The organism is Mesotoga sp. H07pep.5.4, from assembly GCF_003664935.1.
GTDB lineage: Bacteria > Thermotogota > Thermotogae > Petrotogales > Kosmotogaceae > Mesotoga > Mesotoga prima.
This window is the reverse complement of the sequence record NZ_JFHM01000006.1, coordinates 173,310-217,791: the sequence shown is the minus strand read 5'-3', so window position 1 is coordinate 217,791 and position 44,482 is coordinate 173,310. Positions and strand designations below refer to the sequence as shown.

Genomic DNA, 44,482 nt, shown 5'->3' with positions numbered 1-44,482 from the left:
AAGCACTCTCTCTTACCTGTGAAACCATCCTGTCTACTTCCTTCATGTTTCTCTTCTTCATCTTCTTTCCTCCTCTTCTCCAATCAAAATCTCGGATTGATAAGTAAGTTTCTGTAAACAGTCTCTCTTTCACTCTCGATCAATCTGTCTATCGCCTTGAAGTCTTTCTTCTCCCTGAATCTCATTCAAACCACTCCTCTCTTATCTGATGTTCATTACTCTTGATCTGATTGAATCTTCAACGATGTTTGAGTAGATCTCCCTTTCTCTGTAGTGAACCTTTCTTTCTCTTCCTCTCATCTTCCTCACCTCCTTCATAGGTAATGTGGGAAGGACTCTCCTGCCAGTTTCTCTTTGAACTTTCTGACTGCTCTTTCAACGGACGCTGGATCTATCACTTTTCTCATTCTCACACCTCCTTTTTATTAATCTATGCTTCTACATTCATAATATATCACACAAAATAATCAAAAGTCAAGAGGTAAAATAAAAAAATCTTAGATAAATATAATTATTATTGGAATTACTATAATTATTTGCTCTGATATAAAGAAAAATACTGAATATATTATGGAATCAAGCAACTGCAATTGGAAGAAGTGAATTATTGTCCAGTTTTCAGGTATATTATTTGTTCATTGTATTGAGAAGGATCAATTTTAGTTTTTAATTTGGCCAGTTTTAATGTTTGATTCTTTCTGCAGAACTAGATATATTTGACTAATTAACATTGAGGTTATACTATGGGCGATTTAAGATGTTTGTGCATTGGACAAGGGTAATTTGGTTGCTCGAAGGTCCAGTAAAAGAACCAGTTGGTATTAGTGGCCTTGAATCGGGAGGAGGTATTTGGTTTGTCGAAGGTTCACGCTAAGAAATCCTATTCACCAGAAAAAAGAGATACTTCACTTGAAGCTGCACCTTTACCTAATGATAGCATCCACTTCATGCTTGAAGCAGAGCGCAAGGCATCTCGACTTACATTCCATTCCAAAAGGAAAGATAAGATATGAATCAGTTCATCCCTGAGCGCCTTTTACATGGCGTCTGCATATCAAGAATAAACGAGATAATGAACTACATAGGATATTAACTGTCAGAGTCACTCACGCTTGATGAGCTGTCAGATGTAGCGGGATTCTCGAAATATCACTTTCACAGAATTTTCCATGCCTCCGCTGGAAACACTCTCTTCCAGTTCATATGGAGAACAAGGCTTGGAGAGGCTGTTACACTCTTTGCAAACGATCCCAATAGTACAGTTGCTCAGGTCGCAGATCAGTGCGGTTTCGCCAGCGGATCATCGCTCAGCAGAAGTATCAAGAAGCGTTTTGGAATGAATCCACTCCAGTTGAAAAATGAGAAATCCAATAAGATCAATAGCGGAGTGACTGAAAGCAATTTAGGTATTTTCGAAGGCAATGTAGATCACCCAACATTCTTTCCCGCCTCCACAATCGTAGCATCGACAGTATTTTTAGGAGGATGAATATGGGAAAAAGCCGAGAGAGTAGATACCGTGAATTTTGAGGAGAGTACGGTTGCTTATGTCCGCTACATAGGTCCTTGTGCGGGTGATGAGAAACTATTCGAAACCCTGTTCAACAAACTCTGTTCCTGGGCAGGTCCTCGAGGATTTCTGGAAAAGAAGAGCGCAAGTTCTCTCATCATTTACCACGATAATCCGGAAGTGACTGAAGAGGAAAAGCTGAGACTGAGCGTGTGCATTACAGTTCCTCAAGGCACAAGAGTAGACGGTGATATTGGAAAGATGATTGTTCCTGCAGGGGGATATGCGGTCGCACACTTCGAACTGGATTCAACCGAGTGTGCTCAGTCGTGGAACTGGCTTTACGATGTTTGCCTGCCTGAGAGTGGTTACATAGCTAACGACCTTCATTAGAGAGTGCCAGGATGTGGAAAGCTCAGAAGAGGGAATAAAATTGAGAGATCACTGTACCGACAAGTAGCACGTAGAACAGGACAATCAGTTTACTAATAACGGTTCTCCGTTCTCTTGAAAGAACAACTGCAAGTTGCTAGAGCATTTGTAAGTAGTCTCCACAGATTCTGTACCATGGATCCTTTTCTGCTAACGGAGAATCAGCTTCTTTTTATTTCCGCTTCCAAAACGATTTTTAATGACCCAGATCCCGAACTGAATTGCTGATGACCCTGAACAAGAAAATTTCAGGGGAGGCTCCACAGTATGACAAAGTAAGGAATTAGTATGAGTAATACTTGATAACAGCCTCGATAGCCCTGAAGGTCCTCGTGGGTCAACCGCTTCTGTTCAAAACCCCTAGACTCCGCATGCGAGAACCCTCTTGATTTGGTCATCTGAACTTGTTTCAGCATCTCTTTTCGATAATTTCGACCAAGTAAGATCCTTGCCGAGGAGTTAGATTCGCTAATGGAATGGCGAAAAATGGAAGCCAGATTCTTATGCTTACCATAGCCATTACCAGAGATAGTCGTCTACGGAAAATGCGCCGAAAAATTGCATCGCTCTTGTCAGGAAAACCGTGAACCGTTATTCCCTTTTCGAGCGCAACTAACAGAGTTTCGTTAAAGCGTGTACATAGCAGATAACTTCTCACTAGTGGTAGATGTAATAAGATTATGCTTCCGGCCTTCAGTATATTCGAGTTGCTCTCTTCTGTTAGAAGTGCCCTGAAAATGTTAGAATTGTCATGAATATCTGGAGGTGGCTTTCGTGACAAAGAACCCGCTAAATCTGAGGCTCTCGGAAATCATTTCTCTAGGAGACACTTACAAGTTCTACAAAGAGAGAATTGACAAATACAACAATGAACTCAATGCATTCCTTCAGGCAAGAACCCTTTCAGAAGAAAGACAGGGCTTTCCCTACGCCATAAAGGATAATATTCTTGCGGTAGGAACAAGGACGACTTGTGCGAGCAGAATACTCGAAAACTACGATTCACCATACGACGCAACAGTAACTCAGAAATTGAATTCCAAAGGTGGACAGCTTCTGGGCAAGACGAACATGGATGAGTTCGCAATGGGGTCATCAACTGAGAACTCAGCGTTTGGACCGTCGAGAAATCCCTGGGATCTGAATCGTATACCGGGTGGTAGTAGTGGAGGAAGTGCCGCAGCAGTTGCGGCAGGTCTCACACCTTTTGCGCTTGGAAGCGATACGGGCGGTTCAGTCCGGCAACCAGCCTCCATGTGTGGAATCGTCGGCTTTAAACCTACTTATGGACTTGTTTCGAGATATGGTCTGGTTGCATTTGCCTCTTCTCTTGATCAGATAGGCCCAATGACAAGATGTTCGCAAGACGCCGCAGACGTGATGTCGATGATCTCTGGCCATGATTCTTGTGACTCCAATACAATAAGACACTCTCTGTCCTTTGATGTTTCGCTTCGAGGGTACTTGAAGGGCCTGAAGTTCGCTATCCCTTCGGAAATGCTTAGCTATCCCGGTCTTGATGAAGAGGTGAAAGAAAGATTTCTTTCCATAACAAGAGACATAGAGAGGTCTGGTGCCGATGTTAAAGTAATATCCATACCTTCTGTCGAATACGCCGTTGCCACATATTATTTGATTGCTCCCGCAGAGGCCAGTTCGAACCTCTCTCGTTATGATGGAATAAGGTTTGGGCCGAGACAGCAGTCAGAGGATTATGAAGGTCTGACAAGCAAGAGCAGAGATAGGGGTTTTGGGAAGGAAGTTAAGAGAAGAATTCTACTTGGTACGTTCACCTTGAGTGCGACTTATTACGATGCTTACTATAGAAAGGCTTTGAAGACTAGACGAGTAATGGCCGGTGAACTAAGCAAAGTGCTAGATGAGTATGATTTCATCTTGAATCCTTCTTCTCCTTTAGTCGCTCCTAGGATAGGCGAAATAACTGACCCACTGGCGTATTACTTGATGGACATCTATACGATTCCGGCGAATGTCGCTGGACTGCCTTCGATCTCAGTTCCTGCAGGTTTTGTCAATGGAATGCCGGTAGGTGTTTTGATGACGGGCAAGAGATTCAGTGATGTCTCCATACTTGATGCCGCCAAAGGAATTGAGGATTTGTCTCCCTCTTTTAGTAATGGGCTTGCGATCATACCAGAAAGGTGGAGAGAGTAATGCTAAGAACTGTTATCGGACTGGAGATTCATGCTCAACTGAAAACAGAAACGAAAGCCTTTTGCAGCTGTAGAGCCGATGTTTTCGATCTCGAACCTAACACTGCAATCTGCCCAGTGTGCACTGGGCAGCCAGGCACACTGCCGGTGCTTAACAAGAAAGTAGTAGAGTTCGCAGTTTTGGCGGGAATCGCTATGAACTGCACCATAAACAAACGTTCTGTCTTTGACAGAAAGAATTACTTCTATCCTGACCTACCAAAAGGTTACCAGATAACACAGTACTTCTTTCCGATTGCAGAAAACGGTTATCTCTATCTGGAGAACGGAGAAGAGAAAAGAAAAGTGAGAATTCGCAGGATACATATCGAAGAAGACGCAGGCAAAATGGTGCATCAGGGAACGGATTCTATAACCGGATCGTCAGGAAGCCTCGTAGATCTCAACAGATGCGGTGTCCCTTTAATTGAAATTGTAACCGAGCCCGACCTTCGTAGTCCCTCCGAGGCTCGTATCTTTATGGAGCTTCTAAGAGACACGCTGAGGGCCCTGGAGGTATGCTCTGGAGATATGGAGAAGGGAGCATTACGCTGTGATGCGAATATCTCGATGGTCGATGAGACAGGACGAAGCTCTAATAGAGTAGAGGTAAAGAATATCAATTCCTTCAAGTTCGTTGAAAAGGCACTTGAATTCGAGCAAGAGAGAATCTCAAAAGCGCTCTTATCTGGAGAGGACGTCGCAAAAGAAACAAGGTCCTGGAGCTTTTCGTCCAAAGAGACTTTTTCAATGAGATCGAAGGAAGAAGAAAACGATTATCGGTACTTCCCTGAACCGGATCTTCCAGTTCTGGTAGTCAGTGATGAAGTCATCGAAAGGATCAAAGAAAGTCTTCCCGAGCTACCATGGCAAAAGATCGACAGATTTGTTGAGCAATACTCGCTCCCGAGGTACGATGCAAGCGTACTCTCTTCAGACGGGGACATCGCTTCATACTTCGAAGAAGTCGCTCAGGTCACTGGAAAGCCGAAAGAGAGTTCGAACTGGATAATGGGAGAGGTAATGCGATTCATGAATGACAAGGGACTTACCATCGAAGAGGTCAAGGTAAGTCCGGAACATTTCAAAGAGCTTTTTGATTTAATAGATGAAGGAAAGATCTCCAACAAGATCGCCAAAGATATCTTCCCGACAGTTGTTGAAGAAAAGAAGTCGCCCAGAGAGATAGTAAGAGAAAAGGGGCTTGAACAAATAGATGATGATAAGGTAATCGAGGATGCCCTTCAGAAGGCTATGGTTAACAATCCCGTCGCTGTGCAGCAGTTCAGGGACGGAAAGGAAGGTGTTCTCGGTTACTTCGTAGGAGCTGTAATGAAGGCAACAAGAGGTAAGGCAAATCCATCGAAAGTCAATGAAATCGCAAGGAGGATGCTCAAAGGTTGAAGAGAGCTTTATGTCTGTCACTTGTATTGCTTTTTGGGATTCTTCTTCTTTCCGAAACCCAGTTAAAGCTCAACAACGCAGGATGGAGTGTTTCAGCAGATATCAGGGCTTACGAGGACATCTATTTGACTCTAGCATTGGCTACGGGAATTCCTTACGTTGGTGTCACATATGTTGACAGTTGGGAGGAGTACTCTACCGGATTTTTGAAGTTGAAAATCCAGGACGGCGTTTTCAGAGGATCATTGTTGGCCAGTCACGAAGGTCTATTTATGGGAGTCAGGTATGTGTCTAACACTAATCAGATTCCTATCTTTTCTCACACCGCTCTTGAACTGGAACTTTCGACGGTTAGCAAGATGAAGTATCTTGTAAGAAACTGGGTACGACTCCCTTTAGGTCAGCTTAACGGAGGATTAAGTGTCTTTCTTCACGGAGAGGATTCCTTTTCATTCAACGATATTGGTCTATACCTTTATGCAAAAGAATATGAGCGAAGTCTTAGAATTAGAAACATGGAAAGCAATGTTGTCGCAACTGTTGACCTTAAAACAAACGACTCGCTAGGCGAGGTTGGATATGGTATAGGTATAGGAATGAACTACTTGTCCTTCGATCCCGGACTGGCCTTCGCAGGCAGCTTTATTGTTCCCGCAGGCGATTTGAGGCTTATGCTTTCTCCTACAGTAATGGTGAGCATGCGTGGAATTGACGCTCAGTTACTTATCTCGAAACTTGGGAGTGATGATTCAATCTTTGCTGGAATCTCGGTAACAAACTTCAATCTCAACGGGATCTTCATGAGGCTTATTTTCTGATGGGCATGGGACTCTATATCCATATTCCTTTTTGCGCGAGGAGATGCTCATACTGCGATTTTTGCACGGTTGAGTATGATGGTGATCTCGTACGACAATACAACGACTTGCTGAAGAAGGAAGTAGAAATGTATCCAGCTTCAGAGAGGGTTGAGACTCTTTACTTTGGAGGAGGTTCGCCTTCCTTATATCCTGTCGAGCTTCTTAGGGATTTGATGTCGTTCATTTCCTGCTCATTTGATGCCGCGCCAGTGGAGGTTACAATAGAGGCCAACCCCTGGGAACTCAATATAAAAAACCTTAAGCAGTGGAGGGATATTGGATTCAACAGGCTCTCGATCGGTATACAATCATCGGAAAGGGAGATCCTCGAACGATGCGATAGACCCGTCCCTAAGAATCTCAGAGACAGACTGATGGCCAGCAGAGATATCTTTGAAAACCTAAATCTCGATTTCATTCTGGGGTTACCTGGAGAAAACGAAAGCAACGTTGCCGGAAACCTTGAAATGATTAGCGCCATAAACCCGGATCATGTATCGTACTATGTTTTTGATTCTGACCACGAAACTAAATTGATGCGGCTTGTCCATGATGATATCATTGATTTACCGAGACAAGAAATAGTAGAAGGCCTTCACGATATTATTCTTGATTCTTTAAGCAAAATGGGGTTCAGTAGATATGAGATCTCATCATGGGAGAGAGGACGTCGTGAGTGTCTTCATAATCTCAAGTATTGGCGAAACGAGCAATATATGGGCTTTGGCGTTTCAGCCGGTAGCCACTTCGATAGAAAGAGGTACGTGAATACTTCGGATCTCCTTGAGTATCGATATCTCGTTAATCTTCGAAGGAGACCGGTTCTTGAATTGAGGGCGAACTCAGTCATTCAAGAGGTTTTTGAAACGCTTTTTATGGGACTAAGACTGGTGGAAGGCGTTGATTTATCAAAGCTGGAACTTCCCGATGAGTTGAATAATACTTTGGTCTCCAAGCTTAGAGCTCATCTTGGTGACTACCTTTCGCCAGATAACAGTCGAATAAGATTGAACGATAATGGAATGGACTTTTCTAGAAGCGTTCTGGAGAAGCTTATCGATATCAAGGAGGAGATGGTGATTGCTTTCTCCACATGAAATACTCGAGTTGGCAGTGAAAGTCGAAGAAGCCGGGGTAAGCTTTTACAGGGAACTTGCAGAAAACGTTGATGATGAAAGTAAGCGTTCACTCTTTAGATATCTTTCGAAGCAAGAAGATGGACATGCGGAAACATTCAAGTTTCTGCTAAGGAAATTCGAAGAGGAGTCCCTCGAACTCATAAACTGGGATGACTCAAGGGCATACGTTGAAGACCTGGCAAATGGTAGTGTTTTCTCCAGAAGTCTTCATGATTCTATGAGCAATTCCGATTATCAGAAGATAATTTCTCTTGCAATTGAAGCTGAGAAGAAAAGCATAGCATTCTACGAAAGCATTCAAAAAAACGCAAGATTTACCACAGCAGATGCCCTTAAGAGGATTATTAAAGAAGAGAATAATCATATTGAACTTCTGAAGGGAATGATGTGATGTCTGCAGAAGATCTGTCGGATTTTCTTAAGGGTTTCTCCACACACAAACCGGAAAGTAAAGCGGAGAGCTGGGATTCATATTTCATGAGACTTGCCTACCAGGTTCGGGAAAGGTCCAGCTGTCACCACAGGAAGGTCGGAGCTTTGATTGTTAGGGAGAACAGGATACTGTCTACGGGTTATAACCAGCCACCTTCGGGATTTCCACACTGCGATGAAACCGAGTGCATTCGAGACGCTCTTGGAATCCCTTCCGGTCAAAACCAGGAAATTTGCTATGCGGCCCATGCCGAACAAAACGCGATTGCACAAGCAGCGAAATTTGGAATAGCGACCAATGGATCAACTATTTATGTAACTCATCGTCCGTGTTCGATTTGCGCCAGACTTATAATAAATGCGGGAATAAAGAGGGTCGTTTTTTCTGAGGGATATCCTGACCCATTGACCGAGTTCATGTTTGAAAAAACAAATGTCACGATGACACAATTTACGAAATGAATGGGAGGAAATCATGGCTATTGCAAGGCTAACTAAGTATTTGAGGCAGGATAGAATGCCTCACGTTTGGTGTCCCGGTTGTGGGAACGGTGTCATTATGAAAGCATTCATAGATGCTGTCGACAAAAATGCTCTCGATCCAGACAGAGTCTCTGTTGTCTCGGGAATTGGTTGTTCTTCAAGGGTAACGGGCTATCTTAACTTCAACACTATGCATACTCTTCACGGTAGAGCAATAGCGTTTGCAACGGGGGTCAAGCTTGCCAGACCTGAGTTTAAAGTTGTTGTGATGGGTGGGGACGGAGATATGCTCGCAATTGGCGGAAATCACTTCATTCATGCTTGCAGACGGAATATGGATATAACGGTGATAATATTCAACAACAATATATATGGAATGACCGGGGGGCAGTACTCTCCAACCACACCTCATGAGAAAATCGCATCGACTTCTCCGTACGGCAATGTAGAGAACTCATTTGACATTGTCAATCTGGCACTTGCCTCGGGAGCAACATACGTCGCAAGATCAACCGTCTTTCACTATGCGCAGATGGTTCAGTTCATTCAGAGGGCCCTCGATCACAAAGGTATGGCAGTAGTAGAAATAATGACCAACTGTCACACATACTACGGTAGATACAACGCCATGTCACAACCTGAAGACATGCTTGCCTATTTCAAGAAGAACACAGTGCAAATTAACAAGGCCAGGACAATGTCTCCAGAGGAATTGGCCGATAAAATCGTGGCCGGTGAATTCGTAAACAAGAATGCTGATACATACAGCGATAGCTACAGAAAAAAGATCGAGGAATTGATGAAGGCAGAAAGAGGTGACAATGGATGAAGCAAGCGTTCACACAACCTCATTCAGTAAGGATTTCGGGTATTGGGGGCCAGGGCAACGTTTTGATGGGAATAATTCTTGCCGAAGCCCTAATTATTCAAGGAAATTGGGTAGTTCAAACCCAATCCTACGGGGCTCAGGTGAGGGGCGGACTCTCGTATTGTGACGTGCTTTTTAACAGTGAACCAATCGACTATCCCAAAGCTCATTCCTTCGAACTAATTTACTCGATGCATCAGACGGCTGTAAACGCTCATGTCCCTCTCTTACATGTGAACGGAGTACTGATAGTCGACTCCACCATGGTCAGTTCTATTCCAAAAGAAGGAGTAAGAATGACCAGAAAGATTATTCAGAAACCAGTCACCGAGCTTACTGAAAAAAAATTCGGCAGCACTCTTCCAGCAAACATGGTCGGATTGGGCCTAATAGCCAGAGCGGGAAGTTTCGTGACTACTCAGTCCCTTAAAGAGGCCATGACGAAACACATTAAAGCGAAATATGTTGAAATGAATGCCCAGGCGATTGATTTCGGTTACTCACTAATAGAGAAGTCTTACAGTATTAGAAGAGAAAGAATCGATTCTGTCGGCCGGGGATTCGAATGAGAAAGTTTGTTAGAAGCCTAGGGAACGCTACTAACGGAATAAAACATCTTCTAAGAGAGAGAAACTTCAGGATCCAGCTTGTGATTGGGGCCGTTATTCTCTCTCTTGGTGCGCTGATCCAAGTAGATAAGAATGATTATTATTGGCTGCTTTTCTGTACGTTTATGGTATTACTACTGGAAGGAATTAATACTCTAATAGAGAAGCTTGCAGACATTTTGCGACCATACTATGACGAAAGAGTACGAGTATTGAAGGACACGGCGGCTTCCGTGGTACTCTTAGGAAGTGCGGTCTCAGTACTGATAGGTTTATCCATTATTTTACAAACGATTTTTGGTTTGCATTTTGCCGTTGGACTGCTTTTTGGTATAATCATTTTGGTTGTCTTCTTTTCTTTAGGGCTTTTTGGAGGTGGCAGGGAATGAACCGTCGGGTCATTCTGTTATTCCTATTTATGTCTTCGTTGTTGATGACTCGCAGTTTCGCGTTTTTTCTTGTTACATACGTGGTTAGAGCGGGAGATTCGATTCATACTATTTCAAGAGATTTGGACGTTAGCATCTCAACTATTATTGATTTCAACAATCTCAAAAATCCCAACAGTATAAAGGCCGGGGATACGCTTCGAATACCCCAGCCGGATGGTTTGATCTATGAAGTTCAGTCGGGCGACACCTTTGACTATATCGCGAAACTTTTCTTTTCTCCCGTTGATGAACTAATTGCAGCCAACAATCTTAAGCCTGATTCCGTTATCAATCCGGGACAAAGAATCTTCATTCCTATGTCGTTGGTCAATCTATACCAATATATTCCCCAAAGCTCGCCTTTCAGGTGGCCAATATACGGAGTCATTTCATCAGACTACGGCTGGAGAACCCACCCTGTTACCGGGCAACCCTCTTTCCATTCAGGACTTGATATCGCTGCACCGGAAGGGACGCCGATATTTGCGGGTTCTGGGGGTACGGTTGTTTTTGCTGGTGTAAATGGCGGCTACGGAAACATGGTTGAGATTCAACACGATAACGGTTACTTGACACGTTACGGTCATATGAGCAAAATCAGCGTTTATGTTGGTCAGAGGGTTGATGCGGGATCACTGATCGGTCGGGTAGGGAGCACTGGGGTCTCTACGGGGCCTCACGTTCACTTCGAAGTAAGAGATCCAAGAGCCAACACAATGAATCCATTATCAATGCTTCCCACACGTGATCTGATGTACGTAATTAGAAGAGAGGACGATGGAACTGCCGCCGGTGGTAAATGACAAAGATACTTGTTAGTGCTTGTCTGATTGGTGTGAACTGCACTTACCGTGGAGATAATAACCTGTCCTTAAAGCTTTTAGAGCTTGTTGACAGGTTTGTTTTTTTACCGGTATGCCCGGAACAGCTTGGAGGACTTCCGACACCTCGTCCAAGAGCGGAAGTCACAACCTCCAGTGATTGGAGGGCAGCGAAGTTGGTGCTAGATCAGTTTGGAAATGATGTCACTCAAAACTATTTACGGGGTGCGGAAGAGGTGCTTAAAATCGCCAAACTATCTGGAGTTAGTATAGCTATACTGAAATCAAGAAGCCCCTCTTGTGGATGCAGGGGCATTTATGACGGAACCTTTAGTGGAGTAATGGTTGACGGTATGGGAATCACTGCGGAACTTCTTCTAAAGAACGGTATCGAAGTCTACTCTGAAGATGAGACTAACTTCTTATACTAGAATCGAAAAGCTCCGTTAGAATTAGCCGCTCTTCATCTTCTTCAAGCGTAAATCCTGGACTCTTCACCAACACGACCCATTTCCCTTTCTGCCAGATGAGAGTTTGATCCCGTCCTCCAAATCTGACGATTTTTGCGTAATAGTAATCAGGTTTTTTTATTCTTCCTAGATCCCTGGTTAGCACAGACGCTTCCACGAGAAACAACGTGTCCCAAACGCTTCTTGCGGAATCAACTGAAAATGTCTTCCAAATATACACATTGATATTTCTGGAATTCACCTCAAACTGAAGGCAGACAACCGAATTATCCTCAGGTGGATAAAATACGCGTATGCTCTCCCCGTCTTCTCGGTCCACAGAGACTCCGTTTGCGAGACCCTGGTCTGGTGGAAACGGCGCTTCTCCAAGAAGAGAGAAAACATCGTCATTGAAGGTCAAATCGGAAAGGTTCACATCCTCAGAAGGAACTACAACTTCCATCTTGTATCCAAAGGCATAATACGATACAAAGGCAATAAGCAATACCACAAAGAAGACCGTAAACAGGGCTCTGTTTCTCGAGGAATATTTCTTACCGTTCTTGCCTGAATTCAAAATTCCCATCTGCAGTCAAACCAACTCTAGAATCTTTGCAACTCTTGCGGGGTCAAGTCTATAAGGTGAACCTTTGCCCTGAAAAAATCCATGTTCTCGTATTAAGTGAATGGAGATCGGCGAATAATCGATCTCTTCCTTCAGAGCGATATTTCTCACATTGACGTTTACCTTCTTTGAAAGATGACCATGGCGAAATGGACATGGAATGTAACCTCTGCTTTCCTCCACAATCACTACAAAACGATCGTCGACCTTCACAGGGGAACCGAATCCTCTTTCACCCTCCTTCATAAGCATTTCCAGTTTATCTGCGATAATCTCGTTTGTAAGGCCAAGTTCTTTGACGGTTATCTGGTCTTCACTGATTATATCAACAAGATTCCTGTCATCATCACCCAAAAAACCAGGACCGGTGATATTTCCCGCTCTCATATTTTCTTGAATTCTGTCGAAATCCGGAGTTTGTTTCATTTTCTCACCTCCACACTAACCGAATTTGTCGTAGAATATTTTTTCTTCGAGTACTTTGTGCCTAATCAAGACACGTATGCAGGCATTTATCATTCCCGGACTGCCACAGAGATACGCTTCTCTGTCAATCTCGTCTCCTTGCTCGGAGAGATACCTGTCCACAACATCTGTTATCAATCCAGTTTCCCCTTCCCAATTATCTTCTGGCACTGGATCAGAAAGTGCTGGAATGAAATGAAAATTGGGCATCTTTCTTTCAACCTCTTTCATCTCCTCAAGGTAGAAGAGATCTCTCTTGCTTCTTGCTCCAAAGAAATAATAGGCATTTCTTTTCACTTCTCTCTCCATCATGTCATAAATTATTGATTTGATGGGAGCCATTCCAGAGCCACCCGCAATGAATATTATATCTGAATCGGTGTCTCTCAAGTAAAAATCACCGAAAGGTCCAAGAATCCTAATTCTGTCTCCAACTTTCAGTATTTTGTGAACGTAAGTTGTGACAATCCCGTTCGGGACAAGTCTTATCAGCAATTCAACACCGCTCTTAACCGAGGGTTGCGAGGACATCGAATATGCCCTCATTGTTTCACCCTTGATATCTCCATAAGCTGGAACTATCAGCTGCACATACTGACCTGCCTTGAATTCGATCTCATCTTCCAAATCAAAGAAGACTTCCTTAATGTCATGTGTCACATCCTTTATCGATGAAACACTGGCGATGTATTCCCTTATATTGAACAATTCTTCCGGGATCTCGATTGATATATCACTCTTAACCTTAATCTGGCACGAAAGCCTAATGTTGTTTTTCTTCTCTTTCTCGGAAAGATATGGTAGTTCTGTCGGGAGAATGGGCCCGATGTCTGTCAAAACCCTTACCTTGCAAAGTCCGCAGCTGCCTTTACCCCCGCATGCAGAGGGAATGAAGATCTTCTCACTTGCAAGCGTAGACAGAAGAGTCGCTCCGCCTTTCACTTTCAAGTCTTTCGAATCATTTACTCTTATACTAACTTCTCCATAGTTGTTCACAAGGGCATCCGCAACAGTGAGAATTGCAGCGAGCAGCGCCGAAATTCCTCCGATCACAAGAGCTGATATGACTATTTGCAATCAAAACACCACCTTATTGAACGGGCAACATGCCCGAAAAACCCATGAAGGCAAGTGCCATTATTCCGATAATTATCACTGTAATGCCTGGGCCAACCAACTGAGGAGGTAGATCATTCTCTCTCATTCTCATGCGCATTGCAGACAGTGCGACTATCGCAAGCCACCAGCCAGCACCGGAACCGAACCCAAAGAACAGAGACTGGATGAGGTTGTACTCTCTGATTATCATGAAGAGAACTCCACCGAGAATTGCGCAATTGACTGTGATGAGGGGTAAGAAGATTCCCAAGTTGATGTAGAGAGCCGGAGAGAATCTTTCAATGATCATTTCCAGGAACTGCACAAAAGCAGCGATTACAACAATGAATACTATGTACCTTAGATAATCGAGATTCAGAGGAACTAATATGTAATAGTAGACTATGTAGTTGAGAACAGAAGTAAGCGTAAGAACGAATGTCACTGCCATACCAAGCCCATTGGCAGTTTTTATGTCTTTAGAAACCGATATGAAAGAGCACATCCCCAGAAAATTGCTCAGCACCATATTACTTGTCAATGCCGCCGCTATCATTATTACAAATGGATTAAGTGGAACTCCCATCTAAACCCCTCCTTACTTCTTCTTGACGATCGGCGTTCTCGCGATCCAGATTATCGCACCTAAAATAAAGAAGGCGCTGGGAGCCATTATCATTATCACCCAAGGAGTGAAACTTTCCGGCATAACTCTCACTCCAAAAATCGTGCCAAAACCCAAAAGCTCTCTTATAAAGGCTACGGCAAGAAGAATCAGCGAATAGCCAATTCCCGCGGACACGCCGTCGAGAAAGGAAAGAATCGGACCGTGAGACTGGGCAAAGGCTTCTGCTCGTCCCATAATGATACAGTTCGTTATTATCAGCCCAACATAAGGACCAAGAGCCTTGCTGATAGAGGGTAGATATGCTTTGAGGACAATATCGAGAATTATCACGTAAGTTGCAATAATAAGAACCTGAATCATCATACGCACGTTTCTTGGAATCAGTTTTCTGAGAGCGGAGATGGTCAGTGAAGAGAAAGCGGTAACAAAGATTAGACCTACTCCCATAATCAGAGTGTTTGTCAGATTGTTTGTGACTGCTAGAGCAGAACAGATCCCCAGAATCTGCACTATTACCGGATTATTCTTCCAGATGTTTGCAAGAAAGACCGTCTTCTTGGAATCAGCCATTTTATTTCACCACCTCGCGAACGACGGGTAATACAGAATTAATCGCCTTGTTCAAGAGGATCTGTATTGATTCAGATGTTCTGGTGGCTCCCGTAATTGCGTCAACTCGAGCATCTTCTTTAGAGACAGTAACCTGTCCCGTAACCACAGCCACTCTTGCAGAGGGATCTGAAGAGATCTTCTCTCCTCTGAACTGCTCCTTGAACTGACTTTCGTCAATTCTACCTCCAAGACCGGGCGTCTCCGAGTGGCTGACGAAATCTATTCCGGTAATCCTCGTTCCCTCCTCATTGAATGCAATGAGTGCCGTAATTGTCCCCCACAAGCCCGGACTCTGTACTGTAAAGGCTAACTCCTTTGAGCCATCTTTGTTGACAATGTAAACTGTCTGATCCCCGGTGATCTCTTCAATCCTGTTGCCATAAAGCCTTAGAATTTCCTCATCTGAGACTGAGTCGATGTCTTCTGCGAGATTAAACACGTAAACGAGAGATCTTTGGAATTCCAGTTGCTCATTCTTCTCGATCGTGCCGGAAGCCAAAGCGTTAATGCCAGCAAGACATAAAACGAAGACCGTTGTGAGAACAAAGGTAAAAACTACTGAGAACAATCTGTCACTCATGCCCTCACCTTCTTCGGGGTGTTAAGGTAATCCAGAAGAGACGCAAATGTGTTTGCAATGAGAACAGCGAACATAAGACCCGCACCGAAAAGAGAGAAAGACCCTATTATCACCGCTAGTGAACCGATCATAGCTCCATATATCCATTTCGACTTTTCTTTCTTCGGAGCGCTTACAGGATCGGTGGCCATGAATACTGCCCCAAACAATATACTACCTCCAATAATCCAGTAAAACGGGCTCATTTTAGAAGGGTCGAATATATAGACAATCCCTGACATGACAAATGCTGACAAAAGCGTCGAGACAATTATCTTCCACGAAGCAACTTTGGTGATAATAAGGTACACAGCTGCAGCTGCTATCAACCACTTTGCTGTTTCACCTGATGAGCCGGAGATATTGCCAAATATCATTCTCCACGCACTTACACTTCCTCCATTTCGGATGACATTCGCTGGAGTGGCCATAGTAATGATATCGGAGCTAATCCAGCGAACGAATCCCTGTCCCCAGCTTTGAACCGCCGGCGTCCAGCTCTGTTGAACGGCTGCGGGAAAGCTAATATAGACAAAGGCCCTTCCGACCAAGGCCGGATTGTAGAGATTCTTCGCGAAACCCCCGAAGGCCATTTTCGCAAAGATTATCGCAAATGAAGAGGCAACAATTACAATCCAGAAGGGCACTGCCGGTGGAAGAATCAGGCCAATCAGAAAGCCGGTGACTATTGCGGCCTCGCTGACGGGTTTTCCCTTTTTCTTTTCGAATAACCATTCGACAAAAACCGAGATGAGAATGGACAGAAACACCTTGGAAAACACGACCCAGCCGAAATTACCAACAGCGAAGATCAGAATTGGAAGGAGAGCGTAGATTACCTTTCTCATCATTGGTTGTTTCAAGAAGAACTTCTTCGCCATCTCTGGCACCTCCAAAGCTTGACTATAATTATGGTCATGCTGTATAATGGTCCCGAGGTGGTTCCTTTGTCAAGATTACATGAGCTCTCTTTTTTTTCTCTGGCCGAAGCAAAAACGCACTTTTCAAAGGTCGTTGACGATTGTGAGAAGGCCGATATAATTATAACAAAAAATGGTCTTCCCAAGGCTGTAGTGATGGACTATCGCAAGTACGTGCTCTTCAACAGGTTTCTTGAGAGGGTTTATGATCTCTATTTAATGGACGCTGGCGATGAAGCGATGGATGTTGAAATAAAGGATCTTATTGTTCAAGTCGATGATGATTGACGGAGGTGTAAGATGGCAGAAGTTATCCTCGAGAAGGTAGGTAAGACTTATCCAAATGGAGTCAAAGCTGTTTTGGATGCAAATCTGGAAGTAAAAGACAAAGAGTTCCTTGTTTTATTGGGCCCTTCCGGCTGTGGAAAGACAACGACATTGAGAATGATAGCCGGATTGGAAGAAATCACCGAGGGAACAATAAAAATCGGTGGTAAAGTCGTTAACGATGTCGAACCTAAGGATAGAGACATCGCTATGGTTTTCCAGAATTATGCTCTTTACCCGCACATGTCTGTTTATGAGAATATGGCATTCGGACTGAAGCTTAGGAAGACTCCCAAGCCCGAGATTGAGGAAAGAGTCAAGGAAGCTGCCAGAATCCTTGGAATAGAGCAGCTACTTGATCGAAAGCCAAAGCAGCTTTCCGGTGGTCAGAGACAGAGGGTTGCCGTTGGAAGAGCGATAGTTAGAAAGCCAAAAGTCTTCCTCTTTGACGAACCTCTATCCAACCTGGACGCGAAGCTGAGGGTGCAGATGAGGGCGGAACTGAAGAGGCTCCACCAGAATCTACAGGCAACGATCATCTACGTCACTCACGACCAGGTTGAAGCAATGACAATGGCAGACAAGATTGTCATAATGAAAGATGGCATTATTCAGCAGATAGGTGATCCTTATTCGGTCTACTTTGAACCGAGAAATAAGTTTGTCGCGGGGTTTATAGGAACTCCAGCAATGAACTTCATAAGCGCAAAGCTTGTATCCGAAAACGGTAGTGTTTGGGTCGTCAAAGAAGACATGAAACTTCTGGTTCCTGATGACAAGGTTGACAAAGTTAAAGGTTTGGTCGGTAAGGACATAACATTCGGCATAAGACCGGAGGATATATACGACAAGATGTACGCCGTCGCGCCAAAGGATGAGTATACAGTCAAGGGCAGTGTAGACGTTGTTGAACCTCTAGGTAGCGAAACGCTTATCCATGCAAACATTCACGGAGATGACATTGTGGCGAAAGTAGACCCGAAGAGCAGAGCGGCTGCCGGCAACAAGATGGATCTTGTTTTCGATATGTCGATGATGCATTTGTTCGATCCTGAGACTGAAGAGAACGTCCTCGCAGGGACACATCAGGACGCAGCTCCAGAGAATCTTTGATTGCTGCTGTTGACAGCAAAAAAAGGTGGCTAAAGCCACCTTTTTTCATTTTTGATTGTATTATCCTCTCGTCTCGACGTATGTTTTCACTTTTGAGGTCAATCTAGCCTTTTTACGGGAAGCCGTATTCTTGTGTATCGTCCCGGACTTAGCCGCCTTATCGAGAGTAGAATATACTTCACTGAGCATGGACGAAACGAGCTTTGGATCTTCACCCTCTTCTATAGCTTTATACAGCTTCTTTGAAGCATTTCTAAATTTCGTCCTGACAGCCTTGTTCATCATTGTTTTCTTGGCGGTCTGTCGTACTCTCTTTTTTGCTGATGCATTGTTTGGCACTTATCACTTCTCCTCCTTTCGAGATTTACCTGTTAATTGTATCATCAATCCAGTGCTTTCTTCAATTGGTCTACCGCATCGGTTTCTTCCCAGGGAAGATCAACATCAATCCTGCCAAAATGACCAAATGCCGCTGTCTGTCTGTAGATTGGTCGCCTGAGATTGAGACGGTCTATAATGGCGGCGGGCCTGAAGTCAAAAACCTTTAGAACGGCCTTTCTTAATTTCTCGAGATCCACCTTCTCCGTATCGTGAGCATCTATCATGAACGACACGGGTTTTGCAACTCCAATTGCATAAGCCAACTGAAGTGTTACTCGTTCCGCCAATCCGGCAGCTACAATGTTCTTCGCAGTGTATCTGGCCATGTAATGAGCCGATCTATCGACTTTCGTCGGATCCTTACCGCTAAAGGCGCCTCCGCCATGAGGTATCCAGCCTCCATAGGTATCGACAATAATCTTTCTCCCGGTCAAACCAGTATCGGCCGAAGGTCCACCCTTGACAAAACGTCCGGTTGGATTCACGAAGATTTCGACGCCCTCAAGCAATAGTTCATGCTCGATAACCGGGGCTACCACATTGTCAACGACAAGTCTTTCGATTTCGTGGCTGGTCAGATCGGGATCATGCTGGGTTGAAACTACAATAGCAGTCACACCAACCGGTTTTCCGTCTTGATACTTAACGGTAACTTGGGTCTTTCCATCAGGCCTGAAGCCTTGGACGGTTCCATCCCTTCTAACCTGACTGAGTCTTCTGGCAAGTCTATGGGCGAGAACGATAGGCAAAGGCATCATTTCCGGCGTCTCGTTCGTTGCGTAACCAAACATCATACCCTGATCACCGGCCCCAATAAGTGCGTATCTATCTACATCATTCTTCTTTGCCTCATACGACCTGTCAACTCCAAGAGCTATATCCGGTGACTGTTCGTCTATACTTGTGAGAACTGCACAGGTTTCCCCATCGAAACCAAACTTAGCCCTGTTGTATCCAATATCGAGAATTGTATCTCTGACAACTCTCGGAATATCGACATAGGCTTTTGTACTTACCTCTCCGGCAACTACCGCAACCCCTGTAGCAAGAAGAGTCTCAACTGCGACCCTCGAGTTCTCATCTTGTGTTAACATTGCATCCAAAATCGCATCGGAAATCTGATCGGCCATCTTATCGGGATGGCCTTCCGTAACACTTTCACTGGTGAACAACCAAGTCTTCATAACTGCCTCCTATAAAATGAATCTATTCTTCATATTCTTCTTTGGAAATGAATCTACCGCCAACAATTTCGAAAGACAAAGGTTTGAAAGCTCTATTGAATTCAGCAGTGATCTGAATCCTGTTCTGACAGTTGCTGCCAATGAACTCTTTGTCGAGCCTGTAAGCACCCTTACCTTTTCCATAGTTTACACTGACATCGTAATACTTTCTAAGATGGCTTCTGAATTTCTCTCCGCACTTGTTGCACTGAAAGTGCACAACCACAGTGTTCCCGTTGTCGTAAAAGGGATTCCTGCCAATATCGCGCGGCTTCTTCTTGAAAAACATCTGAATTACCTCCTCATTTCAATTCTGAAGTCTTTCGAAGCCTCGTTCCCCCAGTGATCTCGAACTACCACCCTTGCATCTCTAGGATTTGTCCAGTCGATGTCATCCCAGATGTTTATTGGCAGGACACTGAGCGAAATCCTCGAGTTTAAGTTGAACCAATAATCCGATTCCGTTGATGGCGATGAATATATTTCGCGAACCTTATCGACTTCGTCCAATTCAAATGATACGAAATCTATCTGGTAGATCAAACTGTTCTCTACGTACAGCTCAATAGTCTTGGGACTTATCGGATGCCTCAGCTGCACCTTTGCGTGAAGATCCAGTGGAGTGTTTGGAGTCATTTCTATCGTTGGTTTACCTTCCGAAAATGAGTACGTTTTTCCGCCCGCTCTTATGTCAAGTATTTCAATTGCTGGAGTTGGAGAACCTGTATCGAAAAAGAATCCCGGATTGATTATCGTCTGCATTGTTGAATCCCTAACCTCCAGATGAAGATGAGGAGGAACATTACCGCTGTTTCCTGACTTTGCGACAACATCGCTCTTTCTGAACGGAAGCTCTCTAGGGTCAAAGGTTACTTCGACATACTGATCTCCAAACTCAGAAATTAGCTGGTGATAAAGATCATTTAGTTTTCTTCCCGTTAACGTAGAAGTGTCCCCGACTTCGTTCACGTGTGCGAAGATCACATTGATACCTTCCTCATTAGTAAGAATATTCGTGACTTCGGGAAGCGTAAGGGCTATCCCAATGCCATATATAGGATGGTTTATATAGATCTGGTGCACATACGAATCGTCTGGAGAACGAAGATCAAGTCCCACAATGCTTCCAGTTGAGTAATCCATTCCCATGTGGAAATGCTCGGGATAGTTGATATTTTTGGAATTCCCCCTAAACTCGCCAAAATAGCCCGTTATCTCCGGTGCCCTCTTCAAAGGAAAAAGAAGTGTCACCGAAAACAACATTCCAGTAGTCAGAATTACCAGTATGACCGATAATAACCTCTTCATTTTCTTCCCTCCTCACATATAGAAGAAATGAGCCTTTCATTTATCTCATCGGAGGACAAATATTCGATCTCGATGAGCTCTCTGTCAAAGCTCTCAGAAAGCACCTCCACGGAGTTTCTAAATCTCATGAAATTCGAAAACTCGGCAGGAGTTAATCTCAACGTTCTTCTCGACTTTTCACCAAAGAGTTTCCTTGTGATTTCGTTAAGTATGCCCTCAATGTTGTAGCTTCTCAATGCACTTACCATTACTGAATCTGGAAAGAATCCTTCCAGTTCGGCCAGTCTTTCATTCGTACAGAGATCGATCTTGTTCAGAACGTGAATTCTTCTGATCTCTCCCGCACCTATTTCACGTAGAGTACGGTCTACTACAGAGTACTTGTCTTTAATTGCCATGTCAGATGCATCGGAAACTACCACGAGGATATCGGAGTACTTCACTTCGTCCAACGTGGATTTGAAGCTCTCCATCAACTCGTGTGGCAGTTCTCTTATGAACCCAACTGTGTCGGAAACCAGTAACTGCATTCCAGCCGGCAACTTCGCTTTCCTGACTCGGGTATCGAGCGTTGCGAAAAGCTTATCCTCTATGACTAGATCCTCGCTGCTAATCTCGGAGACTAACGATGATTTCCCAACATTTGTATAGCCAACAAAAGAAACAAGAGGTACGGAAGATGACTGTCTCTTCTTGCGTGATATCTCTCTCCGTTTCGCCAGTTCTTCGATCTCTTTTCTGAGGCGGGAAATCCTGTCCTGAGCCTGTCGTCTATCTATCTCAAGCTTCTTCTCGCCCGGTCCTCTTGTGCCTATGCCTGCTCCGGTTTGTGAAAGCATCCTGCCAAATCCCTTCAGTCTCGGAAGTTGATACTTAAGGCTGGCGAGCTCTACTTCAAGTTTTCCCTCTTTCGTCGTTGCATGTTCAGCGAAGATTTCAAGAATCAACTGCGTTCTGTCTATGACAGGTATCCCCAGCAGTCTTTCAAGATTCATCGCCTGAGACGGTGATAACTCATGTCGTGTTATCGCAAGAGATACACCAAAGGCTTCAATCATTCTCTTCGCGAAGTCAACCTTTCCTTTTCCAAGGTAGTGTCTTGGATCGGGATAATCAAGATTCTGAACGACGTTTTCCGTTACATAATAACCAGCAGTTCGGGCGAGCTCTTGAAGCTCGCCCAGTATTTCTGTTTTCATATTCTGTTCTTCAGACGAAAAAACAGCGACAAGTAAAGTGTCTATACTCTCTTCAGTCCTCCTTCTTGCCCGAAGTATTCGTCAACTTCACATACTTCTGAGGAACCATCATCTTGATAGCATGCTTGTAAACAAGAGTCTGTTCCTGACCATCTTCAAGCAGCACAGTGAAATTGTCGAAAGACTTGACCATCCCCTTCGTCTGGAACCCACCTTCGAGATAGATCTTGACTTCGATCCGGTTAACCCTTAAAAGATTCAAGAAACGATCCTGCAAATTGAACTTTTCAGCCATTCTTACCCCCCCAAACTGAGAGAATCGTATTTTCAAGAACCTGAGCCGCCTCATTTCCGAGAGTGGACAGGTCAATTCTCAAAGCTTCTCTGTATCTTCTGAACCAAATAATCTGACGACGAGCGTATCTTCTAGAGTTTACGATGATCCGCTCACTGGTATCCGTAAGGGATACTCCACACTTTATATATTGTACCATCTCAGCGTAACCTATTGTCTTCAGTGCGTTGAGTTCCGGAGCATAACCCATCTCGAGAAGCCTTTCCGTCTCTTCTGCAAGACCAGAGTCAATCATCCTGCGGACACGTGCCTCGATTCTTCTGTGCAGCTCGTCCCTTTCTCTCTGTAAAATCACTATACCAAACTCTCCCGACATCTCGCTCTCTTTATGGAATTCAGTTAACGGTTTCCCTGTTCTGAGAAAAACCTCAAGATATCTGACAGTACGTTTCAAATCATTTTCGTGTATCGTTTCAAAGGCTTTGGGATCGACTTTCCGGAGCAGCTCTCTTAAGAACCCCTTTTTTTGTGATTCGATTTGTAGCAGGGCTTCACGAATAGTTTCATCTCTAGCCGGAACATCCGCCAATCCTCTGATCAGGGCGTCAGCATACAGGCCCGTCCCACCGGCCAAAACAGGGATTTTACCCCTTGATTTAATCTCTGCGATAGATTTGAGAGAGAGCTTCCTGAATTCCATCACGTCGAAACTCTCATCGGGATCTCGAATGTCTATCAGCCAATGCTTAAGCAGAGATAGTTCTGTACGTGTTGGTTTTGCAGTACCAATATCCATGAAGCGATAAATCTGACGAGAATCCACGGAAATCACTTCTATCGGAAGTCTTCCAGCGATTTCCAGCAGAAGTGAAGTCTTTCCGACGGCAGTTGGACCTAGTACTAAAGGGATCATTTCTTTTCAATCACCCCATATAATACTCCACTTTTCTTACTTCCCCAGAGTCTATCGAAGTGAAGACCAAGCTCCTCGAAAAGCGTGTCTCTCGTTCTGCTCTTAATTATGAATCTCTTCGAAGCAACCCGTATCATTTCATCCACATCAGACCTTATTATTCTCTCATATACGGCAAAGGGTCTTAGCGGATTGATTGAATGGGAACTCAACTGGGGTCTGTCAAACATAGGGTCACAGTAAACAATATCGTAAGAGTTGTCTGCACAAGACTTTACGAACTCCCGCAGATCAATATTGTGAAGTTCGATTCTTGTTGATGCCTCTCTTATCCATTCATCAGTGTAAGGGTAGTTTCGAAGGCCGTGCGACACTACTCTGAATATGTGTTCGGACGCTTCAAGGCCAACGACTTTGCCCCGAGGCAAGAAGTGTGCAATGAGAAGCGCCTCGTTTCCCAGTCCAAAAGTTGTGTCAAGGACTATCTCTTCACCATGAAGCTCCATGCTGTTTATCAGGTAGTCAGAATTTTGAAGCTTGATGTTCTTGTATCTGACCTTTGACATTCCTGGGTGAAAGAAGAAAACAGATTCTCCGGCCTTTATGGAAAGTTGACCGTTCTTATCAAACACGTAATAGAAATCAACGGGACTCTCTTTCTCAAATTCCCTAAGTCGGCCTCTCGAAACATACTTCACTCCCAGTTCCTCCGCCAGAGTTCTGGCATTCACGACTTCTTCTCTAGTAGGCTTGTGAGAGGTTGTTACTACGAATCTCATCTATTTCCTCCAGTGTCATTTTGCGGCATTCCCGGAGCCAGTTGCCTTAAGAGCTCCAGTTCAGATTCCTTGATTTCGATTTCTTTCTCGAGAGCATCATACTCCCTCTGGAGGTTCTCGAGTTTTCTCTGAGCCTGCTTGTAACGTGCTATTGCGTTATAGTTGGTGATTAACAGGAGCGAAAAAAGCAGCGCCAGAAAGATGAACAATCCAAGCGGAAATCTCGCCCTATTCTTCTTGCTTTTTATTTGAGACCACTCCTGGCAATTCCGGCAATGAAATACTTCTGGGTAATCAGGAAGAGAATTACGACCGGAATTATGGAAAATGTAGCGGCCGCCATCAGTAAATGGTAATCACTTCCCGTTGCAGAACTGAAATTCTGAAGTCCAACCGGTAAAGTCCTGATCTCGGGACTCTTCGTAACTATAAGGACCCAAAGGAAGGAATTCCAACTACCGACGAATTTCAGAAGCGCAGCGGTTATGACAGCGGGTTTAGAAAGCGGAACCAGAATTGTCCATAGAAAGCGCCACTTAGAAAGACCGTCAATCATAGCCGCATCGTATAGTTCGTTCGGGATAGTCATGAAATGCTGTCTCAACAAGAATATGGCAAAAACGGAAACTACCCACGGAACAATTAAGGCGTAATACGAGTCAATCCAACCAAGAGCAGTAAGCGTGATGTAGTTGGGCACAAGGAGCACCTCTCCGGGGACCATCATTGTCGCCAGGAAGAGAGTGAACAAGAGATTTTTCCCGAAGAACTCCATCTTTGCAAATGCAAAGGCCGCCATTGCTGCAAAGATTATCTCAACAAATGTTGTCACGGTAGCCACGAATACAGTGTTGAAGTAATACCTGCCGAAAGGGGCAGCGTTCCATGCTGTGACATAATTTTGAAAGAAGTTGCTAATAGTCTCTCCCAGAGTGAAATTCGCCTTGCCGGCGGATACGTCGTCTTTGAGCCAGACCGCAGGAATTCCTTTCAGCTTTATGTCGAAAGATTTCGCACCGGACGGGGAAATGATACCCCTGTAGTAAACTCTTTCAACTTCATCGGGTTTACTTGAGAGATCAAGTTCGCTGAATATATCGGAATGGACTCTGGAGAAAGTACCTATTAAGTCGGTCTCTCTCCATCTTCGTCTTATCAATTCTGCAAACGGTTCGTGGCCACTGATGTTTGCCTGCCTATCCAGGCTCGCTACAACGCCCCCGACTCCAATCGTTTGACCTGCCGCTGACGCCACTTCCTTAATCAGTGTAATGAGACTCGAATAAGGTGTCTCTTCATCCATCGCGCTATTGACTTTCTCATCGAGGACTGGATCAGAAGCAACCAGAAGCGAAGTTCTCAGGAAATTCATGGCATCATTGATTGCTTCGAGTGGTGTCTGCACATCCGAGAAGTATTTTGAAAGACTCTCCTTAAAATTGCTGTCAAGATAGTTCAAGAGGATTGCAACTGCGTTCCGTACATTAGACGGATTAACCTTGGTAAGCAAGTGGGTTCTCATTTCTTCATCAATATCCCACCGATTCACAAAGTCGGACAGCAAAGAGTGCACTTCAGAATCGGTCCGTATCTTTCCCACTATTGAAGCGCTTGAAAGACTCTCATTCTGTGATTCGTCGTAGAAAATTCTCAAGTCAGAATACAGATTCAACAAGTCCATCCACTGAATCAGTCCAGAAGGTACGGCTTCAAGAGATCTTTCGAGCTGCCTCACCGAAAGAGAGACTCTGGAATCTCCAGCAGAGATTTCTTGAGAAAGCGAGATCACTTCAGAAGCAACATTCCTGATAGTATTTATGCTGTCTCTCAAACCTTCAACCACTTTCTCCAGTTCGGTCAAATCGGTGACCCCAGTACTCCCAGTTCTATAAGGCTCGAGATTCTCTATTGAACGCGTAAGCTCAGCTACCGGGTTCTCGAAAAGTCTGGCCGACTCTTCCCGGATTCTCTTTTTGATCGCTTTGCTTTCATCAGTATCTATTGGCAACTCTTTCATTGAAGTTTCAACGCTTTGCGCCAGTCTTTCGATTGCTTTCGAATACTCCGTTTTGAGCGACGTTACGAGAATAACTCGCCTAACAAAACCATTGTCTCCATACACAGCCACGTTAAAGAAGCTGTCCAGAAAGCGGCCAACATCATCTACAGGAAGATCTTTCAAATCTCTCGAAACTGAGTCCGGGAAATTGGTAGCAAGTGTATGATACCGTTCAATTAGAGATTCAAATCTCTGCCGATCAACCTCCGTCGAATAGTCGGCAGGAGAACCGTTTGTCTCCAAGAGCTGGATCTCGATTTCGCCTCTCCTAATGGGGTCATCATCAAGATTAACGGTCACTGTATCAAAACTTGCAGACTCCTCCATAAGGGCGGCGAAGTTTCTGAATTCGCTGAGACTCAAAGCCGAGAGATCTACTGAAGCACTTGCGCTCTTCTGCTTGATTTGTGTCTTGAACGTGAAGGAACTTGCTGCATTCTTTGTCGTCCATACTGGGGGCCAAGTCGAAACTTCACTGGGCGCCTTGAAGGAGGTCGCAACCATCCAGGCAAATGGAATCAGCATCAGAAAGGCTCCACCGACAATTACTACGTAGAGTAGAATTTTCGAGATAATCTTAGTCGACGATGTAGTCATCTGAACACCTCAACCTTCGTAGTGAACGCGCTTCTTACCCACATTTAGCTGCACCATTGTCAAGACCAGAATAATCATAAAGAGCACATATGCTGCCGCGCTCGCTACTCCCATTCTCTGCTGATTGTAGAATGCATCAAATACGTAGTATACAAGGGTCAATCCGCTTTTATTGACCGGCCCAGGTAGCCCCTGGTAAAGAATAAAGATCTGAGAGAATACCTTGAACGAACCTATCATCGTGATTATCATTATGAAGAAAGTGGTGCCCGAGAGGAGCGGCCAGGTAATGAACTTGAATTTCTGCCACCCGCTTGCGCCATCAACATCGGCGGCCTCGTAATAGGACTTATCGATGTTTTGAAGACCGGCAAGAAAGATCACGGTAGTGTATCCAACATGCTGCCATACAGAGACTATAGCTATCGTTGGAATTGTCCAAACTTCATCTTTTAGCCAGGCAATTCTCGGCAGGTTGAAGATTGAAAGAATGTAGTTGAGCAATCCAAACTGGTCGTTGAACATCCACTGCCACACAAGTGAAACGGCAACAACAGATGTAACAAAAGGGATGAAATAAGCAGTCCTGAAAAGGGATCTCAGCTTAATGTTCTTGTTTAAAAGCATAGCAATAATCAGAGCCAGGGCTATCTGAGTTGGAACTGACAGCAGAACATAATAGACCGTATTGTAGATAGACTTAAGAAAGTCCGAGCTTTCTTTTGCCAGAGTGAAATACTGAACAAAGTCAGCGCTCTGAGTGAGGATCTGGTAAGCAAAAACGTAATAGACGACAATAAACAGGATAAGGGTTGACCACTGGCTTGATTTCATCCTTCTGCTCTGAATGCTACTCTTCCTGCGAAGAAGTACATAGAGTCCAAAACCCATCAAGCCCAACCCTGCAAACAGCCCGATAGTTGTGAGACCGATACTGGTATTACGCAAAAGAACATATCCGGAAAGCAAAGCAATGAAAATAACATATAAAAACGAATGACTCTTGTCTGTCTTATCATACTTACTCATAAGTCCAAGAAGATAGTAGATTAGTTGAACTACTACAAGGACGATAACAACATAAACGACAGTGTTCATTAGCGAGTTCACAAAACTTAGGGAAACGGGATAGGTTAGCCTGAAGAGCTCTTTGTAATTATCAAAACCTATGAAATAACGAGTGGTCGATGTGTAGTCCCATTTAAAGAAACTGAGAACAAGCGAGAAACCGATTGGCCAGAAGACAAACACTCCCAGAATTATGATCGAAGGCAGCAGAAAAAGATACGCCTTCCAGGTTTCCTTCCAGTATTTCTTTGAGCGTCTACTATAAGGCAAATCACTCCCCCCAATACTCTCCGCATGGGTTCAATGTCTTAAGTATACCAAAGATTCGACCGTGCTCCTGTACATCATGAACGCGAATTATGTTTACCTTTTTAAGGTATAAGTATGTTGAAATGCTAATAGTTTCTTCCAATCTCTCTTCAACCGGTGTTCCAGTAATCTTCGATATGAAGCTTTTTCTGGAATGCCCTACAAGAACAGGGAAACCCATCTTCTTAAACTTCTCTATGTTTTTCAGAATCTCAATACTTTGTTCAGCGGACTTGGCGAAACCTATCCCGGGATCAAGTATTATCCTGTCAGGATCTACTCCGAAATCGATTGCCCGCCTGGCCCTTTCAAGTAACCAGGATGAAACTTCTCCAACTACGTCTCGGTAATCTGTCATTCGACTCATGGTAGAAGGATCGCCTCTCATGTGCATAATAACAACAGCTGCATGGTTTTCAGAGACTGCCTCTATCATCTTCATCGACCTGAGCCCGGTGATATCGTTGATCATGTCAGCCCCTTCAGAAAGTGCAGCACTCGCAGTCTCACTGTTATAAGTGTCTACTGAGATCACTGCATCAGGTCTTTTGCTTCGCAGTTGCTTTATTAAAGGTAGAACCCTTGCGATTTCCTCTTTTGACTCTACCTTTTCTGCTCCCGGTCTTGAGGATTCTCCACCTATGTCTATTATTGCTGCACCATTTTCGAGCATTTCGAGAGCTTTATCCAGAGCAACCGGTATGTCAAGGAATCTGCTTCCCGGAAAAAAGGAGTCGGGGGTAATGTTGAGTATTCCCATTATTCGCGGTTCCGAAAGATCTAGCACTCTCCCGTTTTCGAATGTCACTGTTGAATCCTTCTCTTCTCTCTTACTCTCGTCAGGAAGAGTTCAAATATCGGATTGGGCCTACCCACCTTCGACCTGAATTCAGGATGATATTGAATACCGACGAAGAATCTCTTTTCAGGAAGTTCTATCGCCTCGACGAATGTCGCTCTAGAGGATATTCTCAGTTTACTTTCATCCGTTTCTTCTGGCGTCCTAAAAAGATCGGGAAAACGCTCGAGGTTGACCTCATATCTGTGCCTGTGTCTTTCATAGACGAGACGCTCGTTATACGCCTCGTAAAGAGTTGTACCTTCTTCTATTGGAGTCTCCTGAGCGCCAAGTCTCATCGTACCGCCAAGTTTCAATATTGCTTTCTGCTCTTCCATTAGATCGATGACTGGATATGGAGTAGAAGGATCGAACTCCGTCGAGTTTGCATTCTCTAACTTGCAAACGTTCCTTGCGAACTCGATAACCATAAGCTGCATTCCCAAACAAATACCGAGAATCGGGATGTCCTCTTCTCTGGCCGCCTTTATCACGGCAATCTTTCCTTCAATACCTCGTTTGCCAAAACCGCCGGGTATGATTATTCCGTCGTATTTGCGAAGCTCGGCCTTTATCTGTGCATCCGTCATATCCTCAAAGCACTGTGAATCAATGACTTCCGGCTTGCTTGCTCCGCAGAGAGTAATGCTTTCAGAAATGCTCTTGTAAGCATCGTCTGTCCCAAGGTACTTGCCCACTATTGCTACCCTGGTTGGAGCAAACGACTTGGGATAGTTCCATTCGAACCGTTCTTCGATTTCAATGTTTAACCAGGATGCGATCTTTCTGTGAATCCCATGGGAGTAAACAATTCTGGGAACATCATACACGTTTTCTGAATCGGGTAGGTTGTAAACCATCTGCCTTTCTACTCCGCCAAAAAGGGCAATCTTTCCGAGTTCGTTTTCTTCAATTGGAAGCTCTGATCTAACAACAATCATTTGAGGCTGAATTCCAATTCTTCTTAGGAGTTGAACTGACTGCTGTGTTGGTTTAGTCTTAAACTCGTTCGTGACACGCAGATAGGGAACATAGGTTACATGTATGAAGAGGAAGTTCTCCGGCCCCTCCTCGACCCACAGTTCTCGTACCGCTTCAAGGAATATCTCTCCTTCAATGTCGCCAACAGTACCTCCAATTTCTATCATTATGAGATCACCCGGCACTTTTCTGATTCTAGACTTGATCTCATCAGTTACATGTGGAACCATCTGAACGGTGGCTCCTAAAAAGTCACCTTTCCTCTCTTTGTCGATTATTGATTTGAAGACCTGCCCCGCCGTCATGTTATTCTCTCTTCTCATGTTCTTGCCAAGAAATCTCTCATAGTGGCCGAGATCAAGATCCGCTTCATAACCGTCTTCGGTAACGAAAACCTCACCATGCTGGTTTGGATTCATCGTACCTGCATCGAGGTTCAAATACGGGTCTATCTTCAGAGTATTCACCTCTACTCCGCACTCCTTCATAACTCTAGCAATTGAGGCGGAAAGGATCCCCTTACCGATGCCACTGATTACGCCTCCTGTTACCACAACATACTTTTTCATCGATTGCTTTCCTCCGCTATCCAATAAGCTCCCTCACATACTTAATTTCTAAAGCATGATCTGCATCGTCTCCAGGCGTCTCAAGAAGCCACGGGATTTCCTGTATCTTTTCGTTTGAAAGAAACTCCTTGAATCCGCCATTCATACCTATGTAACCCTTCCCAATCATTTCATGACGATCCTTGCCAGCTCCGAGCGGATATTTGCTGTCGTTGAGATGTATCATCTTCAGCTTTTCGTAGCCCACCGTCGAATCGATTTTGTCAATAAGCTTCAAGGTTCCCTCTAAGTCCCTTATGTCGAACCCCGAGTCAAACCCGTGACAGGTATCATATGTTATCCCAATCCTTTCAGGGTGAATAGAACCATCAATTATCGCTGCAAGCTCCTCAAAACTGCTGCCAATGTGATTGCCTTTTGCAGAAACGTTTTCCAGAAGAAGCATCACATCGTTGTCCCGATTCTCACCTAGAACGATTTCCACTCCTTTAAGAATCCTTTCTAGTCCTTCACTAAGACCTTCGCCCAGGTGACTTCCGGGATGGAAATTCAAATACTTCAAACCCAAAGTAGCTGTGATTTTCATCTCGAGAGAGAGAAGGTTCACAGACTTCTCCCATACCTCGTCATTAGGAGAAGCAATGTTCACGAGATAACCTGAATGAACCATACAATCGAAAGGATCTAGAGATTTGTCTTTCATTTCAGATATGAAACTTGCTGACATTTCACTCTTAGGAAGAGAGGCTTTCCACATCCTTGGACTGTGAGGAAAGATCTGAAAAGTGTTTCCGCCGATTCCTACAGTGTCCCCGGGAACTTTATCGAACCCTTTAGAAATGGACATATGTGCCCCAAGTCTTATCAACATTCTCACCTCGTCATTCTTCTTCACCGATTCTCAGAATCGCCAGGAAGGCATTCTGTGGAATGGTTACCTGACCGATTTCTCTCATTCTCTTCTTTCCTTCTTTCTGCTTCTCAAGGAGCTTCATCTTCCTTGTGACATCTCCTCCATAGCATTTGGCCAAAACATCTTTTCGTAATGCCTTTATATCGCTTCTAGCAATTATTCTACCTCTTGATTTCGCCTGTATCGGAATCTGAAATTGATGCTGCGGTATTAGCTCGCTCAACTTGTCGACTACCTTTTTTGCTACAGAATATTCCTTGTCTACATGAACTATGAATGAAAGCGAATCTACAGTCTCCTTATTGACGAGGATTGTCACTTTCACCAAATCCGACTCACGATAGCCAAGAATTTCATAATCCATTGATGCGTAACCTCTCGAAATTGCCTTCATCCTATCGAAGAAGTCAAACATTATCTCCGACAACGGAGCCTCAAAACGCAGAACAACCCGATTCTTTCCAGCGTTTTCCACCGCTTTGAAGTCGCCTCTCTTTTCGGAAGTTATGAACCCTATTAGGTTGCCCATATATTCCGAAGGCGTGATTATAGATAGGTCGACAAACGGTTCTTCAACTCTCAGGAACTCACCAGGCTCTGGAAAGCTAGCGGGATTAGTTATTTCTGCAACTTCACCATTCTGTAAAGTGACCCGATAAACAACATTAGGGGCGGTAAGAATACAGGCTATTTCGAATTCTCTTTCGAGCCTCTCTCTAACAACATCCATATGAAGTAGGCCAAGGAACCCCACCCTGAAGCCAAAACCCAAAGCGGGAGAGTTCTCCGGTTCAAAAACGAGCGAGGCATCGTTAAGTTTGAACTTATCCAGCGCCTTTCTCAGTTCGTCGTAGTATTCGGGCATTCCAGGAAACATCCCGGCGTAGACCATAGGTTTCGCCTCTTTGTAACCGGGAAGGGCAGTATCAGTAGGATTATTGGCAGAAGTAACGGTATCTCCTATCTTGGCACTCGATACGTCTTTTATTACGGCAATGATATAACCAACCTCACCTGCATCCAGAGAATCGGTGATTTCCATCTGAGGAAGGAAGTATCCTACTTCGACTACTTCAAAGATTTCACCGGAAGCCATCATCTGAATTCTGTCCCCCGCTTTGACACTACCTTCAAAGATTCTTACGTGAATAACTACGCCTCTATACTTATCGTAAATCGCATCGAAAATCAATGCCTTTAATGGTGCTTCTAGCATTCCCGACGGGGGTGAGACTCTCTTGACAACTGCTTCCAGAATCTCCTTAACCCCCTGACCAGTCTTTGCACTCGCCTGAAGGCAGTCTTCAGGAGAATAGCCTATAAGATCGACAATTTCCGCAAGTGTTTCCTCGATATTTGCATTTGGAATATCTATCTTGTTCAGTACAGGTATCAACTCAAGATCATTCTCGATTGCTAGATATGTGTTGCCAACCGTTTGAGCTTCAACACCCTGAGAAGCGTCAACAAGCAAAATCGCTCCCTCACAGGCAGCCAAGCTCCTGGAAACCTCATAGTTGAAGTCAACATGACCAGGCGTATCAATAATGTTGATCTCGTATGTAATCCCATCATCAGCAAGGTAATTCAGCTTCACGGGCTTAGACTTTATGGTAATTCCCCTTTCTCTCTCAATATCCATGGAATCCATGAACTGATCCTTTTTGTTTCGTCTGTCCACAGTATCAGTGATATCCAAGAATCTGTCGACGAGAGTCGTCTTCCCGTGATCAATGTGAGCAATTATAGATATGTTCCTAATACGATCTCTCTTATACATTAATACTCCCTCCTGCCGATCAAGGATGATTCTATCACGGCACGGGTAAACCAGGTTAAATTCAACAAAAGAAGGGAGAACAACTCCAGCAAAATACTGGAGGTCATTCTCTCAACTATAAAAATCCTATTCACAATACATCAAATGTAAAGCTTCGCTGCCGTATATCAAAACTGACCGGTCAGCTCTTTAAGGAACGTAGGAAGAGCAAACGAGGCCCTGTGTATTTCAGTATTATAGTATCTAAGGGGCGCTCCAAAATCAAGAACCCTTTCTTCATCGTAATCCTCGAGTGGATCCAGTTCTTTAGATCCAATTGTATAAGTCCACATACCAGAGGGATAAGTCGTCATGAAACCGGTGTACATCTTTGAAATGGGAAATACAGAGGAAATCCTGTTATAAGCAATCGCAACCCACCCCTTATCATAGAAAGGGTCTTCAGTTTCCGCACAGAATATTCCGTCCTTTCTTAGAGCTTTGTAGCAATTTGAATAGAACTCCTTGGTAAAGAGATGCCCTCCTTCGCCTGCCGTTGGGTCAGTAGAGTCCACAATTATTACATCAAAATAGTCCTTGTTCTTTCTCACAAAGTCCGCTCCATTTTCATTAAAGATAGATGCCTTAGGATTGTCTAGTTCCACCGACATTTCCTTCAGATGGAGCTTAGCCGCATCGATTACATATGGATCTACTTCACATAGAATCGCTTCCTCGACAGAGGGGTGTTTGAGGACCTCTCTCAAGCTACCACCGTCGCCACCACCAATTATCAAGACCCGTTTTGGGTTCGGATGTGTAAAAAGCGGAACATGGACTAACATTTCATGATACATAAATTCATCGGCTTCAGTAAACATTGTTATCCCATCTAGCACAAGAACCATTCCAAACTCAGGGTGTTCGAAAATATCTATTCTCTGAAAAGGACTCTGGAATGAATACACGAGCTGCTTCATCTTCATGAAGAGTCCTGCATTTCCTCCTGTGTAGTATTCCATGTACATGAGATGGTTCAACGTTCTTAACTCTCTATCTTCCATGTCTTCACCTCCGTGTTTTCATCACAATCATCTCATCGAACTTCATCAAAAAAATAGTTCATCTAGCTCTAGAATAGTGAATAATTGGCCCTTACTTTGTCATTGGCGAGGCCACATGGATTCTATCACTTTGATTAAGGCATAGTCAAACTTGTATAATACCTTCTCCAGAAGGTTATTGAACAATGACGTGGAATTTCACACGCTTCGTCATTCGGCCTCATCCTGATGGTAGAATTGAGAATAAAGACTTTCCCGACAGGAGGCCTTCGAATGTTCTTAAGGCAAGACATGGGTATAGATTTGGGAACTGCCAACACTCTGGTCTATGTAAAAGGCCAAGGAGTAGTAACTAATGAACCCTCGGTTGTTGCAATCGATGTAAATTCAGGAAAGATCCTTCAAGTTGGCCTGGAAGCAAAAAGAATGGTGGGTAAAACGCCTGCCAGTATAGTTGCTACTCGCCCCTTGAAAGATGGCGTAATTGCAGATTACGACATTGCCCTCGCGATGCTGAAGTATTTTATGGGAAGAGCTATTGGCAGACGAACTTTTGTTAAACCAAGAATTGTGATTGGCGTTCCTTCCGGGGCGACCGAAGTGGAGAGAAAGGCAATTGTGGATGCCGCAATAGAAGCTGGAGCAAAGAAGGTCTTCCTAATTGAAGAACCAATGGCTAGTTCAATCGGCGCCGGCCTGAATGTGGAAGAACCTACGGGGAATATGATAGTTGATATCGGCGGAGGAACAACTGAAATTGCGGTGATTTCCCTCGGCAGCATTGTCTTGAGCCAATCTATAAGAGTTGGCGGAGACGAAATGGACGATTATATCGTTCAGTACATCAAAGAAAAGTACAGACTGATGATTGGCGAGAAAACAGCGGAACGTGTCAAAATGGAAATTGGAAATGTGGTCGAAACAGAAGAAGCCGACGGTTCCTATGCGGAAATTGTTGGTCTAGACTTGAATTCAGGTCTCCCGCGTAAGATTTCCATCTCCGGTTCAGAGATTCGAGAGGCGATTGCAGAACCGGTTTCTAGAATTGTTGAGGCAGTCAAACTCACTGTGGAAAACACACCTCCTGAGCTCATTTCCGATATCGTGCAGAGCGGTATTGTTATTGCGGGCGGAGGTTCCCTCTTAAACGGAATGCAGGAACTGATTCAAAGAGAAACTGGAATCATGGTTGTCATAGCCGATGATCCCTTGACTTGTGTGGCGAGAGGAGCTGGTCAGGTTCTGGAGAGAGTCTCCATACTTGAAAGAATTGAAAAAGGCAACTTGAGATAGAGGAGACTTCTCTAGTGAAGTTTGCTGAAGTGGCGGTTGTAATCTTAATGATCTTTCTTGTCCTGTCATCGATTCTAGAAGTGACGGGTACCAACAGAAGAGCGAGTGAGTTTTTTGATGGAATGGCATTACCCCTTATAAATCTGAGAGTGGATATCGAGAACTTTTTCAGGGCGCTCTTTCAAACAAGAAGCATAGATCGTGTAATAAGAGATCTGAATAGATATGCCGATTCATTCAGTGACAAGTTTGAGTTTCCAATTCCGATGAGAGTTGCGTTTTTCAGTTTTGAAAGAAACAATACAGCCGTTATGACCACTAACAGACCGGCTTTGCCAGGAACTCCCGTTGCTTCGTTCTTTTCATCGACCATCTATGGTGTGGTTAAGAACTCAAATGAACGCTACTTACTTGTTGCTCCGCTCACATCTCCGGGAACTAGAATTTCGGCCGCTGTTCACAGAGAGGAGACAGTTATCGAAGGCGTAATCTATTCAGACGCGGGAAAACTGTATTTCTCAACATTTGATCCGTATTATCTAGAGGCGGGTGATTCAGTCAGAATTGCTTCGACGGTTCCAGGGTACGGATACTACAAAGCAATGAAGCTCGATCTAATAGGCGAAATCGCAGGTCGCCATGGAAGCGATTACCTGGTAAAGAATCCGAACGTATTTGGTGACTACTTTCTCTTTCTGGAGTTGCAGGAATGATTTGGCTGCTTCTGATAGTACCGGCTCTATTCTTTGATCTCGGATTCGGAGACTTGATCCCTTTATATCCCATATATCTAACGCTCCTGGTATTTCTACCGACGAGAAACGTCGCATTTGCGCTTTCACTTGCATTACTGCTTTCATGGATAGTTGGAATTGCACTTTCCGGAATCGGTATGGTAATCGCCCTTGCAATAATACTTGTTATTTCTGCAGTTGCTTTTCAGGACCGTTATCGAACACCAAGTTTTGGTGCTCTCGTTGCGGCGGCAATAGGAATCACAGGAGTCTGTTTTGCCGGTACCGGCTTCGGTGTACTCTTCCCGTTCTTCGCAACATTTCTCATATTGAGGAGGTTGAGCGTTGAAGATTAAGAGATTCGACCTCTTCTTCGTACTTTTCATTCTAACAGTGGGACTCTTCATTTATAAATTGTACGATTACCAAATTGTGAGCTCTGATAAATACGCGGCACAAGTAGAAAGCATTAGCCATCGATCGATCTCTTTGCTTCCTCAAAGAGGTATGATTTTGGATCGAAATGGAATTCCGCTTGCGTGGGATGCACCCTACTACAATATTGAAAAAAGGGTGGTGTTTCTCCCTGATGACCTGAAGAGAATGATAATTGATGCCTTCGACGACAAACAGAAAGCAGAAACGCTTGTGAGAAACCTTGAGATGTTTGGAAGTGTCGAAACGAGTCTTCCAGCGGCTCTCGCAGAAAGGCTTAACGACTTCCCGGAACTGGAGGTTTCTGAAAGAGTTATCAGATACTATCAAAACAATCCCGGTGTTGCGCACGTTGTGGGATACATAAAAGCTGACGGAGAACCGGTAATGGGAATAGAAAAGCAGTACAATGACTTGTTGAGAGGAACTCCAGGAGAGCAGTTAATAAGAGTCGATGCGTTAGGACGTCAGATAAGTCTTGAAGGTGAAAGGCCGCCTGTAGGGGGAAAAGACCTTACTATAACCATAGACTCTCAAATGTCAAAATACATTTATGAATTAATCAGCGAAACAGGTAAGAGCGGTGCAGCAGTAGTGATGACAACAAGCGGAGAAATCCTTGCCCTGGTATCGGTCCCCGGCTTCGAAAACATGTCTTTCACAAGGGGAATCTCCAACAGAGATTGGGAAAGATTGAATCTCGATCCCTCCAGACCGCTTGTCAATAGAGCGCTAACTCCTTTTACGCCAGGATCTGTGATTAAGCCGTTCATTGCAATGGCAGCTTTGGCAGAAGGAAAGGATGCAACTGAACAAATCGATTGTCGAGGAAGTTTCCAGTACAAAGACAGTCAGGGCATAGTTCAAGGGGTTTACAGAGACTGGAATCTTTACGGCCATGGCATTACTGATCTGTCTAAGGCCATAACCGTCTCATGTAACGTATACTTCTATCAGCTGGGGCTTGAGTTGGGAATTGACACGATCAGCAATTATGCCAAGATTTGGGAGGTTTTCGAGCCAACTAACATAGATCTACCTGAAGAATCAACAGGTCTAATGCCTTGTCCCTCATGGAAACAAGAAAAACTGGAAGAAAACTGGTTTCCCGGGGATACTATTCAGATTTCAATAGGCCAGGGTTATCTAAGCATCACTCCCTTACAGCTGGCAAAGATGACCGGTGAAATTGCTACCAAAGGCCGCGAAATACTTCCCTATATTGGCGCAGAGAGAGTGAGTGGCAGGACAGTAATTGAGCTTCGTGAAAGTGACTGGAGCTTGCTTACAGAGGCTTTGAGAAATGTCATAAGCAAGGGAGGTGGAGCTGCCGAGGCAGGAACCGCATATTCGGCCTTCAGAAATTTCGAAGGAACGGCAGCCGGCAAAACTGGTACAGCGGAACAGGGAGGCTCAAAACCTACCCATTCCTGGTTTACCGGCTTCATGCCACTTGAGGAGCCCGAAATAGTGGTAACAGTCTTCGTTCATGAAGGAGGCTATGGGTCCGGACTGGCATCACAGATATCCAGGAAGATAATGGACTATTACTTGCAGGAGTACATTAATCAGAATCACTCGAGCGGGCTGACAAAGCTTAGTTCTTCCCCCGATTTGTGAAAGATTCTTCTGTCTTCAAGAAACCCCGTAATTCTTTCTATGTTCTTTTCCTGAACAGCAAGTGATGCAAAAACCCTTTCTGAATAGTCGACTTTTCGGACCGAAAAGTCTTTATCTTCACCAAAGAGCCTGATAAAATCGTTCCATTGACTATAAGTCATTTCCACAACCAACTCTAGCCCAGGGCAATACAGGGCCAATTTCCCGGCCCTGAGCGCTCCTGCAGCAGTCTCTCCGTAGGCATCGATCAAACCTCTCACTCCTAGTTTTGTTCCGCCAAAATACCTGGTAACTACCACGACAACATCCGTAAGCTCAAGACTTTCGATAGCTCCGAGAATAGGCTTACCGGCAGATCCATGAGGTTCTCCCGCATCCGAGTAATTAGCGATTTCCCTCCCCTGAAGGGAAATCCGGTATGCCCAGCAACAATGGTCCGCACTCGCATACCTTTGAGAGAGCGACTTGATAAAGGACTTTGCTTCTTCTTCACATTCGCATCTTGCGCTGTCACCTATGAACCTGGATCTTCTGACATTGATCTCAAAGTGTCCAGGTTCAAGAAGAGACTTCTTACAGCTCATTATTCTCCTTTGGACAGTTTGTCAATGAAATCCATGGCAGGACCCAAAATGTAGTTCGCATCCTCTAGAGTGCTCTCGTAGACTTCGAGTCTCTTCATGAATTCATAGAAATCGGGGTCTCTGTTGAAGGCCTCGGCATAGATTGAAAGCGCTCGAGCATCTCCTGTTCCGATTATTATGTCTGCTTCCTTCTGGGCTGTGGCGATCGTAATCTGCGCCTCTTTATCCGCCTCGGCTCTCAACTTCTGTGCCTCTCTATTCCCTTCGGCCCTTATCAGTGAAGCCTCCTGTATTCTCTCCGACTTCATTCTCTCGAAGACGGCGTTCCTATTTTCGTCAGGCAAATCGGCTCTCTTAACGCGAACGGATATTATTTGAATCCCGAAGTCCTTCATATCATTTGCAGCGAGAGCGGTAATTTCATCAAGGACATCCGTTCTCTTTCCGGAAATGATCTCGTCGTAATCGAGTTTTCCAAATGTGTTTCGCACGTGAGAGTACACTACATCATCAATTCGTGTAAGAGCAGTCAGTTCTGATTTCATTGTCTCTATGAATTTCCTCGGATCTACTATTCTCCACAAAGCAAAAGTATCGGCCAGAATCGTCTTCTTGTCTTTCGAATATATCCTTTCGGCATCTACGTCGTATATTTGTATACGTTTGTCAAATTTTCTCACGTTGTCGATGAAAGGAGTCTTAGTATAAAGGCCGGCCTCGGTGATGGATTTCTGAATCTCGCCAAATCTCAAAACAACGGCCTGTTCAGTTTCATCGATGATGAAGAAGAAACTCGGCAGAAGTATGATCGCAATTACCACGATGATCGCAACGGAAATTATGACTTTGTATTTCATCACCTCACGCTCCCTTCAAGATCAAGGAGTTTCAGAACACTGCTCTGATCGAGCACAACTGTTTTGCTTGCTTCCGAAAGAACCTTGTTAAGGGTCTCAAGATACATTCTCGTTCTTGTTACGTCTGGAGCCTTTTCATATTCCTCGAGAATTTCGAGGAATCTTTCGGCCTCTCCTTCGGCATTTAGTATTCTCTCCTGAGCATAGCCTTCGGCGTCCTTAATTATCTGGGCAGCTTCTCCTTCGGCCTTTGGAATAATGTCGTTAGTGTATTTCTCAGCCTCGTAGATTAGCTTTTCCTTGTCCTGCTTGGCACTATTCACATCGTCGAAGGCTGTGATAACCTGCTGTGGCGGAGCGACCTCCTGAAGGAAAACATTTTTCACAATAATTCCTGTATCAAGTCTATCAAGTTCTTCCTGAACCCTCTCTGCAGTCCTTATAGAAATAGTGTCCCTCTCTGTTGTCAATATCGAGTCAATGGTGCTCGAAGCAACTTCCTCCCTGAGAACCGATTCGGTCGTGAATCTTACGATATCTCCGTCGTCAACAATAGTGAAAGCCAACTTCGCAGGATCACCCACATAGTACTGTACAACCAGCTCGACCGAGACGATATTTCCATCTCCGGTAAGCATTAGGGACTCGTTTGCATAGGTCTGATAGGTCCCAGTTCTGATAGTCCTGAACCCGATCTCCTCTTTTCTCAAATTCGAAGTGTCGATAACGACTACACTTTCAATGGGAAAGGGCAGGTGATACCCAAGTCCGGGTCCTACGCTCTTAGTAAACTTGCCGAACCGCTTTATCAACCCCACTTGATCGGGACCCACAAGAAAGAAACCGCTCAAAAAGTAGACTACTACGATTGCGGCGACTACAAGCAGCACAAATAGGCCGGACCAGAAAAAGCTTTTCTTTGGTCCTCCGTTCCCGGTAAAATTACTATCAGGTTCTTCGATTCTTACATCAACCATTATTCAACCTCCTTCCAGATTTCTATCTCGGTTCTTAGATCTACGCCAGTAGACTCCCTAACTCTCTTCTTCACTATTTCTACTAGAGTCACGACGTCGCTCTGACAGGCGCCTCCTCTATTCACAATGAATCCTGCATGTTTTTCCGAAACTTCAGCTCCTCCCACTCTTAAGGACTTCAATCCCAAGCGTTCTATAGTTGAACCAACGTAGAAATCCGGTTTAGGTCTCACGAAGACACTGCCGGCACTAGGATGTTCCAGTGGTTGCTTCTGAATTCTCTTTGCAAGGATTTCTTTCATCTTAGTTTCGATCTCGGATCTTTCACCCCTCTTCAGCAAGAATTCAGCGCCGACAACGATTCCATCTGCTGCTTTGAATATGCTGTTTCTATACGAAAACCCGGCGCTCTTTGAGTCAACGTCTATTACTTTACCCCTCCCGTCAAGATAAGAGACTCTAGTCACCCGATCGCCGATTTCCCCCCCAAAGGCTCCTGCGTTCATCAATACGGCACCACCAACTGAACCTGGGAGTCCCGTCAAGAACTCAATGCCCGTTAACCCTTCTGCCAAACAATGCCAGATGACAGAGTTGATACTCGTTCCCGCCTGAGCAAAAACCTTGACCCCATCGCTTCTGAGTAAGTTCAGATTCCTAGTCGAAACAACAACACCCTCATATTTATCAGGGCAGATCACATTTGAACCGCCTCCGATGATTTTGTACGGAAGTTTTTCCGACTTCAACAAGGATAGGATCTCGCTCAGAGACTCTACAGAATACGGTGAAACGAATACTCTGGCTGGACCACCAATCCTTATTGTCGTGTGCCATTCAAGCGGCTCTTCGAGCCTTACATCCGCTCCAGCCAAATAGATTGAATTAAAGTAATCAGTTAGATTTCTTTCTGCCATTGATAAAGCCTTTCAGCAATTTCCTTACCATTATGAAGGCTCAGGAGATAGTTTTTCAGCTCATGTCTTCTGGCAAGTATCGAATGGATTCCCTCCAGCGCAAAGGCTTTTGTAGATTTATCGGCCAACTTGTTTCCATAAAATCCTGCAAGAGCCTTAACGGCAACCGAAGAATCGGTGTTGCTCAGTGCCATGATTAGTTGATCTTGCAGTTCAGCGTCATAGTTTTCCTCAAGCATCAGGGCCAAAACATCTACCACTTTTTCGCCTTCCCCCAATCGAGCAAGAGCTTCGTAGATTACTATCTGTGATCTTTCATCACTGTACTTGCTCAGAAGCTCGTAAAGATGTGTCACGGCTCTTATATCACCGATCTCCCCTGCCAAATCTGCTAGATAAAGCCTTGATACGGGGTCGATATCCTCTGATCTCATCTTTTCGATAAGAAAAGGAACCACGTCCTTACCCATTTGAATTAAAGCATCAAAACATATTTGCGCTGTCTCACTGTCTTCGCTAACCAGCAGACTGAGAAGCACTGGAGCGGCCTCCACTCCTTTTTCTTCGACAATCCTGTTTATCAATTCTTCTCTTTCCATTACTCATACTCCTAATCTGGAATTTGACCACTCATTTCTTCGATTTCCCGTTCCTTGGAACTACCATGAAGCTCCTCGATAATGGAAATCGTTTCGTTATGAACCTGCTGTTTTCTAACAACAAAATGCCGATCTGAACTCATTGCGATTTGCGGAAGATGAGTTATTACAATAGTCTGAATCTCCCTTGAGATTTCCTCCAGTTTCCCTGACACTACTGTTCCAAGTCGTTGACCAACTCCAGAGTCTACTTCATCAAAGACTATTGTTTTGAGATCGAGCTGATTCTTCAAGGCGGATTCAAGAGCCAATAAAAACCTGGAAAGCTCACCTCCCGACGCAACACTACCAATCTCCATTAAATCCATACCGGGATTTGTCTTAACAACCATCGTGACTTTGGATGTCCCGTAGCTTCTGGGCATTAATTCAGGCTTTAGATGAAATCTCAACTCCGCTCCCTTCATTCTGAGATCCTCAAGGTGTACCCTGATCTGCTCCTCGATCTCTTTTGCTCTAACCAACCTTTTCTGATCAACGATTCTTCCCGTTTCCTTCAAAGACGAGAGAAGCTCTTCTTCGTTTTTCTTCAAGCGTTCCTTTCTACCTTCCAGCTCCTTAAGAGTTCCAAGCTCTTTCTTGAACTCCTCTAGTCTCACAAGTATCTTTTCAACAGAGTCTCCGTATTTCCTCTTCAGACCCTGGATAATGGTAATACGACTTTCAATTGCACTGAATTCCTCATCATCGATCTCAAGAGTGCTTCTCTCTTCCTCAATCTTAGTGTAAAGGGAATCGAGTTCTTCTAGAGCAATCTGAAGGTTATCCAGCCAGTCCTTGTAACCAAAGTTCCTTATTTTTTCGACAGTTGCTCGCGCGTCATTGAGAGAATTATAGATAGATAGTTCGCCATCCTTAAGAAGATCAGTGAGTTCTTGAAATGTCTCAAGTAGCATCTGGGCGTTTCTGTATCTCGTATATTTCATTTCAATGACTTCGTCTTCATGAGGTTGAAGATCTGCCTGTTCAATCTCCCTGATCTGGAACTCCAGAAAGTCCTTTTCCCTTTCAATCTGAGAAGGATCTACAATAAAGGAATCCAGTTCGCGTCTTACTTTGATGTACTCTGCATACAGCTCTGAATAACGGGTAAGGCTTGTGTCTCCTCCAAGCGCGTGATCCAGAATTATATGGTGTTTGGATTCGTCCAGCAGGCTTATACTACTATGCTGAGAATGAATCTCGACTCTGTCACGAAAAGCTGACTGAACAATTTGTTTGGGTACCATTTTTCCATTTATCCTGTATATGGTTCGCTGTCCTGTGAAGCTTACACTTACAAGAAGCTGATCACCATTGATGTCTACACCCATGTCTCCCAGTTTAGAAAGCAACGAATCATCAACCGCAAAGTTACCTTCAACACTGCCCGAGCCGTCATTATCCCATAGCGGGGGGAAGCCCAGCACCGCCCATAGAGCCTTAAGGAAGACAGTCTTTCCAGCCCCCGATTCACCGGTTATGGCATTCATACCGCCTGAAAACTCAACATAGAAATCCTTAAAAGTCAGAAAGTCTTTCCCCGCCAGCGAAAGCAGCATATCTCCCTCCATCAACAGCAAAAAGGTAGCTTTCATCTATCCAGTCTCTCAATCAATTATACTATTCATCAGCAGCTGCATAAGAAATTCTTTCGTGGACTCTTGGACTTAACTCCGCATCTTTCTGTGTCCTTGACAGTGAAGGTTGCACTCCGTATAATGTTCACTGTGATGCATTTATTGGAGGTTATTAATCATGAAAAGAACATACCAACCATCAAGAGTCAAAAGAAACAGAACACACGGCTTTCTTGTGCGATCCCGCACAGTCGGAGGCCGAAGAGTGCTGGCAAGTAGAAGAAGAAAGGGAAGAAAGAGACTTTCTGTGTGAACCTCAGAGATCAGTCCCTTAGTAAAACGGAAAGGCTAAGACGAAAGGCAGACTTCGACAGAGTCTTCAAAAAGGGAAAATCAATTGTTGACCCTTTTTTTGTTGTATTGTATGTTAAGAATGGTCTGCCTTTTTCTCGTATAGGAGTATCCATAAAACGGAAATTCGGGAAGGCTCACCTGAGAAACCGCCTCAGAAGATTGGTTAAAGAGGTTTACCGAA

At 44.3% G+C, this 44,482-nt stretch carries 50 protein-coding genes (1 of these 50 running past the window's edge); 21 read left to right on the top strand and 29 right to left on the bottom strand.

Annotation, left to right across the window (positions count from 1 at the left end):
• The first annotated feature begins 1,093 nt into the window (after positions 1 to 1,093).
• From Y696_RS14465 to Y696_RS04445, 13 genes are all read left to right on the top strand, one after another.
• The gene (locus Y696_RS14465; RefSeq protein ID WP_121509812.1) at positions 1,094 to 1,489 is read left to right on the top strand and encodes an AraC family transcriptional regulator; all 396 of its coding nucleotides are present in this window, start codon (positions 1,094 to 1,096) and stop codon (positions 1,487 to 1,489) included.
• Between the two features lie 30 nt (positions 1,490 to 1,519).
• Positions 1,520 to 1,903, top strand: a complete 384-nt coding sequence (locus Y696_RS04500) for a GyrI-like domain-containing protein (protein WP_006492554.1) — start codon at positions 1,520 to 1,522, stop codon at positions 1,901 to 1,903.
• Between the two features lie 813 nt (positions 1,904 to 2,716).
• Entirely contained in the window at positions 2,717 to 4,117 is a 1,401-nt protein-coding gene (gatA, locus tag Y696_RS04495) for an Asp-tRNA(Asn)/Glu-tRNA(Gln) amidotransferase subunit GatA (RefSeq protein ID WP_006492551.1), read from the top strand.
• On the top strand, positions 4,117 to 5,559 hold the full coding sequence (gene gatB, locus Y696_RS04490; RefSeq protein WP_006492550.1) for an Asp-tRNA(Asn)/Glu-tRNA(Gln) amidotransferase subunit GatB: 1,443 nt from the start codon (positions 4,117 to 4,119) through the stop codon (positions 5,557 to 5,559). The genes gatA and gatB overlap by 1 nt, the downstream gene beginning before the upstream one ends.
• Positions 5,556 to 6,377 carry a hypothetical protein gene (locus Y696_RS04485; RefSeq protein ID WP_006492549.1) on the top strand — a complete coding sequence of 274 codons (822 nt, stop codon included), beginning with the start codon at positions 5,556 to 5,558 and terminating at the stop codon, positions 6,375 to 6,377. The genes gatB and Y696_RS04485 overlap by 4 nt, the downstream gene beginning before the upstream one ends.
• The gene (hemW, locus tag Y696_RS04480; protein ID WP_006492548.1) at positions 6,377 to 7,516 is read left to right on the top strand and encodes a radical SAM family heme chaperone HemW; all 1,140 of its coding nucleotides are present in this window, start codon (positions 6,377 to 6,379) and stop codon (positions 7,514 to 7,516) included. Before Y696_RS04485 ends, hemW begins: the two co-directional genes overlap by 1 nt.
• Positions 7,500 to 7,949 carry a ferritin family protein gene (locus Y696_RS04475; RefSeq protein WP_006492547.1) on the top strand — a complete coding sequence of 150 codons (450 nt, stop codon included), beginning with the start codon at positions 7,500 to 7,502 and terminating at the stop codon, positions 7,947 to 7,949. The genes hemW and Y696_RS04475 overlap by 17 nt, the downstream gene beginning before the upstream one ends.
• Entirely contained in the window at positions 7,949 to 8,452 is a 504-nt protein-coding gene (locus Y696_RS04470) for a dCMP deaminase family protein (RefSeq protein ID WP_006492546.1), read from the top strand. Before Y696_RS04475 ends, Y696_RS04470 begins: the two co-directional genes overlap by 1 nt.
• A gap of 13 nt (positions 8,453 to 8,465) precedes the next feature.
• Positions 8,466 to 9,302, top strand: a complete 837-nt coding sequence (locus Y696_RS04465; RefSeq protein WP_006492545.1) for a 2-oxoacid:ferredoxin oxidoreductase subunit beta — start codon at positions 8,466 to 8,468, stop codon at positions 9,300 to 9,302.
• Positions 9,299 to 9,910 carry a 2-oxoacid:acceptor oxidoreductase family protein gene (locus Y696_RS04460; RefSeq protein ID WP_006492544.1) on the top strand — a complete coding sequence of 204 codons (612 nt, stop codon included), beginning with the start codon at positions 9,299 to 9,301 and terminating at the stop codon, positions 9,908 to 9,910. The genes Y696_RS04465 and Y696_RS04460 overlap by 4 nt, the downstream gene beginning before the upstream one ends.
• Entirely contained in the window at positions 9,907 to 10,338 is a 432-nt protein-coding gene (locus Y696_RS04455) for a diacylglycerol kinase family protein (protein WP_006492543.1), read from the top strand. Before Y696_RS04460 ends, Y696_RS04455 begins: the two co-directional genes overlap by 4 nt.
• Positions 10,335 to 11,183, top strand: a complete 849-nt coding sequence (locus tag Y696_RS04450) for a M23 family metallopeptidase (RefSeq protein WP_006492542.1) — start codon at positions 10,335 to 10,337, stop codon at positions 11,181 to 11,183. The genes Y696_RS04455 and Y696_RS04450 overlap by 4 nt, the downstream gene beginning before the upstream one ends.
• Positions 11,180 to 11,632 carry a DUF523 domain-containing protein gene (locus Y696_RS04445; protein WP_006492541.1) on the top strand — a complete coding sequence of 151 codons (453 nt, stop codon included), beginning with the start codon at positions 11,180 to 11,182 and terminating at the stop codon, positions 11,630 to 11,632. The genes Y696_RS04450 and Y696_RS04445 overlap by 4 nt, the downstream gene beginning before the upstream one ends.
• Here Y696_RS04445 and Y696_RS04440 read toward each other — a convergent pair.
• Genes Y696_RS04440 through Y696_RS04410 form a run of 7 tightly spaced genes read right to left on the bottom strand, consistent with a single transcriptional unit; the run spans position 11,616 to position 16,578 of the window.
• Positions 11,616 to 12,236, bottom strand: coding sequence for a hypothetical protein (locus Y696_RS04440; protein WP_006492540.1), 621 nt, complete (start codon positions 12,234 to 12,236; stop codon positions 11,616 to 11,618). The two genes, Y696_RS04445 and Y696_RS04440, sit on opposite strands and share 17 nt — an antisense overlap.
• A gap of 6 nt (positions 12,237 to 12,242) precedes the next feature.
• The gene (locus tag Y696_RS04435) at positions 12,243 to 12,701 is read right to left on the bottom strand and encodes a hypothetical protein (protein WP_006492538.1); all 459 of its coding nucleotides are present in this window, start codon (positions 12,699 to 12,701) and stop codon (positions 12,243 to 12,245) included.
• A 15-nt stretch (positions 12,702 to 12,716) separates the two neighbouring features.
• On the bottom strand, positions 12,717 to 13,817 hold the full coding sequence (locus Y696_RS04430; RefSeq protein ID WP_006492537.1) for an NADH:ubiquinone reductase (Na(+)-transporting) subunit F: 1,101 nt from the start codon (positions 13,815 to 13,817) through the stop codon (positions 12,717 to 12,719).
• A gap of 13 nt (positions 13,818 to 13,830) precedes the next feature.
• Complete coding sequence (locus tag Y696_RS04425; RefSeq protein WP_006492536.1) at positions 13,831 to 14,424, bottom strand: NADH:ubiquinone reductase (Na(+)-transporting) subunit E; 594 nt, start codon at positions 14,422 to 14,424, stop codon at positions 13,831 to 13,833.
• Between the two features lie 12 nt (positions 14,425 to 14,436).
• Positions 14,437 to 15,036 carry an NADH:ubiquinone reductase (Na(+)-transporting) subunit D gene (locus Y696_RS04420; protein WP_006492535.1) on the bottom strand — a complete coding sequence of 200 codons (600 nt, stop codon included), beginning with the start codon at positions 15,034 to 15,036 and terminating at the stop codon, positions 14,437 to 14,439.
• Position 15,037: 1 nt separating this feature from the next.
• A complete protein-coding gene (locus Y696_RS04415; protein ID WP_006492534.1) occupies positions 15,038 to 15,658 on the bottom strand; it encodes an FMN-binding protein in 621 nt (206 codons plus the stop codon).
• A complete protein-coding gene (locus Y696_RS04410; RefSeq protein ID WP_006492533.1) occupies positions 15,655 to 16,578 on the bottom strand; it encodes an RnfABCDGE type electron transport complex subunit D in 924 nt (307 codons plus the stop codon). The genes Y696_RS04415 and Y696_RS04410 overlap by 4 nt, the downstream gene beginning before the upstream one ends.
• A gap of 66 nt (positions 16,579 to 16,644) precedes the next feature.
• Between Y696_RS04410 and Y696_RS04405 the strand changes: the two genes are divergently transcribed.
• A complete protein-coding gene (locus tag Y696_RS04405) occupies positions 16,645 to 16,905 on the top strand; it encodes a type II toxin-antitoxin system Phd/YefM family antitoxin (protein ID WP_006492531.1) in 261 nt (86 codons plus the stop codon).
• A gap of 12 nt (positions 16,906 to 16,917) precedes the next feature.
• The gene (locus Y696_RS04400) at positions 16,918 to 18,057 is read left to right on the top strand and encodes an ABC transporter ATP-binding protein (RefSeq protein ID WP_006492530.1); all 1,140 of its coding nucleotides are present in this window, start codon (positions 16,918 to 16,920) and stop codon (positions 18,055 to 18,057) included.
• 60 nt (positions 18,058 to 18,117) lie between these two features.
• On the opposite strand, the gene rpsT is transcribed toward Y696_RS04400, so the two are convergent.
• The 16 genes from rpsT to speE all read right to left on the bottom strand — a co-directional run bounded on the left by rpsT (position 18,118) and on the right by speE (position 34,312).
• The gene (gene rpsT, locus Y696_RS04395) at positions 18,118 to 18,396 is read right to left on the bottom strand and encodes a 30S ribosomal protein S20 (RefSeq protein WP_006492528.1); all 279 of its coding nucleotides are present in this window, start codon (positions 18,394 to 18,396) and stop codon (positions 18,118 to 18,120) included.
• Between the two features lie 44 nt (positions 18,397 to 18,440).
• Entirely contained in the window at positions 18,441 to 19,622 is a 1,182-nt protein-coding gene (gene metK, locus Y696_RS04390; RefSeq protein WP_006492527.1) for a methionine adenosyltransferase, read from the bottom strand.
• A 22-nt stretch (positions 19,623 to 19,644) separates the two neighbouring features.
• Positions 19,645 to 19,950: a hypothetical protein gene (locus tag Y696_RS04385; RefSeq protein WP_006492526.1), complete on the bottom strand. Its 306-nt coding sequence runs from the start codon at positions 19,948 to 19,950 to the stop codon at positions 19,645 to 19,647.
• A gap of 5 nt (positions 19,951 to 19,955) precedes the next feature.
• Entirely contained in the window at positions 19,956 to 20,969 is a 1,014-nt protein-coding gene (locus Y696_RS04380) for a hypothetical protein (protein ID WP_006492525.1), read from the bottom strand.
• On the bottom strand, positions 20,966 to 22,213 hold the full coding sequence (gene hflX / locus Y696_RS04375; RefSeq protein ID WP_259459846.1) for a GTPase HflX: 1,248 nt from the start codon (positions 22,211 to 22,213) through the stop codon (positions 20,966 to 20,968). The genes Y696_RS04380 and hflX overlap by 4 nt, the downstream gene beginning before the upstream one ends.
• 7 nt (positions 22,214 to 22,220) lie before the next feature.
• Complete coding sequence (gene hfq, locus Y696_RS04370) at positions 22,221 to 22,463, bottom strand: RNA chaperone Hfq (RefSeq protein ID WP_006492522.1); 243 nt, start codon at positions 22,461 to 22,463, stop codon at positions 22,221 to 22,223.
• The gene (gene miaA / locus Y696_RS04365; protein ID WP_006492521.1) at positions 22,456 to 23,376 is read right to left on the bottom strand and encodes a tRNA (adenosine(37)-N6)-dimethylallyltransferase MiaA; all 921 of its coding nucleotides are present in this window, start codon (positions 23,374 to 23,376) and stop codon (positions 22,456 to 22,458) included. Before miaA ends, hfq begins: the two co-directional genes overlap by 8 nt.
• Positions 23,373 to 24,155 carry a class I SAM-dependent methyltransferase gene (locus Y696_RS04360; RefSeq protein WP_006492520.1) on the bottom strand — a complete coding sequence of 261 codons (783 nt, stop codon included), beginning with the start codon at positions 24,153 to 24,155 and terminating at the stop codon, positions 23,373 to 23,375. Before Y696_RS04360 ends, miaA begins: the two co-directional genes overlap by 4 nt.
• Positions 24,152 to 24,364 carry a hypothetical protein gene (locus Y696_RS04355; RefSeq protein WP_006492519.1) on the bottom strand — a complete coding sequence of 71 codons (213 nt, stop codon included), beginning with the start codon at positions 24,362 to 24,364 and terminating at the stop codon, positions 24,152 to 24,154. Before Y696_RS04355 ends, Y696_RS04360 begins: the two co-directional genes overlap by 4 nt.
• A 35-nt stretch (positions 24,365 to 24,399) precedes the next feature.
• A complete protein-coding gene (locus Y696_RS04350) occupies positions 24,400 to 26,811 on the bottom strand; it encodes a carbohydrate ABC transporter permease (RefSeq protein ID WP_006492518.1) in 2,412 nt (803 codons plus the stop codon).
• A 9-nt stretch (positions 26,812 to 26,820) separates the two neighbouring features.
• On the bottom strand, positions 26,821 to 28,149 hold the full coding sequence (locus Y696_RS04345; RefSeq protein WP_006492517.1) for a carbohydrate ABC transporter permease: 1,329 nt from the start codon (positions 28,147 to 28,149) through the stop codon (positions 26,821 to 26,823).
• A gap of 1 nt (position 28,150) precedes the next feature.
• Entirely contained in the window at positions 28,151 to 28,996 is an 846-nt protein-coding gene (gene folP / locus Y696_RS04340; protein ID WP_006492516.1) for a dihydropteroate synthase, read from the bottom strand.
• On the bottom strand, positions 28,993 to 30,576 hold the full coding sequence (locus tag Y696_RS04335; RefSeq protein WP_006492515.1) for a CTP synthase: 1,584 nt from the start codon (positions 30,574 to 30,576) through the stop codon (positions 28,993 to 28,995). The genes folP and Y696_RS04335 overlap by 4 nt, the downstream gene beginning before the upstream one ends.
• A 16-nt stretch (positions 30,577 to 30,592) precedes the next feature.
• The gene (locus Y696_RS04330) at positions 30,593 to 31,444 is read right to left on the bottom strand and encodes a deoxyribonuclease IV (protein WP_039882988.1); all 852 of its coding nucleotides are present in this window, start codon (positions 31,442 to 31,444) and stop codon (positions 30,593 to 30,595) included.
• Positions 31,445 to 31,457: 13 nt separating this feature from the next.
• A complete protein-coding gene (gene lepA / locus Y696_RS04325) occupies positions 31,458 to 33,269 on the bottom strand; it encodes a translation elongation factor 4 (RefSeq protein WP_006492511.1) in 1,812 nt (603 codons plus the stop codon).
• Between the two features lie 167 nt (positions 33,270 to 33,436).
• Positions 33,437 to 34,312 carry a polyamine aminopropyltransferase gene (gene speE / locus Y696_RS04320; RefSeq protein ID WP_006492510.1) on the bottom strand — a complete coding sequence of 292 codons (876 nt, stop codon included), beginning with the start codon at positions 34,310 to 34,312 and terminating at the stop codon, positions 33,437 to 33,439.
• A 273-nt stretch (positions 34,313 to 34,585) separates the two neighbouring features.
• Between speE and Y696_RS04315 the strand changes: the two genes are divergently transcribed.
• The 4 genes from Y696_RS04315 to Y696_RS04300 are packed head-to-tail and all read left to right on the top strand — an operon-like array spanning position 34,586 to position 38,394.
• Positions 34,586 to 35,605 carry a rod shape-determining protein gene (locus Y696_RS04315; RefSeq protein ID WP_006492509.1) on the top strand — a complete coding sequence of 340 codons (1,020 nt, stop codon included), beginning with the start codon at positions 34,586 to 34,588 and terminating at the stop codon, positions 35,603 to 35,605.
• A 14-nt stretch (positions 35,606 to 35,619) separates the two neighbouring features.
• A complete protein-coding gene (locus Y696_RS04310; protein WP_006492508.1) occupies positions 35,620 to 36,318 on the top strand; it encodes a hypothetical protein in 699 nt (232 codons plus the stop codon).
• Complete coding sequence (locus Y696_RS04305; RefSeq protein WP_006492507.1) at positions 36,315 to 36,695, top strand: hypothetical protein; 381 nt, start codon at positions 36,315 to 36,317, stop codon at positions 36,693 to 36,695. The genes Y696_RS04310 and Y696_RS04305 overlap by 4 nt, the downstream gene beginning before the upstream one ends.
• On the top strand, positions 36,685 to 38,394 hold the full coding sequence (locus Y696_RS04300; protein ID WP_006492506.1) for a penicillin-binding transpeptidase domain-containing protein: 1,710 nt from the start codon (positions 36,685 to 36,687) through the stop codon (positions 38,392 to 38,394). Before Y696_RS04305 ends, Y696_RS04300 begins: the two co-directional genes overlap by 11 nt.
• Here Y696_RS04300 and Y696_RS04295 read toward each other — a convergent pair.
• The 6 genes from Y696_RS04295 to Y696_RS04270 are packed head-to-tail and all read right to left on the bottom strand — an operon-like array spanning position 38,349 to position 43,965.
• Complete coding sequence (locus Y696_RS04295; protein ID WP_006492505.1) at positions 38,349 to 38,978, bottom strand: YigZ family protein; 630 nt, start codon at positions 38,976 to 38,978, stop codon at positions 38,349 to 38,351. The two genes, Y696_RS04300 and Y696_RS04295, sit on opposite strands and share 46 nt — an antisense overlap.
• Entirely contained in the window at positions 38,978 to 39,835 is an 858-nt protein-coding gene (hflC, locus tag Y696_RS04290; RefSeq protein WP_006492503.1) for a protease modulator HflC, read from the bottom strand. Before hflC ends, Y696_RS04295 begins: the two co-directional genes overlap by 1 nt.
• Positions 39,835 to 40,812, bottom strand: a complete 978-nt coding sequence (gene hflK / locus Y696_RS04285; RefSeq protein ID WP_006492502.1) for an FtsH protease activity modulator HflK — start codon at positions 40,810 to 40,812, stop codon at positions 39,835 to 39,837. Before hflK ends, hflC begins: the two co-directional genes overlap by 1 nt.
• Positions 40,812 to 41,729 (bottom strand): UDP-N-acetylmuramate dehydrogenase, encoded by a 918-nt coding sequence (gene murB / locus Y696_RS04280; RefSeq protein WP_006492501.1) that lies wholly within the window; start codon positions 41,727 to 41,729, stop codon positions 40,812 to 40,814. The genes hflK and murB overlap by 1 nt, the downstream gene beginning before the upstream one ends.
• A complete protein-coding gene (locus Y696_RS04275; RefSeq protein WP_006492500.1) occupies positions 41,711 to 42,328 on the bottom strand; it encodes a HEAT repeat domain-containing protein in 618 nt (205 codons plus the stop codon). Before Y696_RS04275 ends, murB begins: the two co-directional genes overlap by 19 nt.
• 11 nt (positions 42,329 to 42,339) lie before the next feature.
• Positions 42,340 to 43,965, bottom strand: a complete 1,626-nt coding sequence (locus tag Y696_RS04270) for a DNA repair protein RecN (RefSeq protein ID WP_006492499.1) — start codon at positions 43,963 to 43,965, stop codon at positions 42,340 to 42,342.
• A 160-nt stretch (positions 43,966 to 44,125) separates the two neighbouring features.
• Here Y696_RS04270 and rpmH point away from each other — a divergent pair, with 160 nt between their 5' ends.
• Both rpmH and rnpA read left to right on the top strand, forming a co-directional pair.
• The gene (rpmH, locus tag Y696_RS04265) at positions 44,126 to 44,260 is read left to right on the top strand and encodes a 50S ribosomal protein L34 (RefSeq protein WP_014730567.1); all 135 of its coding nucleotides are present in this window, start codon (positions 44,126 to 44,128) and stop codon (positions 44,258 to 44,260) included.
• On the top strand, positions 44,257 to 44,482 hold the 5' portion of the coding sequence (gene rnpA / locus Y696_RS04260) for a ribonuclease P protein component (RefSeq protein WP_006492498.1). Its footprint extends 203 nt past the window's final position; only the first 226 of its 429 coding nucleotides appear in the window; its start codon is at positions 44,257 to 44,259; the stop codon falls past the right edge of the window. Before rpmH ends, rnpA begins: the two co-directional genes overlap by 4 nt.

Bases quoted from the DNA above. Each gene is read 5' to 3' on its own strand.
- gatB (WP_006492550.1), top strand. From the start codon at position 4,117: ATGCTAAGAACTGTTATCGGACTGGAGATTCATGCTCAACTGAAAACA.
- hemW (WP_006492548.1), top strand. From the start codon at position 6,377: ATGGGCATGGGACTCTATATCCATATTCCTTTTTGCGCGAGGAGATGC.
- Y696_RS04470 (WP_006492546.1), top strand. From the start codon at position 7,949: ATGTCTGCAGAAGATCTGTCGGATTTTCTTAAGGGTTTCTCCACACAC.
- Y696_RS04465 (WP_006492545.1), top strand. From the start codon at position 8,466: ATGGCTATTGCAAGGCTAACTAAGTATTTGAGGCAGGATAGAATGCCT.
- Y696_RS04460 (WP_006492544.1), top strand. From the start codon at position 9,299: ATGAAGCAAGCGTTCACACAACCTCATTCAGTAAGGATTTCGGGTATT.
- Y696_RS04455 (WP_006492543.1), top strand. From the start codon at position 9,907: ATGAGAAAGTTTGTTAGAAGCCTAGGGAACGCTACTAACGGAATAAAA.
- Y696_RS04450 (WP_006492542.1), top strand. From the start codon at position 10,335: ATGAACCGTCGGGTCATTCTGTTATTCCTATTTATGTCTTCGTTGTTG.
- Y696_RS04445 (WP_006492541.1), top strand. From the start codon at position 11,180: ATGACAAAGATACTTGTTAGTGCTTGTCTGATTGGTGTGAACTGCACT.
- Y696_RS04440 (WP_006492540.1), bottom strand. From the start codon at position 12,236: ATGGGAATTTTGAATTCAGGCAAGAACGGTAAGAAATATTCCTCGAGA.
- Y696_RS04435 (WP_006492538.1), bottom strand. From the start codon at position 12,701: ATGAAACAAACTCCGGATTTCGACAGAATTCAAGAAAATATGAGAGCG.
- Y696_RS04425 (WP_006492536.1), bottom strand. From the start codon at position 14,424: ATGGGAGTTCCACTTAATCCATTTGTAATAATGATAGCGGCGGCATTG.
- Y696_RS04420 (WP_006492535.1), bottom strand. From the start codon at position 15,036: ATGGCTGATTCCAAGAAGACGGTCTTTCTTGCAAACATCTGGAAGAAT.
- Y696_RS04415 (WP_006492534.1), bottom strand. From the start codon at position 15,658: ATGAGTGACAGATTGTTCTCAGTAGTTTTTACCTTTGTTCTCACAACG.
- Y696_RS04410 (WP_006492533.1), bottom strand. From the start codon at position 16,578: ATGGCGAAGAAGTTCTTCTTGAAACAACCAATGATGAGAAAGGTAATC.
- Y696_RS04400 (WP_006492530.1), top strand. From the start codon at position 16,918: ATGGCAGAAGTTATCCTCGAGAAGGTAGGTAAGACTTATCCAAATGGA.
- metK (WP_006492527.1), bottom strand. From the start codon at position 19,622: ATGAAGACTTGGTTGTTCACCAGTGAAAGTGTTACGGAAGGCCATCCC.
- Y696_RS04385 (WP_006492526.1), bottom strand. From the start codon at position 19,950: ATGTTTTTCAAGAAGAAGCCGCGCGATATTGGCAGGAATCCCTTTTAC.
- Y696_RS04380 (WP_006492525.1), bottom strand. From the start codon at position 20,969: ATGAAGAGGTTATTATCGGTCATACTGGTAATTCTGACTACTGGAATG.
- hfq (WP_006492522.1), bottom strand. From the start codon at position 22,463: ATGGCTGAAAAGTTCAATTTGCAGGATCGTTTCTTGAATCTTTTAAGG.
- miaA (WP_006492521.1), bottom strand. From the start codon at position 23,376: ATGATCCCTTTAGTACTAGGTCCAACTGCCGTCGGAAAGACTTCACTT.
- Y696_RS04360 (WP_006492520.1), bottom strand. From the start codon at position 24,155: ATGAGATTCGTAGTAACAACCTCTCACAAGCCTACTAGAGAAGAAGTC.
- Y696_RS04350 (WP_006492518.1), bottom strand. From the start codon at position 26,811: ATGACTACATCGTCGACTAAGATTATCTCGAAAATTCTACTCTACGTA.
- Y696_RS04335 (WP_006492515.1), bottom strand. From the start codon at position 30,576: ATGAAAAAGTATGTTGTGGTAACAGGAGGCGTAATCAGTGGCATCGGT.
- lepA (WP_006492511.1), bottom strand. From the start codon at position 33,269: ATGTATAAGAGAGATCGTATTAGGAACATATCTATAATTGCTCACATT.
- speE (WP_006492510.1), bottom strand. From the start codon at position 34,312: ATGGAAGATAGAGAGTTAAGAACGTTGAACCATCTCATGTACATGGAA.
- Y696_RS04315 (WP_006492509.1), top strand. From the start codon at position 34,586: ATGTTCTTAAGGCAAGACATGGGTATAGATTTGGGAACTGCCAACACT.
- Y696_RS04305 (WP_006492507.1), top strand. From the start codon at position 36,315: ATGATTTGGCTGCTTCTGATAGTACCGGCTCTATTCTTTGATCTCGGA.
- Y696_RS04295 (WP_006492505.1), bottom strand. From the start codon at position 38,978: ATGAGCTGTAAGAAGTCTCTTCTTGAACCTGGACACTTTGAGATCAAT.
- hflC (WP_006492503.1), bottom strand. From the start codon at position 39,835: ATGAAATACAAAGTCATAATTTCCGTTGCGATCATCGTGGTAATTGCG.
- hflK (WP_006492502.1), bottom strand. From the start codon at position 40,812: ATGGTTGATGTAAGAATCGAAGAACCTGATAGTAATTTTACCGGGAAC.
- murB (WP_006492501.1), bottom strand. From the start codon at position 41,729: ATGGCAGAAAGAAATCTAACTGATTACTTTAATTCAATCTATTTGGCT.
- Y696_RS04275 (WP_006492500.1), bottom strand. From the start codon at position 42,328: ATGGAAAGAGAAGAATTGATAAACAGGATTGTCGAAGAAAAAGGAGTG.
- Y696_RS04270 (WP_006492499.1), bottom strand. From the start codon at position 43,965: ATGAAAGCTACCTTTTTGCTGTTGATGGAGGGAGATATGCTGCTTTCG.
- rpmH (WP_014730567.1), top strand. From the start codon at position 44,126: ATGAAAAGAACATACCAACCATCAAGAGTCAAAAGAAACAGAACACAC.